This window comes from Bradyrhizobium sp. CCBAU 11386, from assembly GCF_028128955.1.
GTDB lineage: Bacteria > Pseudomonadota > Alphaproteobacteria > Rhizobiales > Xanthobacteraceae > Bradyrhizobium.
This window is the reverse complement of record NZ_LBKA01000031.1, coordinates 1-40,634: the sequence shown is the minus strand read 5'-3', so window position 1 is coordinate 40,634 and position 40,634 is coordinate 1. Positions and strand designations below refer to the sequence as shown.

Below are 40,634 nucleotides of genomic sequence, written 5' to 3'. Positions count from 1 at the left end.
ATCGATATCGTCGATACGTCGCTGAGCGACACCGACAACAACTCGAACGTCACCTTCAGCTTCAGCGAGGCCCCGGTCGGCTTCACGCTCGGCGACATTTCCGCCACCAACGGCACCGTCACCGGCCTGGTGATGGACGACGCCACCCATTACCACGCCACCTTCACCGCCGATGACGGCTTTGCCGGCACCGGTACGGTAGCGGTGGGGACGGGCTATACCGACGCGGCTGGCAACACCGGCGTGGCCGGTTCCGACACGGTCACGATTGACCGGGCGAACCCGACGGTTGCGGTGGACATCGTCGCCACCTCGCTCAGCGACACCACCTCGACCTCAAACGTGACCTTCACGTTCAGCGAGGCGCCGGTCGGCTTCACCGTCGCCGACATCACGTCGACCAACGGATCGATCAGCGGTTTCGCCCAGGACGACGCCACCCATTATCATGCCACGTTCACGGCGACCGACGGCTTTGCCGGCACTGGTACGGTAGCAGTGGGGACGGGCTATACCGACGCGGCCGGCAACACCGGGGTGGCGGGCTCCGACACGGTCACGATTGACCGGGCGAACCCGACCGTTAGCAGCGAGGCCATCACTAGCGCCACCGGTATCCAGAACAGCACGCTCAATGCGGGCGACGTGGTGAGCGTGACGGCGACGTTCAGCGAGGCAGTGACGGTGACCGGCACACCGCAGCTGCAGCTCAACATTGGTGGTACACTAGTGCAGGCTAACTATGCTTCCGGCAGCGGTAGTTCCGCGCTGGTGTTTACCTACACCATCCTTGCAGGCCAGACCGACGCTAACGGCATCAGCATCAATGCCAATGCCTTGAGCCTGAACAGTGGGACGATCAAGGATGCAGCCGGTAACGTTGCAACTCTGACGGCTGCGGCGGTTACAGACAACGCCAGCTACAAGGTCGACACAGCGGCGCCGACGGTGAGTAGCGAGGCCATAAGTAGCGTCACTGGAATTCAGAGCAACTGGGCGAATGCGGGTGACGTGGCGAGTGTCACGGTGACGATGAACGAAACGGTGACGGTGACCGGCACGCCGCAGCTGCAGCTCAACATTGGCGGCACCTTGGTGCAGGCTAACTATTCCTCGGGAAGTGGCAGTGGGACGCTGGTGTTTACCTACGCCATTCTTGCAGGGCAGACCGATGGCAATGGCATCAGCATCAATGCGAACGCCTTGAGCCTAAATGGCGGCGCGATTACCGATGCGGCGGGCAACGCAGCAACTTTAACGGCTGCGGCTGTCACGGACAACGCCAGCTTCAAGGTCGATACCACTGCGCCGGCTGCATCCGGCGGTACAACTAACCTCGTAAACAATGGCAATGGTAACTTCTCGATCTCGGCTATCACCGATTCCGGGTCGGGCGTGGCGTCAGTCCACGTCCAAAACAACGCAAATCTAAGTTTCTCCTTTGATGCAAACCTTACTTCCGGAACAGCGGCGAACGGGACGTGGACAAAGTCGGGTACCTCCTCGGTTGGCAATAATGACAGCTTGACGATCACTCTGACGGACATTGCTGGCAACGTGACCACGGTTTCGGCTTCCGGTCCCGCGGGCATCGCGGGTGAGGCCATAAATTTAGGATTGGCCGACCCAGCAGATCGCGTCGGTGCCTCCTTGGTCACGGTCGCTGGGATTCCAGCGGGTTTTAGCTTGAGCGAGGGCACAAACAACGGCGATGGAACCTGGACGGTCCAGAGTAGCAATATTGCCGCGCTAACGGTCACATCACCTAGCACTTACACCGGTGCATTGGTGCTCAATGTGCAGGAGACTTGGATCAACGCTGACGGCAGCACTGGACACGCGGTCGTCATTGATAACATTGAAGCATATGCACAAGGTTCTCCAATCTTCGCACTGTCCGGTGATGACTTCCTGACCGGCTCCAGTGGCCACGACATGTTCGTGTTCTCGCAACCAATCGGGCATGACGTGATCTACAGTTTCGACGCCGCCTCGGATCAGATTGATCTGGTCGGATACGCCGACTTCACCGGCTTCAGCGACATCCAGGCGCACATGGCCAACGACGCTGCCGGCAATGCGGTGATTACGCTCGCCGACGGCCAGTCGATCACGCTAAATGGGGTCGATTCTTCTTCGCTCACCGCAAGCGACTTCGTGTTCGATCAAACCCCGGTCACCGAGAACGCCGGCCACATGGTGATCAGCGACGGGGCGATCCTGCCGCTCTCCGGCATCATCGACAACACCGGTGCCATCGAGTTGAACTCGACTGGAAGCGAGACCGACCTCGAGCTCATCGAACACGGCATTACGCTCCAGGGCCATGGGCAGGTCGTCCTGTCCGATAGCAGTCAGAACCTGATCACCGGAACGGTTTCGGACGTCACGCTGACGAACGTGGACAACACGATCTCCGGCGCCGGCCGCCTCGGGGATGGGGTCATGGTGCTGGTCAATCAAGGCACGATCATCGCCACCGGCACCAATGCACTCGACATCGATACCGGAGCTAACGCCGTAACCAACACCGGCACGCTCGAGGCAACCGGAACCGGTGGACTTTTGGTCCACAGCGACCTGATCAATACGGGCGTGTTGTGGGCCAATGGCGGCAACGTCACAATCGACGGCAATGTCAGCGGTAACGGAACGGCTCAGATTAGCGGTTCGGCCACACTCGAGTTCGGAGCGGCCTCATCTTCCAATGTAGCGCTCGACGCCCAAGCGACCGGGACAATCGTGCTCCATGACTCCTTCGACTTTAGCGGCGTCGTGTCCGGATTTAACGGGAATGACCACCTGGATCTCCTCGATGTGGCATTCGGGGCCGGCACGACCGCGAGCTATGTTGTAAATCAGGCCGGTACTGGAGGAACCCTGTCGGTGACCGACGGAGTCCACACCGCCAATGTTACCCTGTTGGGCCAGTACGACCCCGCGGGCTTCCAGACAGAGGCAGACAAGAACACGGGAACGCTTATCTGCTACCACGACTACCTGGCCTGATGCGCTGCGAGAAAGTGGGCGGGGCGAATGTTGCGGCCCCGCCTTCGGACGACGATGTCCGGCATTCGGCATTAATTTTGAAGAGGGGCGGATTTTCCGCTGATAAGAGGTCGTCGGAACACCAGTTCTTACTGGCTTGCGAGGTGGCGCACAGAGCTGCTACACACTCCGCGCGTCGCTCCGATTTCTGAAGTGATTTCAGGCCCCTGAGAGGGTCGGCGAACTGGCTGAGTACCCTCCCGCCCCAGCCAGATCTCAAGCTGTTGAGTTCATTCGGTAAGCAGTTTTACCCCAGTCACGTCTTTTGGGCGCGTTTGGAAACACCGATTCTAAGGCTCGGTTTCTAAGGCTCGTCCAGAATCGAACTAAACGGCGTGGCCATGCTGGCTTATCTCCGAGGCTTCCATCCCAACATATTACCGCGGAAGCTGATTGGGGGGCTGTTTTGCCCTCATCGTAGAATAGGGTGCCACGGCGAACGAAGCGGACAACCGGTCGAGATGAATTGCAGCCGTGCCGCAGTCCGCCCAGCCGGCGGTCTCGGGGGGCGGTCGTTGCCCGCTACCGGGGACCATTACGACTGCAAATCGCGTGGCCTTCGTTTCCTTGGCCGACCGGAACGATGGAGACCCCGCACTTTCTGCTGTTGAAAAAGCTCCCCGCATACGTCACGCAACCACTGGCTTGCCGGGTCGTGATGGAAGCGGGCGTGCCAATATTGCTTCACCGTAAAGCCGGCGATCGCCAGCGGGCAATCGATCACGCTCAGTCCGTAATAATGAGCCAACGTTTCGCCAATGTGCCTTGGCAGGGTGGCGATCAGGTCGGTCGTCCCGATGATCGCGGGTAACCCCAAAAAGCCCGGCAGCTCAAGCGCAACGTCAAGGACTATTCGCTGCTCCTGTAGCGCGGTCGCGAGCAACTGATGTCCAGTGCCGGAGCGAATGAGAACGTGCGCCTCACGCCTGAAATCCTTTGCGGTGATGCGGTCGCGGATCCGGGCATGTCTTGCGTTCGCCAAGCAGACCCAATCCTGTGGAAAGAGCGCCTGTTGGAAGTGTCCAGCGTCGAGGTCCGAGATGTAGCCGAGCGCCAGATCGGCCTCGCCGGACTGCAGCATTCGCGGGGTATCGGCGCCGATCTGTGCCGCCTCGATGCGGATGCCCGGCGCAACACCACGAACATAGGCGAGGATGGCCGGAAGCAGCGTGATGTGGCTCGCATCCGTCATGCAGATGACGAAGCGGCGTTTTGCAGTCGCCGGATCGAACTCTGGGCGAAGCTCCGCCAGACGTCGCAGCATCTCCAACGCCTGCCGGGCCGTGCCGATGAGAGCCTCGGCGCGTGGGGTCGGCAGCATTCCTTCTGCCGACCGGATGAAGAGCGGATCGTCCAACTCCTTTCGCAGGCGCGCCAGCCAGATGGAAATGGTCGGCTGGCTCTGACCGAGCTTCTCGGCGGCCTTGGTGACGCTGCCCGTGGAGAACAACGCGTCAAACAGCCGGAGCAGTCGCGGCTCCAACAGGTTCGTCTCGGACGGGTCTAAGGGCTTCATTGCGATCTGCAATAATGGTTATAAGGATCATAGCATATCCAAATACTACGCAGCCTGCTAGCACGCTTCCAACGCCAAAATCGGCGAGGGAGAAGCGTTCGGATGAGGATCTGCTTTGTCGGAGCGGGAGCCTTGGGGTCGACCATCGGCGGCACGCTGGCGCGCGGCGGTGCCGAGGTTTGGTTGATCGATCCGTTTCAGGCTCATGTCGACGCGATCAATGTCGGTGGTCTGCGGATGCTCGAAGGTGGCGCCGAGACCGTCGTGAAGGTCTCTGCCTGCACCTCCGCGGACCAGGTCGGCAACGTGGCGGACCTCGTCATCGTCCTCGTCAAATCCTACCACACGCGGGACGCGATCCGGGCGGCGGCGCCGGTCATCGGACCGCAGACGATTGTGATGTCGCTGCAAAATGGCCTTGGCCACGAGGACATCCTTTCGGAGGAAGTCGGTCGTGACCGGGTCATGGCGGGTAAGACCTACGTCGGCGGCGTGCTGCTCGGACCCGGTCATGTTCGCTCCGGGGTCGTCGGCAAGGAAACCATCATCGGCGAGCTCGATGGACGCTTGACCGAACGCGCACAGCGGATTTCCGAGACGTTCAATCGTGCCGGCGTTCTCACGCTGCTCAGCGACAACATCCTGGGCACGATGTGGGACAAGCTGTTCATCAACGTTGCCGGCGGCGGAATCACCGCCGTTACCGGCCTGACTTATGGCGGTCTCTATTCGCTGCCGATCCTGGAAGATTGCGCGCTGGCCGCGATTTCAGAGGGCATCGCGGTCGCGCAGGCGGCTGGCGTGAAGATCTCGATCACCGACCCGCGGCGCGCTTGGACGATGGCATCCGCTGGTCTACCGCCCGAGTTCAAGACCTCGATGTTGCAAAGTTTGCAGTCCGGCAACTTGACTGAGATCGACTACATCCACGGCTCCGTCGTGCGCTGGGGCGCCAGGCTCAACGTCCCGACCCCCGTCAATTCCACCCTTGTCGCGCTGGTCAAGGGCATCGAATACGCCCGCAGCGACTATCCTGGAAGGTCCTGAGACGATGTCGCTGCCCCGTGCCTACGTCGAACACGTCGCGATCCGTGTGCCGGACGTTGATCGTCACGTTGGCTTCTTTCGTGAGGTGCTTGGTCTTGCCATTCGCGACGAGCAACCCGCCGATGGTGCCCGCCCGCGTCAGGTATGGGTGCTCGGAAGCGTGCAACTCATCGAAGATCCCGATTTTGTCGGACCTGAGGGCCGCCTCGCCCATCTCGGCATCATGGTCGACGATTACGCAGGTGTGCTCGCCCGTGCCGCCGCCTGGGGCGCTAAGGCGCTGCCCGCGGGACCAAACTGGCTCGAGCTGCCGGGCGGGCTGAACGTCGAAATCTTGCAAGCCAGTGCAGGCGCTGTGGAAGCCGCCCTGGCGATCAATCCACGGGCCTAAGGAAGACGCGACATGACCGATGAGCGCTACTGGGACGATGCCAAGGTCGGTGACGAATGCGTCACCCCCGCGGTGACGGTCACCGAAGCGATGGTGAATGCCTATGCCGAACTGACGGGTGATTTCACGCCGGTCCACGTCGACGAGGAATACGCCAAGACCACGCCATTCGGCACGCGCGTCGCGCACGGGCTGTTTGGTCTGTCGCTGGCCGACGGTTTGAAGACCCGTGCCGACTACCGCTTCCTTCCCGGAATGTCGTTGGGCTGGACGTGGGATTTCAAGCTGCCGATCAAGCTCGGCGACACCGTGCATGTGAAGTTCCGCGTTGGATCAATGCGCGCCACGAAGCGGGAAGGGTGGGGCATCGTGGTGCTGCCCTCGGAGCTGATCAACCAGCGCGGTGAAGTGGTGCAGCTCGGCGAGCACCGGCTGATGATTCCGATGCGCCCGACGACCAAGGCAGCGGGAGAGCGGGCATGACCGCAAAAGATCTGCCGCTCAACGGTATTCGCGTCATCGACTACAGCCATTTCCTGGCAGGCCCGTTCATGGGTCGTTGCCTCGCCGCGATGGGCGCGGAAGTCATCAAGGTGGAGCGTCCGAAGCAAGGTGATGCGGGCCGCGCCCACGGCTATTTCAAGGACGGACAATCCGGCTACTTCCTGCAGCAGAACATGGGCAAGCAGGGCCTGTGTATCGATCTGCGCGACGAGCGTGCCCTCGACCTGATGATGAAGCTGGTCGACACAGCCGACGTCTTCATCGAGAACTACCGCCCCGGCGCACTCGATCGCCTCGGGCTCGGTTACAAGGCGCTGTCGGCGCGCAATCCCGGACTGATCTACTGCTCGGTCTCCGCCTATGGCCACACCGGTCCCTATGCCGACCGTCCGGGCTTCGGCCTGATCGCAGAGGCGATGTCGGGCGCTCTGGCGCAACTGGGCAATCCCGGTGAAGCGCCGCCGCTACTGCGGATGCCGCTGGCCGACATGTATACCGGCATTCACGGTGTGGCTGCCATCAATGCAGCGCTGGTCGGCCGCGCGTCGTCCCGGCGCGGCCAGCATATCGATCTGGCGCTGTACGACTGCATGGTCTCGATGCACGACTATGCGGTTCAGCGCTACTTCCTCTCCGGCGGTACCGACCTGCCGAAGCAGACGGGCAGCGGACAGCCGGACTCGACCGTTTACGGGGTCTTTCCGGCCAAAGACGGCAATCTTGTCATCGCTGCGCAAGTCGATGATGCGTGGCGACGATTGGCGACGCTGATTGGGGGAAACAGGTTGTCATCCGACGAACGCTTCACCACGCCTGCCGCGCGGAACGCCCATTATGCCGAAGCCATGGAGATTGTACGCAACTGGACGCTGTCGCAGCCGTCTCGGGATGCTTGTCTTGCCGCACTCGAGCAAGCAGGTGTGCCGTCCGCTCCTGTGCAGACCATCGAAGAGGTCGTGAACGATCCGCAGATCCACGCGCGTGGAATGCTGGTCGAGCAGGAGCATCCTGTCCTCGGTAAGGTGACGTTGCCGAACTTGCCCTTCCGCTTCTCCGACTGCGACACCACGGTGCGAACTCCGGCGCCATTGCTCGGCCAGGACAATCGCCGCATTGCAGGGTCACTGGGACTGTCGGCCGAGCTCGTCGAGGCGATGGTGCGCGACGGGGTCCTCTACAACGAAGCCGCAGTGCAGGAGTGAGTGATGAGCGACCGTTATGCGGTGATCGGCAACCCGATCGGCTTCAGCAAATCACCTCACATCCATGGCACTTTCGCCAGAATGACAGGACAGGACCTTGTCTATGAGGCGATCGAGGGTCCCCTCAATGGCTTCAGCGGGCGGGTTGATCAATTCCGGACCGAGGGCGCCAAGGGGCTGAACATCACTGCCCCGTTCAAGCTCGATGCCTTCGCCTACGCAAACGAGCTTTCAGAGAACGCCAAACGAGCAGGCGCTGCAAACTGCCTGAAGTTCGACGGCGATCGGATCATTGCCGAGAATTTCGACGGGATTGGCCTCGTGCGTGACATCACGGTCAATCTCGGCGTCAAAATGGCCGGCCGGCGCGTCCTGATGCTCGGCGCTGGAGGAGCAGCGCGTGGCGCGCTGCTGCCGTTCCTGCGCCAGGAGCCGTCCGAGCTGGTTCTCGTCAACCGAACGCTGGCGAAAGCGGTGGCATTGGCCGAAGAGTTTGCCGGCTGCGGCCCCCTGATCGTCAGCGGCTATGCTGAACTGGCCGACCTTGCCGAGGGTTATGACGTCGTGGTCAACGCGACATCGGCCAGCCTGCGAGGTGAGATGCCGCCGCTTCCAGGCAATGTCTTCCGCGGTGCGGAGCTGGCGTACGAGCTCGCCTACGGCAAAGGGCTGACCCCCTTTCTGCGAGCGGCCCGCGGCGAAGGCGTAGCCAAGCTGGCCGACGGCGTCGGCATGCTGGTCGAGCAGGCGGCCGAAGCTTTTGCCTGGTGGCGCGGCGTTCGACCGAGCACGGCTCGGGTCATCGCCGAGCTGACCGTCCCCTTGAGCTGACGGGCGATGCCGAGCATGCATCCGAAGTCCAGCTTTCTCGTCGGCCTGATCGGCAGCGGCATCGCTGCGTCCCGCACTCCGCCCATGCACGAAGCGGCCGCTGACGCCGCCCGCATCCGCTATCTCTACAAGAAGATCGATCTGGCAGAATTGAAACTCGGTGTGGAGGCTTTGCCGGAATTGCTCACGGCCGCAAGGCGGATGGGCTTTGACGGCTTGAACGTGACCCATCCCGGCAAGCAGGCGATCCTTCCGCTCCTGGATGAGCTTTCGCCCGACGCGGAGGCGCTTGGTGCCGTGAACACCGTGGTCATCAAGAACGGGCGAATGACTGGCCACAACACCGACTGGTTCGGCTTCGCCGAGAACTTTCGCCGCAACATGCAGGGTGCATCGCTCGGTCGTGTCGTCCAATTCGGCGCCGGCGGCGCAGGATCGGCGGTTGCTTTCGCGCTCATGAAGCTGGGCGTGCGGGAACTAACCATCATCGACGTCGACGTGGCCAAGGCGCGGAGTGTGGTCGACGGCTTGTCCCCTCGATTTGCAGAGGGGCGCTTGAGGGCCGGCCAGGATGTCGCGGCGGCCGTGGCTGCCGCCGACGGAATTGTCAACGCGACGCCGATCGGCATGGACAAGTATCCGGGCACGCCGCTGCCGACGGCTCTGCTGCGTCCCGATCTGTGGGTCGCTGAGATCGTCTACTTCCCGCTTGAAACCGCGCTGCTGCGTGCGGCGCGTGCCCTCGGCTGCCGCACCGTCGATGGCGGAGGCATGGCGATCTTCCAGGGGACCGAAGCATTTCGCCTGTTCACGGGCATCTCACCTGATCCGGACGTCTTCTTCGCCACTTTTGCATCCCTGGGAGGGTGACACCCGGCCGATGGGCGAGCGGCACGCACAACGCCCGAGAGGAAACGCAAGATGGGCTACACGCTCGATTTCTCGGTGGTTTGGCATGCTATGCCCGCACTGCTGTGGGGGTGCGTGGGTACATTGGGTCTGGCGCTTGCCGGCATGACGCTCGCAATGATGATCGGTGTCGCCGGCGTCGCGGCACGCGACTCGAAGGCGGCCTGGTTGCGCGCCATCGTGATCGGCTTCGTCGAGATCGTGCGCAATACACCTTTCCTGGTGCAGATTTTCTTCCTGTTCTTCGCCCTGCCGCTCCTCGGGTTGAAGCTCAATCCAACCGCTACCGCCATTATCGCACTCGGCGTCAATGGCGGCGCCTACGCCATCGAGATCATCCGCGGCGGCGTCCAGTCCATTCATAAAGGACAAATAGAGGCCGGCTACGCGCTCGGACTGCACAAAGGACAGGTGTTCCGGTTCATCGTGCTCAAGCCCGCGCTTCGCGCGATCTACCCCTCGCTCACGGGCCAGTTCATCATGCTGACGCTGACCTCGTCGATCTGTTCTGCGGTATCTGCTTACGAGTTGACGTCGGTTGCGCAGCGCATCGAGAGCGACACCTTCCGTAGCTTCGAGGTCTATTTCTCCGTCACCTTTCTCTATCTTGCGATCTCCTGGCTGTTGATGCTGGGCTTCGCGGTCGTCTCTCACCGCTTCTTCTCCTATCCGACACGCTGAGGGGGGACGATCATGACGCCGCATTTTGGTCTCGCCGAGTTCGGCTTCCTGCTGCGTGGGCTGCAATGGACGGTGCTGCTGACACTGGTCGCGTTTGCGGGCGGCTGCACGGCTGGGCTGGCCGTCGCGTTGCTCCGCACCTGTGGTCATAGGGGCGTGGAATGGATCACTCGCATTTACATCGGGTTGTTCCAGGGCACTCCGCTGCTGCTGCAGCTCTTCGTCGTGTATTACGGCTTGGCGCTCACCGGGCTGAAGCTCGACGCCTTCGCGGCGGTGGCGATCGGCTTCACCGTGAATGCCTCCGCGTTCCTTGGTGAGATTTGGCGCGGCGCGATACAGGCCGTGCCGCGCGGGCAGACCGAGGCGGCGATGGCGCTCGGATTACACTATTCGTCCCGCATGCGCGACATCGTGCTGCCCCAGGCAATCCGAATCTCGCTGCCGGCGACCATCGGCTATCTCGTGCAGCTCATCAAGGGCACGTCGCTCGCCGCCATCGTCGGTTTCATCGAACTCGCCCGCGCCGGTCAAATCGTATCGAACCAAACCTTCCAGCCGTTGCTCGTCTTCGGCGTGGTCGGCGCGATGTATTTCATCCTCTGCTGGCCACTGTCGTGGTGGGGCAGCCGGATGGAGGCCAGGCTCGCCCTGGCCAGTCAAAGGTAGGAACGGCGCACCTGCTCAATCACAAACAGCCATCACCAGGAGGAGATACTCATGTTGTTTTCACCTATTCGTCGCCAGCTCGGCATCGCGCTGCTGGCATTGGCGGCCATCGCCATCGCAGGCAAATCGCAGGCGGGCACTCCGGAAGACGTGAAGAAGAAGGGCGTCGTCGTCATCGGCATTCAGGGCGACAATCCCCCGTGGGGCTATGTCGACAGCTCGGGAAAGCAGGATGGCATCGATGCCGACATGGGGCGCGCCTTTGCTGAATATCTCGGCGTGAGGGCCGAGTTCGTCCCGCTGGCGGTGGCCAACCGTATTCCTGCGCTGACCACAGGCCGTGTCGACATTCTGTTCGCAACCATGGCCATGCTGCCCGAGCGCGCAAAAGCGGTGCAGTATTCGAAGCCGTATGTTGCCAACGAGATCACACTGGTCGCAGCCCAGGCAACGCCAATCAACAGCAATGCCGATATGGGAAAGTACGTTATTGGCGTTCCGAGGTCCTCCACGCAGGACACCCAGGTCACCAATAGCGCTCCAGCAGGCACCGAAATCCGCAGGTTTGATGATGATGCGGCCACGATCCAGGCGCTGCTCTCCGGTCAGGTGCAGGCTGTCGGCGCAAACAGCTTCTACCCGCAGCGTCTGAACGCCGCAAAGCCCGAACTTGGGTTCGAGCCCAAGCTTCACTTCACCGCGCTGTATAACGGGGCCTGCACCCGCCTCGGAGACAAGGAGTGGAACGAGACGGCCAATAAGTTCATCGACCAGATCAAGTCGAACGGCAAGTTGGCCAGCTTCTACGCCAAATGGATGAAGGCGCCCGTGCCCATCTTCCCGGACTCGGTCCCCGGCGTTCCCTTTACAGTTCAATAGCCACTGCGAGCGGCCAACGCACGATCCGCGTTGGCCGCCGTCTGATAGCGGAGCCGAATCCATGCAGGACAATATCCTGATCGAAATGAAGGGCGTGCAGAAGTGGTATGGCGGGTACCAAGCTCTCCGCGACGTCGATCTCACCGTGCGCAAGGGCGAGAAGATCGTGCTCTGCGGTCCGTCCGGGTCGGGCAAATCGACGCTGATCCGCTGTATCAACCGCCTCGAGCCGATCCAGCAGGGCAGCATCGTGGTGAACGGTCATCGGCTTGACGACAGCATCAAGGCTATTGATGTCGTGCGTCAGGACGTCGGCATGGTCTTTCAGAGCTTCAATCTCTTTCCGCATATGACGGTCTTGCAGAACTGTATGCTCGCACCCATCCGCGCGCGCCGCATCGGCAAGGCCGAGGCGGAAGCGATTGCGCGAAAATACCTCGAGCGCGTGCGCATCGGTGACCAGGCCGAGAAGTATCCGGCTCAGCTTTCGGGCGGTCAGCAACAGCGCGTCGCGATCGCGCGCGCGCTCTGCATGCAGCCCAAGGTGATGTTGTTTGACGAACCGACCTCTGCTCTCGACCCTGAGATGGTCAAGGAGGTGCTCGATACGATGATCGGCCTCGCCAACGACGGCATGACCATGATTTGCGTCACGCACGAGATGGGCTTTGCCCGCCAGGTTGCCGACCGGGTCATCTTCATGGCTGAAGGCCAGATCATTGAAGACGGTGCGCCCGAGGCGTTCTTCCGCAATCCCCAACACGCCCGCACCAGGCAGTTCCTTGGCGAGATCCTTGCCCATCACTGAACGGAGGTCTTTCATGAGTCGTCTTGTCTACGTCCTCAACGGACCAAATCTCAATTTGCTCGGCAAGCGCCAGCCCCACATCTATGGCCACGAGACGCTCGCGGATGTGGAGCGAGATTGCCGTGCGCTGGCCGGGGAGCTCGGCCTGGAGATTCGCTTTCACCAGTCGAACAGGGAGTACGAGCTGATCGACCGGATCCACGAGGCGCGCGAGACGGCTGCCGGGATCGTGATGAATCCCGCGGCTTTCACCCATACGTCAGTCGCCATCCTGGATGCGCTGAACACGTTCGAGGGGACAGTGATCGAGGTGCATATTTCCAACGTGCACAAGCGCGAGGAATTCCGTCACCATTCGTTTGTGTCCAAACGGGCTGATGGGGTCATCGCAGGCTTCGGCACCCAGGGCTATCTGCTCGGCTTGCGCCGCGTGGCCAAGCTTCTTGACGACAAGAAGGAGTAGCATCGGATGAGTGTACCCGTCCGCCTTTCGGTGATGGGAGCGGGTCTCATCGGCAAGCGACACATCGAACACATTCTCGCGCGGCCGGAGGCGAGGCTGTCGTCGATCGTCGATCCGGCGCCTGCGGCACGAGAGCTGGCGGTTTCGCTGAAGGTGGACTGGTTTCCGTCCTTTCAGGATATGCTCTCCGAAAATCGGTCGGAGGGGGTGGTTGTCGCCACCCCTAATCAGATGCATGTGGCCAACGGCATGGATTGTATCGCTGCGGGCATCCCAGCGCTCATCGAGAAGCCGTTAGCGGATGACGTCGTCGCTGCACATGCCCTGGTCGAAGCTTCCGAGCGGGCGGGCGTGCCGCTGCTCACCGGCCATCATCGCCGCCATAACCCGATGATCCAGCGCGCCAAGGCTGAGATCGACAGGGGCCGGCTGGGCCAGATCGTGTCGGTGCATGGCATGTTCTGGCTGATCAAGCCGGACGACTATTTCGATGTGGCCTGGCGTCGCGAGAAAGGGGCGGGTCCTGTTTTCCTGAATCTCATCCACGATGTCGACCTGCTACGGTACCTCTGTGGGGATATCGTGGCGGTACAAGCTGCCCAATCCAATCGGCTGCGTGGAAATGAGGTTGAAGAGACAGCGGTGATCCTCCTGCACTTCGCCTCCGGCGCGTTGGGAACAGTCAATGTCTCCGATACCATCCAGTCGCCTTGGAGCTGGGAATTCACCACCGGTGAGAACTCGGCCTACAGTCATACGCAGGAGAGTTGCTACCAGATCGGCGGCACGAGGGCATCGCTGGCTATTCCGCAACTCGATCTATGGCATCATCCTAGCAAGGCTAGCTGGTGGGCGCCGATTGAGCGCGAGCGGCTGAGCTACGAGAACGAAGACCCGCTTGCTCTGCAGATCGCCAATTTCTGCGGAGTCATCCGCGGTACGGCCGAGCCTGTGGTGAGCGGGCGCGAAGGGCTGAAAACCCTCACAGTGATCGACGCGGTCAAACGCGCGGCGGAAACCGGAGATTTCATATCGGTCCGAAATTCGTAAGCTCCCTTTTCATTTGGAAACAACCGCCAAGCTATTGATATTACTAGGGCAGAATTCTGCGCTTCTTTCCAAACGCGGATTGAAATCATTGAATAATCAAACTGATTTTGATTCCGCGTATCGAACGAGCCCGGCATCGGTCGCTTCGGAAAATGCTCAATGAAAATCAAAAGGCTAGCGTGCGGCGTACGACGCGTTCTCATTGATTCAGAGCCGCGTCATGTCGCAAAAATTTCCGAGTGTTTTCAATGAAGCGTTGCCGGAAACTCCGCGCGACATGGACGCGACATGATTTTTTCCCAGGACACTCCGGAGAGGGCTCAACTGCCATCATACGGGCATTCCGAAATGGCCAACTCCTGGGAGATAAACCGGCGGGCCAGCGCACGAAGAATATGTGCCGCGACGTGCAGGCGCCTCAATTCAGGCAATTCGTCAGGGTCGGACGGATTGGTGATGCTTGAATGGGCGACCGCAACCCGACAAGCCTTATTCAGATACTTCTGCGGCTCCTCATTGCCGCGCTCTCTTTCAAAATCAGCGACGCGGTCAGCGAGCATTTGCTCGGTCTTTAGTGCCGCATAATTCAAGGCGATCCAGTCTCGTACCTTGGCTCCCTCGAAGTCTCCGAATTTGAGCTCGATGATCTTGTAGTAGGACAGTATCGCGTAGCTGATAAAGTAGTTCTGCTCAGCATTACGTCCCTCCCTGTAGAGGCCAAACGCTTTGCGAGCCTCGCGCGACGAGGGAAGTCTTCTGTCGAAGATCCAGTGATAGGCAGTCGCAAAGCCGAGATTCTGCTTTGGCACCGGCACCGGGATAGGGTTGCCCGACCATCCTTCTTGAAGGATTGCAAAATTGTCATCGCACCACGCCATCAAACTCAGCAGGCGATTGATGAGCGATACTGCATTTTCCGACGTGATACCCTGACCGACCAAATCGATGTGGATGGAAGTGGTGTGCTCGCGAGTTCGAGGCATCAGTATCAAGCGGTAGGCCGTCATGCTCGACCATATGCTTGAGCAGGTCGGCAAAAGTCGCGTTCTCGACCCACCACTTTTCGCCCTTTCTGACGGGGCGCGCTTCTTGCTTGGCCTTTTCGGCGACGAACTGTCTACGCCTCAATAATTCTTTGGCGCCATATCTGTCGTTCAGCGCGAATTCTAGCGCCGTCAATCCGACCAATTCGCCGGCTTTGATCAAGTCGAAATCAAGCCATGCGAGCACGTAGACACCCCTAATGGAAGAGAGTGCTGCCAACGCCCCAGGCCTCGAGCGCCGCTTTGATGGCCAGCCGGCTACGCTGCAGCAAATGTGCTAAGGCCGGTCGTCGGCCCTCCGCCACGCTGCTGCAACTGATGTCGCGCCCCCGCCTAGCCTCTCCGGAGACTTGATCGTGTGCAATCTCTCCTCGATGACAAAAAACGTCGACGCGATCCGTCACCTGTTCGGCGCACTGAACAGCGATGTCGGCAACCTGCCATCGATACCAGGCATTTTTCCCGACTACCCCGCGCCGATCGTGCGCAACGGTGCCGGGGGACGCGAGATCGTCATGGCACGCTGGGGCATGCCGAGCTCGCAGCGGGCCCTGATGGACGCAACGAAGAAGCGCGCGGACAAGCTGCAGGCCAAGGGCAAGACCGTCGATTTCAAGGAATTGCTCCGGATGGAGCCGGACGGCGGCACGACGAACATCAGGAATGTCAGCAGCACCCACTGGAAGCGATGGCTCGGACCGGACCATCGTTGCCTGGTGCCGTTCACGTCGTTTTCCGAGTATGACACGATCGACGGCAAGAAAGTGCCGGTCTGGTTCGCTCTGGACGAGACGCGGCCTCTGATCGCATTCGCCGGGCTATGGACCAATTGGACCAGTGTGCGCAAGGCGAAGGAAGGCGAAATCACCGCCGACGTCTTCGGATTCCTCACCTGCGAGCCGAACGCGGAGATCAAGCGCGTCCATCCCAAGGCGATGCCGGTAATTCTGGCGACGGTGGAGGAGTACGAGGTCTGGCTACGAGCCCCCTGGGACGAGGCGAGGTCGCTGCAGCGCCCCCTACCGGACGGCTCCCTGCGGATTGTCGCCACCGGCGACAAGGAAGACCCGGCGCCGGTCACGTGAGCGAGCCAATTTATCAGCAAGCTGCTGCCAAGTCGGAGTTCGCAGCTGTGCATAGGGCGGCGGAACACGTGGACAAGGGCGGCTCCAGTGATTTCGAATCCCTGCCCTGTGCTAACCGCCGGGAACGACGCGGGCGGCACAACGATTCGTCCCGACGGAAGCGATCTCGATGCTGATGACGAAGCAGAGAAGACCGACGCTGCGTGGCTGGGCCATCTCCGTGCTGCAGGAAGCCGGCGCTATCCACGAATGCGAGGAGCACGGTTGGGTGCAGGATAGCGCCGATCCCCACGCGCGCGAGCGCGCCTTCGAGATCGCTCGTCGGGAACCGCCATCCGGGGCATCATCGGAAGTGGCCCTCGCTGAGCTTCACGATGTGCTGGACTCGATCGGCGATACGTGCCCGGAGTGTCCGGCGAGGACCTAGGTCGTGAACTCATAAATCCGAATGCGTGAGACTGGGTTGAAGAGATCTCCGCTTGCCTGTAATCAAGAAGGATAGGCTTCACCCATGGAGCCTGAATACCTGCATTTTCGCCCGGAACAACCGCTACCCGAATTTGCGTCGAGGCCGCATCGAACAATCATTATTGCCGAGGAGCCGGTCAGCGAAGCGTGGCGGAACAGGATCGCGGCGTGGCTCGTAAGATGCGGGTGCCTCTATGTGATCGCGTGGGGCGTCGATTGCGAGGCGTGGCACGATAGTGCTGATTGGGCGAATCGCGAAGCGTTCAACTTCAGCGACATTCCCGACGACCACCTTGTGATGACCACGTGGCATGACGACGAACCTTTGTCAGAAGCGCTGTGGTTTGCCGGTAATTGCGCCGTTCACCCCGAAATCGAACTGAGCGAAACGATAATTATCCATGTCTCTAGGGAAGAGCGACGCTCGGGCATATTGCAGTCCTACCACGACAGCCAAAAATTGGCCGAGGACGGGTGATCTGCCACCGCCGCATTCTCGTTAATGGCAGAACGTCGCTTTACCCCTGCGATGCAAAAGCTTTCACATCGCACCGGATACTGATTCAGCTTGGGCATGACCCGATATGACCTGACGGACTTCGAATGGTGCGTGATCGAGCCGCTTTTGCCCAACAAACCGAGAGGCGTGCCGCGCGTAGATGACCGCCGCGTGCTTAACGGCATCTTCTGGGTACTACGATCCGGTGCGCCATGGCGCGACCTGCCTGAGCGCTATGGCCCACGCACCACCTGTTACAACCGCGTCGTGCGATGGCGGAAGGCAGGCGTATGGGACCGGCTGATGGATGCCATCACAGCCGCCCATGATGGCGAGCTGCAGATGATCGACAGCACTTCCATCCGAGCGCATCAGCAGGCTGCGACGGCAAAAAAAGGGGGCCCAGATCATTGTCTCGGTCGCAGTCGAGGCGGGCTCACGACAAAGATCCACGTCGTCGTTGACGCGCAAGGCCTCCCGATACGGCTAAGCCTGACGGCGGGGCAAACCCATGACGGGCAGGTCGTGGACCGCTTGCTCGATCATCTCGGCCCGCGCACCATCGTGCTCGCCGACAAAGCCTATGACGCTGACCGCATCCGCGATCTGATCCAGGGCCAGGGTGCTACCCCCAACATTCCGCCGAGGAGACACCGCAAGTGGAAGCCCTGCTTCAGCAAGCGGCTTTACCGCGAACGCAACCTGATTGAACGGTTCTTCTCCAAGCTGAAGCACTTCCGTCGGGTGGCCACCCGCTACGACAAGCTCGCCGCAAACTTCCTTACCATGGTCCAACTCGCCTCGATGCGGCTGTGGCTGCGCGCTTATGAGTCTACGGCCTAGTCTAACGCGGCGATGAGTGGACGGCGAATCTCTATAATCTAAGAATGGTCCGGTCCGATTCAGAGCAAGGCGACTCGAACGCGCCTCACCGCAAGATCATCCATATCGACATGGATGCGTTCTATGCGTCTGTGGAACAACTGCACCGTCTGGGCAGCCACGCTAGAATCCTTGGGTTTTCCCATGGCCTTGGTCAGGCGCGTGAGTGCAGCGACGAAGAACTGCGAAACGCGCCGCGAGAACGTTACGACGCATCCGCAATTCAAACGGAATTGGACGCTTCGGTGCTACCTCTCAATCCACACACTCATGCCCGGCTCAAGGTCTGTCGACTCTCCTTTGGGATCGAGGCGCAAGCGCAGCGTATTGCGGTCATGATCGCCGATCACCCGCTCGGCCTGCCAGGTGGCAAACACGCCGAGCGGCCGCAGCTCTGTGATGACCGCCTTGGTCGCGCTATTGGCGCCGTTCCGCATCACGTTCGCGGCTGCTCCCATCGCGAGACGATCGAGATGGTCCTCACGCACGTTGAACGAGAGCCATTGCCGGCCCGCGGCCTCGACCATCAGGATCGGCTGGCCCGCGTGAACATTTTCGCCCACCTCGGCGGCGATGACGCTGACCACGCCGTCGGCCGGCGCGCGCAACACCATCTTGTCGAGGCGGCGCTCGAGCACGGTGACCGCGGCGGCCGCAGCCTGCACCTGCGTGTCGGCGATCGCGCGCTCTTCCCGGGTCGGTCCCGCCATGGCCGCATCGTAATTGGCCTGGGCCTCGGCCGCGTCGGCGCGCGCGCTGGCAACGTCGTTCTCGGCCTGGTCGAGCGACTGCTGGGATTCGAAGCTCTGGCGCGCTAGCGTGCTGGTTCTGGTGAGCTGGGCCTGCACATAGTCGAGGCGGGCGCTGGCCTTGGCGATCGCGGCTTTCAGCGAGTCGACCTGCTCGCGGCGGACGCCGGCATAGACGTTGTTGCGGCTTGCGACGGCGGACGCGAGCGCGGCACGCGCCTGGTCCGCCTGCGCCGTCAACTCCACCGCGGAGAGCCGCGCCACGACGTCGCCGGCCTTCACAGAGGCACCCTTCTCGACCGCGATCGAGACCAACTGGCCGTTGACCTCCGGCTCGACCCTGATCTCAGTCGCAAGCACGACGCCGACGATGGCTGCCGGCGGAGCCGATTGGCGCATGACGTAGAGCAGCGCGCCCGCCGCGACCAGCGCGAGCGGGCATGTCCCTGTCTCCGCTTGACGGCAAATGCCGAGATCACCGCGAGCGCGAAGTAGCCGAGCACCAGGCACCACAATGCGAGCCAGTCATGCGCAACCTCCCAGATGCCGGCGCCGAGCTGGTTGATCCGCACGAGGCCGTCGATCGCGGAGTCGGCCGGGAACAACCGGCCGGCGCTTATATGTGGGGCTTCGAGCGGCACGGGATCGTTCCAGATCTTGTTACCCTCGCAAGCCGATGGGAAATGGATTTCCAATTGGCGCTGTCCTCGGCCGCAGAGCGCCGATGGAGCAATTTGGTGCCACCTCTCGCTACTCAAACACATTCGCTGGAAATACAGTCGGAATAGCGACAGCGGACGCCGTCGTAAAGATCCTGCAGCGCGACCAAATCCCACAAAAAGCGCTTGCGACGAGCCAGCGCCTCCGAGCCGGGTTGGAGAAAATGGCAAAGCAGTCGTATGGAATTCGCTCAATTCGAAACGCCGGTCTCTTCTTTGGCGTCGACATAGGGCCTGAAGGAACGCCGGCCGCAGGCCGGCGTGCGATGGCCTTGGATGTGGTCAACGGAATGCGGTTTGGCGGCGTACTTATCAGCACTACAGGGGCCAATGAGGATACACTTAAAGTGCGCCCTCCGCTCGTTTGCCAAGGCGAGCATGTTGACCTCTTCCTTGCAACCGTGGAGCGCGCGCTCATCAATATCGCAGGCTAAATCGCAGACGTCCGGGTGCGAGCTGCCGCGGAGGGCTCTCAAATCTGATGCCCTTCCGCTTCAAATGTCATCTTGCACTGTGCTTGCAGCCATCGAGCAAGATCGTGTGCTTTCCCGGGCAGCTCAGGTTCTCCTGTCCAGATGAGGCCATAGTGGCTTTCGTCGCGATCGAAACCGGCAGGTGCGATGAGCCGCCCTCTATCGATGTCGTCCGTTGCCGCGAGCTGAGGGCAACGCCCAACCCCGCTTTTGCGGCTTCGACCATGAGGAAGTGGTGGTCGTAGAGGCGAATTTCGAGCATTGTCCCGTCGCGTTGGACGATATCTGCGAGGTCGTGCTGCATAATCTCGGGTTCAGGCAGACCGGAATAGCGTGTCACGGTAGCTTCATGCTGCTGCGCCTCAGATACTCTCTCGCTGAATGATGGTGCGGGGATCTCGAGTCCGATGCAACCTTCGGCTTCCTCAGGACGCTACGTTGAGCGAATCTGGAACAGAAACCCGGCGATGATCATGAAGCGTCGGCCGGATAGGCCGGCACTGTGAAGTGAAAAATTGCGCCGCGGGGCAGGTTAGGGGTCACCCACAAGCGCCCGGCATGAGCTTCGATGATCGAACGGCAGATCGACAGTCCGACCCCCAGACCGCCCGGCTTCGTCGTGTAGAAGGGGGCGAAGACCCGCTCGAGACTTTCCGGCGCCAATCCCGGTCCCGAGTCTTTCACCTCGACGAGAACACCGTCAGGCGCGGCCTGACCGGTGGTGATGAGCACCTTTCTGGCTCCGTCCAGCACCGTGCCCATTGCCTGGACAGCATTGATAATCAGGTTGAGGACCACCTGTTGCAATTGGACGCGATCGCCCTCGACAAGCGGCAAGCGCTCTGCAAGTTCCGTCTGCACCGAGACACCGTTCTTCAGGGCTTCGCCGCGGGTAAGCTCAATCACGTCCCGGATTGCCTCGTTGATGTCCAAGCGATCCTTCCGGGGCGGTGCTTTTTTGATGAGATCGCGAATTCGCTGGATGATGTCGGAGGCCCGAGCGGTATCGTTCATGATCCAGCCCAGTGATTCCCTGACCCTCTCAAGATCCGGCGGGTTTTTGTCTAAGAACCGCACGGCCGCACCAGCATTCATGGACGTCGCGGCAATCGGCTGGCTTACCTCATGGGCGATCGAGGCCGTGAGTTCGCCCATCGTGGCAAGGCGGTTCGCATGCGCCAGCTCCCTCTGCATCTCGCGCAAGGCCTCCGTGGCCCGTTTGTGTGCCGTGATGTGCCGCCCGACGCCGCGATAACCGACGAAGTGCCCGGATTTGTCGAACACCGGCAGCCCGGAGACGGACACATAGCGCTTGCCGCCGTCGGGCGTAGGGCGCGCGAGCTCGAAATCACGAAATGGCAAGTGGGCATCCAGCGTTTCCCGATGCCTGCGCCAAGCCTCCTCGTCGGGCTCCAAGTAAGGCACTTCCCAGCGCGTTTTACCGATCTCGGAGACCGACGCGGGTGCGTCCACCAGGCCTTCGGCGAACTCCTGCCTTATAAAGCGATGCTGCGCATCGGATTCCCAGTACACGTCGAAAGAGAATTGTACGAGAGTCCGAAAACGTTCCTCGCTTTCCCGCAGAGCCTCTTCCGACCGTTTGCGCTCCGTCAGGTCGACGACAAACGAGACGCCCTGGTCCCGTTGCTCGTCAAACGCAGCCATGCCGATCAACACTGGCACGCGGCTTCCGTCCTTGCGGAAATACTCTTTCTCGAACGGCTGCACGCGGCCCATTTTCTTTAGCTCCGGAATCCACCATCGCTTGTGGCGGTCGAGCCATTCCGACGGTGTCAGGTCAGTCCAGAGCAGGCGGCCCGAGACGAGATCCTCACGGTCGTATCCCACGATGCTGAGAAACGCATCGTTGGCCTCCAGAATCGGACCTTCAAGCTCCCAGATGATGATTCCGATGATGTTGGCATCGACAAGACGTCGGATTTTCGCTTCGCGCTCCCTCACATCGCGGTACAGGGTCGCATTTTCCAGCGCGATTGCAGCCTGCGAGGCGAGCAGCTTCAGCACCGCAATTCGCGCCGGTGCAAAAACGTGGGGCGTCAACGTATTCTCAAGGTAGAGTACGCCAATGAGCTTGCCATGGTTGATCAAGGGCAGGCAGAGAATGGAACGGGCCTTGCGCTGATTGACGTAGGGGTCCTTGGCAAACGGAGGCTCGACGGCGGCATCGTCGACTACGGCATATTCCCTCGCTCGCAGGACGTAGTGAAGAACGGATTCCGGAAGCAGGTCCGCGGTCACGCGTGCTTCTTGCAGTTCGACGACGACTCTGTCGCCGTGGGTCGTAGCTTCCGCCTCGATGCGCGGCCCGGTGTCGTGCGATAGAATCAACAGACCTCGGTCAGCACCCGCTTGTTCAATGGCCGTGCGCATGAGAGTGTCGACGAGCTTCTCCAGCACGATCTCGCCCGACACCGCTTCCGACACCTTGATGACGGTGGCAAGGTCAAGGTGCTCGACCGGCGCCCCGATTGTGCTCATCGGGCCGGGCTCCGATCTCTCCTCCCTCAGGTGCGGGTACATACGCTCGAGCTGCCTCACCTTGCCGTCGGCTCGCCAGCGCTGATAGCCGTAGCGGGCATCCCGCAAATAGGCATGCGCGATCGTTTCGAATCCTCGCGCCGTATAGAAGCGCGCAGCAAGTTCGCTGGCGAGCGCTTCATCCTGCACGAAACCGTTTTCTCGGGCCGACCGGATGGCGCGATCGTAAAGACGCATGGCGTCGAGATCGCGGCCTTCGATGCGTACTAATTCGGCTTGCACAAGCAACGCGCGGCTTTCGAAGTTCTGCGGGCATCCATGCGCCCAGCTGTCGAGTTGTTGCTTGTGCTCGGAAAGCAGCTGGAGGTAATGCGAGCGCTCGTCGGCTGGAGCCGTGTCCAGGCAAACCGCAAGAGTCAGCGCGCGATAGAAATTGTACTCCGCAATCTCGAAATATGCGAGAAAAGACGGGGATACGAGCCGCTCTGCCTGAGCTGCTGCCTCGATGGCAGATGCATAGTCGGCGGCGTAGTAACGCGCTTGCAGCTTGCGGATCCAATATCGCCAAGCCGCATATGCCAACCGCGGGTCGCCCGCGAGATGCTCTTCAAATCGGCTCTCGTCCAATTCGGCGTCGCTGAAGCAGCCAAACTCCGGTGTCAGTCCGCGCAGCGTGCGGATCAGCCCAAGCTGCGCCCTGATCACATCGGCGACGAGCCAGAACTGCGTCTTTTGCGCGAACTCGAGCGCGGCTTCCGCTTCATTCTGGATCTCTGCCAGCGGTTCACCGCCTGCGAGAAGGTGCGTAATCAAAGCGCCGCGCGCAATATTCGCAAAGCTCAAATCGCCTGTTTCCTGCGCCGCCCCGAGCGCTGTCCGCACCAGGGGAATGGCCGTGCGGAGGTGGCGCGTCCAGGCAACGACGTGCCCGAACCCCAGGTAGACACGTGCCTTGAAGCCAAGGAGCCCACCGTTCTCCACCAAATCCACGCCGAGCTGGCCGAAGCGAAATCCCGACTGATAATCACCGAACCGGGGCCCCAGCAGCATTCCGAGCCAGACATAAGCGAAACAAGACGCACCGCGGTTGCCATGTTCGAGACTCACGTTGGCCATGCGAGCAATGACAAGGCAGTGCAGATTTGTATCGGTGAACAGGGCCGGCGGCAGCAGCTCTGCGAGCACGTCCATGGTTGCACACCATGTCGCATCATTCATCGCCGGCAGAGCGATGAGTGCTTCGATCGGGCGGCTCCCGAGCTGCCGCCACATCTCTTCGAATTCCCGCCGAACCTCCTCGTCGCTCGGGTGCGGCGACCACGAGATGTCAACGCGCTGGAGGTATTCGAGGCCCACATCGACGGCGCGGTCGCTCTGAGCCAGCGTCATGTAGAGCGGTACGCGCACACAGGTGATCGCGGCGAGATCGACCAGGTTTGCGGCGCGATGGGCCAGCATCGTAAGCCGCTGCTCCGCTGCCGCCAACGCGCCGGTGAGGAATTCGCATTCGGCGCGAAGCAGGTTGAGCGCAAAGGCGAGTTCGTATTGCTGCTTCCAGCAGTCTTCCTGCAGCAGGCGTGCTCCGTCGACCAGATATTTCAGCGCCGGCGCGTAAGCCGTCGAGCGTTTGGCGCGTTTGCCTGCGAGCAGATTGAGCTCGGCCAGCTGCTCGCGTTCATCTGGCGAGGTTATCAAGGCCGCGCCACGGTTTAGCTGGTTGACGATCTCGAAGACGGTCTTCTCGCGCCCCTCCCGCATAGTCTGCGCCAGAAGTTGCCGGCCGAGTCGCAGATGGACCGCCGCGCGTTGATCATCTGCGATCAGTGAATAGGCGGCTTCCTGAACGCGGTCGTGCACAAACCTGTAGGCTCCCGTCTGGTGCTCGACCAATTCCTGGCGAACGGCCTCCCACAGATCGGAATGAACCTGCTGCTCGGAGCGCCCGAGGACGATCGAGAGTGTCGTGCTTTCGGCGATGTTGCCGAGACAGGCCAGCTGCTGCAGCGTATTCAGTGTGCCAGCCGGCAGGCGGCTCAGCTTCTCGATCATCAGGTCCACGACATTGTCGGTATGATCCTTGAGGTGAATGCGATCCAAATCCCAGCACCAGCACCCTGCGTCATAATCGAACCGGACCAGCCCCTCTTCGGCAAGCGCGCGCAGGAACTGAATGACGAAGAATGGGTTGCCGGCCGTTTTATCGTGGATCAGCTGCGCGAGCGGCGCGGCACGCTTCAAATCGCAGCGAAGAGCATCTGAAATCAATTGCGAAATGTGTTCGCCGGCGAGCGGCGCAAGGATGATCTGCTGCACGTTTGCGCCAGCGGTCCTTATGGCTTCAAGCCTCCGCCGCAATGGATGAGCGGCGGTGACTTCGTTGTCGCGATAGGCGCCGATCAGCATCAGGTATTGCAGATCGGACCGGGTCAACAGGTCCTCAAGCAGGTCCAGCGTAGCGGCGTCGAGCCATTGCAGATCGTCGAGAAACAACGCCAATGGATGCTCGGATCGTGCGAACACCCCTATGAAGCGCCGGAGCACGAGATGGAAGCGGTTTTGTGCCTGCCGCGGGGGCAGCTCAGGAACGGGCGGCTGCTCTCCCATGATCAGCCGCAATTCAGGGATCAAGTCGGCAACGAGCCGTCCATTTGCACCCAGCGCATCATGAAGGGCTTGGCGCCACCCCGTTAGTTCGGCGTCATTCTTGCTCAGAAGAGACCGCACGAGGCTCTGAAAAGCCTCGACCAGCTTGGAATACGGAATATCGCGTTTGTACTGATCAAACTTGCCTGAAGCGAACAGTCCATGCGACGGAACTAGCCGATGATGGAGCTCATTGACCACCGAGGACTTGCCGACGCCGGAATAGCCGGAAACCAGCACCAATTCCGGCGCGCCGCTTTTAATCATGCGGTCGAAGGCAGCCAGCAAGGTTTGGATCTCGCGGTCTCTTCCATAGAGCTTTTCGGGAATCAGCAGTCGGTCGGGCGTATCGTATCGCCCGAGTGCAAACTCTTCGACGCGATGTCTGCTTTCCCATTCACTCAGGCAGCGGCGTAGATCATGCTCGAGGCCCGACGCGCTCTGATAGCGTTGCTCGGCGGACTTGGCGAGCAGCTTGAGGACTATGGCTGAGATTGGGGCCGGTACAGTGCTCACCCGCTCGCTCGGCGGCACTGGCTTCCTCGCAATGTGGCAATGCACCCACTCCATCGAACGTGCCGCGGTGAACGGCAACGAGCCGGTCAGCATTTGATAGAGCGTCACACCAAGCGAGTAGAGGTCGCTACGGAAATCGATCGAGCGGTTCATCCACCCGGTCTGTTCGGGCGCCATGTAGGGGAGCGTGCCCACGATAAACTCGGGCGGTCCTGGCGAGCGTCGCTCCCGGACCAGGCGTGAGGCAATACCGAAGCCGGTGAACCGGATCCGTCCGTCCTCGCAGTTCACCAGTATATGCGACGGTTTCACGTCCTGGTGAACGAGGCCGCGCTGGTGCACCTTGTTCAAAGCTGCGGCGATGCCGATCGCCAGCCGCAAGAAGCGTCCGATGTCCATGGGCGGCCCAAGCAACTGCTCGAGCGGCTGGCCGCCAGGATCCTCGAGCAGCAGAATTGGGTGACCGCCGGCGGACTCCAGCCCGAACGGCCGCATTGCCCACGCCCCGTCCAATTGGTCCTTCAGTGCAAACTCGTGAGCGAGACGATCGAAGACGCCGGACGAAGCGTGCTTCATCTTGGGAAGCACCGCCAACACAGCTCTGGAGCCGCCTTCCGAATCTGGGCGCAATGTCCGGCAAAAGATGCGGGCATCGTCCTCCCATAGCACTTGGAACCTGCTGTCCATGCGCGTCGAACCGAAACAGTGGGTTCAACCTGAAGCCTCCGCGTGACCCAATGCTGGGAGAGGAGGTACTGTCCTAAGCTCTGTTGCCAGCCGACTCTGCCACAAACGCGCGGGTGTGCCCAGCGTAAGCTGCGGCGCCGGCGAAAGCACGGCGAAGAAACGGCGACGAGCGGCGGATCGCCGCACAGGTTTTTCCTGCAATCGTTGGTTTATGCCCGCTCAGAGTTATCGGATTCAGGACTGTGTCTCGCTGTGGCGCGTTTGCCGCCGACAGCACATCACTTGTTCTGACGCATCTTCAAAGCAACATCCTGCCGAACTTTGCTTCAGTTTGATTGCGCAATGCCGTCGGACCCAAGATAGGCTGTAGTCAGTTTCGAGATCGTCAGATGGTCTCGCAGTGTTTGGAATGTAGCGCTGTTTCATAACGTCTTGCGGAAGTCCTGCACGCGTTGCGCTTCGCAAGTTTGCCTCAAGGAGGTTGCTAGTGAAAATCGGTGTGCCCAGGGAAATCAAGACGCATGAGTATCGGGTAGGCCTGACGCCCGGTGCCGTCCGCGAGTATGTGGGGGCAGGGCATGCCGTCCTAGTCGAGACCAATGCAGGCGCTGGCATCGGCGCGACGGACGACGACTATCGAAGGGCTGGCGCAACTATTCTAGGGTCCGCGCGCGAGGTGTTTGCATCAAGCGACATGATTGTAAAGGTCAAGGAGCCCCAGCCTTCAGAATGGACGCTGCTCCGAGAAAACCAGATCCTGTTCACTTATCTCCATCTGGCGCCCGGCCCAGAACAGGCAAAGGGTCTCCTGAATTCCGGATGTACGGCGGTCGCCTATGAAACCGTGACGGATGCGCAGGGCGGACTTCCGTTGCTTGCGCCGATGAGCGAGGTCGCGGGTCGGCTGGCGATCGAAGCTGCGGGTGCGGCCCTCAGGCGGCATGCGGGCGGGCGAGGGCTGTTGATGGGCGGCGTTCCCGGCGTTCAACCGGCGCGCGTCGTGGTCCTCGGAGGCGGGGTCGTCGGTACGCATGCAGCACGCATGGCGGTGGGCTTAGGCGCCGAGGTCACGATTCTCGATCGCTCGATACCGCGGCTTCGTGAGCTGGATGAGTTGTTCGAAGGACGTGTTCGTACCAGGTTCTCGACAATAGACGCTCTCGAGAACGAGGTGTTTTCCGCGGACGTCGTCATCGGCGCAGTGCTCGTTCCGGGTGCGAGCGCGCCAAAACTTGTCAGTCGCGGCATGTTGAGCTCGATGCGTAAGAGAGCCGTGATCGTGGACGTCGCTATCGACCAGGGCGGATGCTTCGAGACATCGTGTCCTACGACGCACGACGATCCGACTTACGAGGTGGATGGCGTCATCCATTATTACGTCGCCAACATGCCCGGAGCTGTACCGCTAACGTCAAGCCAGGCATTGAATCACGCCACGCTGCCATTTGGTCTGGCTCTTGCCAACAAGGGCTTCGCAGCCGTGCTCGAAAACCTCCATCTGCGTGCAGGGCTGAATGTGCATCGCGGGCGGCTAACCTCCGAGGCTGTGGCCGAAAGTCTCGGCCTGCCATGTTCACCAATCGAACAGGCTGCAGCCTGATCCGATTTCAGCCGTGCCTAAAGCGCGATGAGATTAGGTTGAAATCGTCATCGCGCTTTAGCTCTTTGTTTGAGCATGATCTCCGCGCAAACGCGTTCCGCGTTTGTCGCGAGGGAAAACCGCTTCACACTTTTCCGGATCATGCTCTAGCGGGCGTTTCCTCCCAAACTTGGGCCACTCCTTCGGAGTGGCTCTTTTTTTATAGACAAGCCAATTTGGGTGATCGAGCTGCCTCAGCGGGAGAGCCGCCGATTGGGATTGGAGGAATGGATGCCCCACCTGAGCGCCCGACAGTTCAAGCGAGAGTCGCGTTCCTCAACGGCCGAACCGTCGCGCCGGCGTTCATGATATCCGCTGGATCAAATGCGGTCTTGATACGGCGCATCGCCGCAATGCGGCCGAAGTCGCCGTACCGTTCCAGAAGATGCTTCTTGAACCGACCGACGCCGTGCTCCGCGCTGAACGTGCCGCCGAGCGCCGCGGCCGTGTCGTAGAGTTGCAGCGACAGGCTGCTTTCGATCCGCTTGGTGAATTCCACCCGGTCGGCGTCGGGAGGAACGAGCACGTTGTAGTGCAGATTGCCGTCGCCGACGTGTCCATAGACGGACAGCTCAAGGTCGGTGTCATACGACCGCACCTGCGTGTCGGCTAATTCCAGAAAGCGCTGTATCGAGGAAAGCGGTACCGAGATGTCGTGCTTGACCGACCCGTTTCGGCGCTTCTCGCCCTCGGGGATGGTCTCGCGGACCTGCCACATCGCGGTGCGCTGTGATCCGCTCTGCGCCAGGAACGCGTCCTCGATCCATCCCGACTCAATCGCCTCGGCTAGAACGGCTTCCATCAGCTCATCGACATCGAGATGCCGCGAAGAAGAGGCGATCTCGGCGAGTACAGCACCTCCCGCGCCGGCGCAGACCGAGGGCGGGTTGGTCATCGCGTCGGTCGCGAGCGCGATCGATCGGGCCGTCATGAATTCGAACGCGGTGAGCAGTTCCGCGGATTCGCGGCGCACCAACGCGAGGAGCTCAGCCAGCGGGACGCCCCTCGCGAGCTTCAGCCAGGCGGTCGAGCGGCGGATTGGCAACGGCGCGAGACGCAACACTGCGCCGGTGACGATGCCGAGGGTCCCCTCGCTTCCGACGAAGCACTGTTTGATGTCGTAGCCGGTATTATTCTTCCGCAGTTTGCGCATGTCGGAGACCACCGTGCCGTCTGACAGCACCGCCTCGATCCCGAACAGCAGATCGCGGGTCATCCCGTACCGGACGACGGACAGCCCGCCGGCGTTCGTGCCGATGTTACCGCCGATCCGGCAACTACCTTCCGCGCCGAGGCTGAGCGGCAACAGAAGCCCGGCGCTCGCCGCAGCGTCCTGTACATTCTTAAGGATGGCGCCGGCGTCGACAGAGATGCTCATGGAGAGGGGGTCGACTTCGCGGATCTTGTCCATCCGCTCCAGGCTCACGATGATCTGCCGCCCAGAGGCGTCCGGCGTTGCACCGCCGCAGTAGCTGGTGTTGCCGCCCTGCGGAACGATCCCGATCTCGTGGTGCGCCGCCAGCCGCACGATGTCGGCGACCTGCTCAGTCGTCGCCGGCTTAAGCACAGCGAGCGGCGCCCCCGTAAAGAGCTGGCGTTGGTCCGTTACGTAGGTGGAGATCCGCTCGGGATCGTCCACCACGCCCCCGCTGCCCAGGAGGTCGCGAAAGGCCCGATCGTGTATTGCGTGGGACATGCTTCAGCTCCCGATTGCCATCGGTCATTTTTGCGCGCTTGTGCCGCATTTGTTGCCGTTGAGTGGTCATTCCGATGAAACCAATGCCGAATTGCCACGATTGTCGGCAGTTTGCGCCGCGCGTCGTCGCGAGGCCTTTCGGACTTCAGAGGAGCAATCGATGACTCCACGGGTAATCTATCGCGGCTTGGTGCTCGAAGTGGGGCGCCGCTCGTTCGCCGGGTCGCGGACGGTTAGCCAAGATCGTAGGTTGGCCCGTGCTGGAATGAAAAACAGCTGATGTTTCAACGGGGATTGACTGACACTCTCACCGCCCCATGCTTTTCGATGCGGTGGGATCATGGGGCAGGGGTGACGGACGAACCTTTCTCTGATTGGCTCCAATCGGACAGCGATTGCTGGAGCTGGCTTAAACTTGCCCATGATGGATTGGAGCGAGACTTCAAGGATTTCAATCGATTAGAAGGTGACGTGTGCACGACGTGTGCACCGGGAGGTACGAGACAATCCACAATGAAGAAACTTGGGGCAGTCGCCATCAAGCGAGACGCTCGTCGCTCGAATGGGCTTCTCGTGGCAACGACCGCCGACCTTTCGCCGACAGATCGCAGAAGCGCGCGTGACGATCATCGTCGATGGCTTCTCTTCGGTGGGAGACCGGCCAACAGACGTCACATTGGCTAGTCCGCTCGCTTGGGCTCGTGCTTATCCGTGATGTAGCAAGTCATTCAGCCTCGGCGGCACGGCCGACGCAGACATGCAAGACGTCCGGGCCCGTCTCGACATACTCCAAGGTGAGGGGCGCGCCCTGCTGCTTGACGTCGGACAGGTAGCGTAACGGACGCGGGTCGTGGTCACTCACGACACAGAAGAACTCTCCGGGGCCCGGCCGGTCAAACGTGTCGAAGATCAACTGAGCAAAGTTGTGCGGTGCCCGTTGTAATATAACAGAAGCTATCGAGGCTGACTGTTCGTACTCCAATCGTGGAACGCTCGAGAGTAGTTTGGTCGGAAGTTTAATCCCAGCTCACGGACTCCTCGCACTCCAAATGAATCGTCCTTCCACTCGATCGGATCGCCTCGAAGTTCGACGCCTTCGAGGCGACGAACCAGGGTCGACAACCCAATCCTCGCTTGCAGCCTTGCCATTGGCGCTGCCAGACAGAAATGTGCGCCATAGCCAAATGCAAGGTGTGGGTTGTTTTGCCTCGCAAGGTCTAGCTCGTTTGGCTTGGAGAACTGTTCAGCATCGCGGTTTGCGGAGCTCAGCGAGAATGTAACTCGATCGCCAGCCTGAATCTTCCGACCATGCAGGATAATCTCCTCAGTGGCGATTCTGCTGTCGATCGGCTGAGGCGGGTCATAACGAAGCAGCTCATCGACGGCTTGGTCGATGCTCCCAGGGCTGCTTCGCAATCGATTGAACTCCGATTCGTTTCTCAGGAGAGCCAGCATCCCATTTCCAAAGAAATGCGTAACCGTCTCGTTGCCTGCGACCAGTATAAGGATGCTCGTCGCTACTAGCTCGTCCTCACTAAGGACACTACCCCGGTCTTCGGCCGTGATTAGAGCTGTCAACAGATCATGCTGGGGACGACGCCTCCGAAGTGAAAATTGCTGACGAAAGTATCGGTCCGCTTCTTCGATCGCTATCGTCGCGATCTTTCGCTTTTCGGCGGTGCGGCGGTTGCTCAGGACGAAGCCATTTATATGGTTGGTCCATTCTTTCAGTTGTGGAATGTCGCTGCGGCGAATTCGGCTTCGCAAACGCCATCTGAGCGAGGCAGGCAGCAAGCCTGTTTCGCTCAGTCGGTCTCCCCGCGCGCGACGAATTTTAGCGCTCGTCGGTGCGGGCCAAGGGCCGGTGATGACCTCAGCCATTTTCTCTCGGACGCGGACCACCTTTGACCTCGTGGTCAAATGGCAGATAAGCAAGCGCCCGGCGGCTTCACATCGGGCAGCTCGTGATATCAACGGTCAGTTTCCAGGTTCGCTGGCGCCCCGTGACGAACATTCGGTTTGCATTCGAAACGCTGCAGCGCGACCATGACGCTAAGACTTTCGGGTTTGCACTAAAGGGCCTCGCTGACGCGGGCAAGAGATCGCGGAGGAGTGCGATAATAACGTGCTGATGGCATGCGGGCGATTCCTTCGGCCCGCGCTCTACTCGTCGCTTCGCTCCTCACCGAGCCACCCTGCGGGTGTCTCGGCCCTTCGGGTAACGATCGCTATCGCAAACGCTCGCAAACAGTGGGGGCTTTGCAAGTCAACTGCCAAGTCGCGGCGGCTCTTTCGCAATGAATCGGCCACCAGCCGACGTGTTCGGGCAGTCGCTATTGAATGATCGACCGCAATGACCCGAACTGCATTTTGTCGTAAATCGCCGCGAGTACCGAGAGTCTGTTGGCTTCGAAGTTGGGTCCCGGGAATCAGCTACCGGGAGACCACGACTTTGACCTCGTGGTAAGAAAGCAAGAAAAGCGGGAGGGCAAGATAAAAGCACTGGCGCTACGGAGCGCCCAAGCCGTTGTCTGCACATCCAAGATTTAGCGCTCTCCGGATCTTCGCTGTCACCAGGTTCGACTCAATGCAATGGCGAGATTGCGCAATTGCGTCTGCGTCTTGGCGAGCGCTCGTCGACTTCACATATCGGCGTCTTCTCCCAACGTCGGATGCGGGCCATGCGAGAGATCGACGACGAATTGGAGGTGAAACTCGGGCGGATCGGCAACCGCAGGCCCAGGAAGGCGACCAGCTATCTTCGACGCGTTCGGCAGGAAGCGACCAAGGCCGGCGGCAGTGCGCGAGCGGCTTCGTCATTTACGGGCGGTCGCATCGGCCGCGGCCGCGCGCAAGGTGCGGTGCTGGCCGGGCGCGGACGAAGCCAGGATCAACGCCGCGTCGTGATCAAGGCCCGGATCGTGCGGATCAAGTCGGGTGACCTAGGTGCTGTGCGAGCTCACCTGCGATACGTCCAGCGCGACGGCGTCACACGCGAGGGCGAGCCGGGGGAGCTATACGACGCCAGCAGCGATCGCGCCGATGGCAAGAGCTTTACGGAGCGCAGCGCCGGCGATCGCCACCAGTTCCGGTTTATCGTGGCGCCGGAGGACGGCGCGGAGCTGGCGGACCTGAAACCCTTCGTCCGCGACCTCATGCGGCAGATGGAGCAGGACCTCGGCACCAGGCTCGACTGGGTCGCTGTCGATCATTTCAACACCGGCCATCCGCATACCCACATCGTCCTTCGCGGCAAGGATGATGAAGGAAACGACCTCGTCATCGCACGCGACTATATCGCTCATGGCTTTCGGTCGCGGGCAGCGGAGCTCATCACGCGAGAGCTCGGTCCTGAAACAGAGATCGAGGTCGCGCGCAAGGTTCAGCAAGAGATCACCGCCGAGCGGCTCACGCGGCTTGACCGGAGTATCCTGCGAGATGCTCCGGGCGGAGCTCTTGAATTGGACGCGTTGTCTGGACGGGAGCCCGCCTGGCAGACGGCGCGGATCGGACGGCTGCGAGCCTTGGCGCGGATGGGGTTGGCGGAAGAGGCTGAACCGGGGCGTTGACGGATCGACCCTGAGCTCGAGCCCAAGCTGAGACGCATGGGGGAGCGCGGCGACATCATCAAGACCATGCATCGCGAGATGGCCGCGACAGGAGTTTCGCGAGCCGCCGGCGACTACACGATCTTCGATCCGGAGCGACACGGTCAGCGTCTGGTCGGGCGGGTCGTCGGCGAAGGGTTTGCGGATGAACTGACGGAGCGCCGCTATGTGGTGATCGACGGGGTCGACGGGCGGACGCACTATGCCGAGGTTGGTGCGCTTGGCGCCAACGAAGAGCCGCCTGTCCGGAACACGATTCTGGAACTCAGGTCGCGCGTCGCTGAACCGCGCGCAATCGATCGCACGATCGCGGAGATCGCCGCCGGCCATGGCGGCATCTACAGCGACCGTCTGCATCGGGAATTCGACCCGCAAGCGTCAGGCGAATTTGTCGGAGCCCACGTGCGGCGTCTGGAGGCGATCGAAGGTATGGTCAGCCGGCTCGCCGATGGCAGTTGGAGCGCGGGGCGGGAGTATCTGGACCGGGCGCTTCGATTTGAGAAGCTCCAGCAAAAGCGCAATCCGGTGCGGGTCGCCGTGCTGTCATGGCAAAGGCTCGAGGATTTGCCGCAGGCGTTAGGTGCCACCTGGCTCGACCGCAAGCTGGTTGGGAAGGAGCCCGATGAGCTCGCATCAACAGGCTTTGGCGCGGAAGTCGAGACCGCCTTGCGAGCAAGGCGGCAATGGCTGATCGAGCAGGGGCTGGCGCGAGAGGAAGGTGGCCAGGTGCGTTTCGCGCGGAATATGCTCGAGACGCTCGTGGCGCGCGAGCTGGTAAGGACTACGGCCGACATATCCGCGCGCACCGGCCTTGAACATGTCGACGTCAAAGCCGGCGACAAGATCGACGGCGTCTACCGGCGCATGCTGACGCTGAACAGCGGGCGGTTCGCCCTGATCGAGCGATCCCACGAGTTCGTGCTGGTGCCGTGGCGGCCGGTGCTGGAGCGGGCCCGCGGGCAATTGGTCACCGGCCTGGTTGGCGGGGAGGGCATATCCTGGTCGATCGGCATCAAGCGTGGATTGGGCCTTTAGAGCACATAAGATGCTGATAAATATAGAAGTTATACTATTTTTGCGGGAATAGTATAGCGGACTTGCCCCTGCATCGAATTGGTTATACTATTATCGCGAAAATAGTATAACTGGGGTTCCCGGCATGACGTCCGCCCGCCTCGATATCACCTATCAAACGCTATATTCGGAATTGGCCCAGCGTAGCCTCGATGAGAGCTTCACCTCCGAATTCTCCTCGAGAGGAAGATTCGTGGCTGTCGAGGTCAAGGACAAGAAATACTGGTACTTCGACACACCCAAGCCAGAGGGGGGCGGCCAGGATCGCCGCTACGTCGGTCCAGTGGACGATCCTGAAATCACCAAACGGGTTGAGGCATTCAAAGATCTGAAGGCCGACCTGAAGGGACGTCGCCGCCTTGTTTCCACGCTGACCCGCGAGGCCTATCTACCGCGCCCCTTACCCATGGTTGGCCAAGTCGTGGAGCAACTGGCCAAGGCTGGCTTTTTCCGCATGAGGGGAGTGCTCGTCGGAACTGTGGCCTACCAATGTTACTCCGCCACGCTTGGCCGACGCCTCGACGCCGTCGCCATGCAGACTGGTGACGCCGACTTTGCGCAATTCCACGAAATCTCGGTCGCGATCAAAGATTCCATGCCTCCGATCTTGGAGGTACTGCGACATGTCGATCCGACTTTTCGCGAGGTTCCGAGCCAAGCCGACGGCAGGGTCTCCACCCAATTCGTGTCGAGGGACAACTTCAAGGTGGAATTCCTGACGCCGAACCAGTGGTCCGATGATCAGGCAGGCAAGCCAGTTCCGATGCCGGCGCTCGGTGGTGCGGCGGCATTTCCGCTGCGCTTTCTCGATTACCTGATTTACGAGCCCATCCGTGCCGTGCTGCTGCACGGTGGAGGCGTGCCGGTTCTCATTCCATCTCCAGAGCGATATGCCATCCACAAGCTCATCGTCGGATCCCGCCGGAAGCAAGACCGCGACGGGACGGCCAAGAGCGCAAAGGATCGGCTTCAAGCCAGATCGATCATTGCAGCAATGATCGAGAACCGGCAGCACGCTGATCTTGCCTCCGCCTTCATGGAGGCATGGGAACGTGGTGACCAGTGGAGAGCTGCGATCCGCACCAGCATTGCAACCTATGACGATGATTTCCAGGCGTTGCTCCGAACCGAATTTGCGAAGGGTGTATCCGAGTTCGGCTCCGATCCAGCCAATTACGATCTGGTAGACAAGTCCATCGACAAGCCGGCTCCTTCGCCAGAATGACCTGTTGCGGACGGCAGGCCAGGTCCGGCCTCGCGTTTCCTGTCCAACGTCGCCTTGACCAGCAGCAGCAGCACAGGCCTTGCGTCAACAAGATTGCCTCTGTCACGCAAGTGCTACCGATGAAGATGCCGATATCGGCATGCCGATCACGTCGACGTCACCGATCATGCTGGACACCACGTCTGCGCAACATGATGGTGGCAGTGATCGGGCTGTCCACGCCTTGCTGGCATTTTCTTGCCAAACGGCATGTTGATCACTGACCCATCCGACACTTCGCGCTGAATACAATTAGATCCAGCTCAGTCTTGCAGAATCGCTTCGTGGCCGCGCCGACTCGCGCATGGTCGCTACGGTGTTGAGCGCCAATCGCTAGGGTTCAGTGGGTGAAATGCCAACGAGATGCTATTTGCGCCAGGCGTTCACGCGCTGTTGAGGGATGCGATGACGCTGCGCTGACCTTGATCTTCAAGTCCGGCGCCTGATCAGACTTGATCAACCTCGCGCTCGCTGCCGGCGCGACTTTTTATTTCGATTGAAGGCTTGCCGCATTCGCCGTTTTCATCGCGCTGCTCACGTTGCGTGGGTTGTGGGGCGAACCAGATGTTTCCAGCAAAAATCTATCTCGGTCAGATCGCCGTCGTGCTCGGCATCGTCGTGGTGTCGACCTGGGGCGCAACGCAATGGACCGCGGCTGCTCTCGGTTATCAGCAGCGCCTGGGTGAGCCCTGGTTCCTGATCGTCGGCTATCGCGTCTACTCATAAGCCCTCGCTGCTCTTCGTCCGAGGTCCGCTCTGCGTCTAATAGCGGCGCGTTGGCGCACCTCACCCTAGGTCCGAGTTGGGCCAATGGCCGACATGACGGAAAAGAGCTAATATCGCCACTTCAACATATGGGGGGCGGCCTTTGGAGCTCAGCGGAACCTACCGACTCATCAGCACCTCGCGGCGTATCCTTGACACCGGCGAAGAGGTGAGCGCGTTCGGGAAGAATGCGAAAGGCTCGATTATCTACGGCAATGACGGGCGATTTTTGGTGCTCATCACAAACGACGGACGGCCGAAACCTGAATCAAACGAGGCCATGACTGATCAGCAACGCGCTGACCTACACCGCACGATGATCGCTTATGGTGGAACGTATTCGTTCGATGGCAAAAAAGTCGAACATCATATCGACCTGGCGTGGAACGAAGTGTGGGCTGGCACTACGGTCGTTCGAGACGTGAAGATAGAAGGCAATCGGGTGTACTACACGGCTCGGCCCGCCATCTTCAGTGGCGATGGCAAGATGAGTGTCATCAGCTTGGTGTGGGAAAAGGTAGAATAGTGAGATTCCGTGGAATACTGACTCTGACTTCTGCAACGGGTCAAAATGCGAAGAACTCAACGTGAGCAAATCCAGTCCGCTATGCCCCATTGAACGGACCTCAATGAGGGTGCCGCCACTTCGCTGATGGGCCATGAGCAGTCGTCAAAGACAGAGGCTCGCTGCTACTATTTCGATCGAACGGCGGAATCTCGGCTCGCACTCGGAGCGGCCAGAGCTGACTTCGAGGCACCCGAGCTCGGGTCCGACCGGGAGTCACCTTCTAGAGCAGGAAGTTCACATCGCGTTAGACGTAGCAAGGGGCCTTCAATGACGGGACAAGCCCTAATGAAAGAAATCTCATCTACATCAGCGCCGATCCGGGGTTCTCCCCGGCGGGGTATTTAGGATGACGCGATTTTCCCCGCTCGCTCAACAAGATGCTCACGCGAGGGTGCAGGGTCAAACCGATCGGCGAAATATTGCGTTTCGTTGGCCACCAGTCCTTCGCGAAATTCCATGATGCTTACCGCGTATGATGGTATACCGTACGAATTCAGTGACCCGGGGATCGCCGCTGCGGAAAATTCGTCGGACCGTAAAACGCTTCTTGTTCGGCTGGACGAAGCGGCTCTCTTGAATGTTGTGCCGGCCGCGGACCCGCTCGCCCGATTGCGGGACAGCATCCTCGCGGTAGATTTCATGTTCGACCTTGAAATCGCTCGCGTACGAAGCATCCCAATGGCGCTCCAGCGCCGCCCGCACCGTTCGATCATCCATCTCAATCTCCCACCTGCGCTTCCGGCTATCATTTCGGGACCACTGAATTCATTGTGCTGTACGCAATTCCGATCGTGGGGCGCTATTGCCGATCGTGCCAGTCGTGAACGAAAAGCGACCTCTCATAAGAATGTAATGTGAAGACTTGCTATCGTCAGCAACCAAACTGTTTCAAAGGCGGCTTACACCGTGATCGCTCCAGTCCGGATTGAACGGCCTCAATTGTGCGCGGTGAAGTGGCCGTGCCAAGCCTCCACGGTCAATTGCGCAAACTGCCCGCGGCCCAGATGGATGAGTGTGGCGTGATCGCCGCCCTCCATGTAGATCTCGCGTTGCACGTCGATGCTGTCGTCGACGATGACGTCGAGTCCATAGCACTCGCCAACCGGTGGAACGGCCCCACGTTCGCAGTCGCAAAACAGCTGCGCGATCTCGTCTTCGCTCGCCAGGTCGACCTTATCGCCGAGCTGCATTCTCAAGTCTGAGAGGTGGATGTGGTGGGAGGCCGGAAGGATCGCCAGCATGTAGCCGCCGTCGCGGCGCAGCACAACGCCTTTTGCCACGCAGTCGCCCGGCACATGGCAGGCTTCGGCAGTGCGCGTCGACGACATGGTGGGGTCGTGTGAGATCATTTCGTATGTGACTGTCTGATCCAGGTACTTTTGCAGGGTCGGGGCGACGGGCATGGCGGTTCCTCCATTGCAATGGGCAATCCGCACACCGGGAGGAGCTCGCGCCGTCGCCTCACGATGCGGGCGATTGCGGTTTAACTAAAGAATACGCTTGTCGGGAGCCCGCGACAATGTGCGGATTTCGTCGGCCAATCATCCCTCGGCCAGCGGGTGTCGCCCCGCGGCGGATTGGAACCACCTAACCCGAGCTGTCGAAAATCCTGGGAGGAAGCTTCACCGAGGTTCAGCTCGATCGGCTCATGCGTTTTCTGACTGCGCTGGGTTATCACTTCGAGATCGATGTCGGAAAGACGAACAAGGTCGGGGATACGCGCCGTACCGCCCCGCGAAGCAGCAAGATAGTGGCCTCGCACCTGCGAGGTGGAGGATTGCGGCATTGAACAAGTGGCCTACCCGAGCGCGCGTCCCACGACCGTGGCGGTGGCAATGATGCTGTAAAATCCAACGGCATTCGGCGCTTTCGCCTCCAGGGTGGCGGGCCAGCCGAACGCCTCGGAAACGCAATACGCAGCCGAGCCGGCGAGCACCGGGACCGCGAGCAGTCCCGTGCCGACAATCCCGAGCGCAAACTAGACGTAGGTCAGATCACCGGCAAGTGGCCGCAAGGCCTCAGCCGCCTCCGCTGCGCTGTGGATGTAGGTGACACCGCCAGCGTTGAGCACGGCGGCTGTCGTTAAAATAACAAAGAAAGCGATGATGTTCGAAAACGCCATAAGACCGCATCTGCCAGGGTTGACGAAACCTCTTGCAACGCGCGGTCGGGCCATACATTCGGATCATTCACTACCGGTCGCTCGTCGCCGGGCCGGACGCGAAGTCCGTAGTAGCCCGATAGCTGACCTGATTCCAACACCCTGGCTCATGCTTCTCGCCCTCTCTAACCGAGGAGTATGACCATGCAGGATCAAGTGAACGCGACCCCGGCGCCCCTTAAACGAGTGCCCTGGAATAAGGGCAAGCTGACCGGAGCAAAGCCCCCGTTGCGCCCAAAACACGTCTGGTCGATCCGGACGAAACTTCAGATCGAAGGCCGTGCTCGGGACCTTGCCATGTTCAACTTGGCGATCGACAGCAAGCTTCGTGGCTGTGACCTCGTCGCCATCCGGGTCGAGGACGTCGCTGCCAGCGGATACACGGCGGACCGCGCTACGGTCCGACAAAAGAAAACTGGGCGGCCGGTCAGATTTGAATTGAGCGAACAGACCCGCCAGGCCATCGATGATTATCTAAAGGCCGCCAACAAGAGGCCCGGCGAGTTCTTGTTCACGGGTCGTCGTGGTCCCGAAACCAGCATGACAACGCGTCAATATGCGCGCCTCGTTTCCGGGTGGATCGGCGGCGTTGGGCTGGACCCAAGGATGTTTGGAACGCATTCGCTGCGACGCACGAAAGCCACGCTAATCTACCGGCGGACCGGAAATCTCAGGGCCGTCCAGCTTCTGCTCGGGCATACCAAGATCGAAAGCACTGTCAGATATCTCGGCATCGAAGTAGATGATGCCCTGGCAATAGCGGAACAAGTTGATGTCTGAAACACCCGGGCAGAGCGGACATGCCCTGCCCGATTTCCAACAGCCGGTTTGGGCCCACGAGCGGAAGCACTCCACTGAGTGAGACTTTCGCTTCCAGGTGTAGTCTTCAGCTTCGGGCCGAGGTTGCAGGCAATCAGGTTGAGGAGGAAGTCGGCGGCGACGCGAGCGGGGCCTCGATGTTTCGTCATTGCTCGCCTCGTGTTAGACTTTGCCTGCCCGATCAGGGAGAACAGCCATGACCGCCGAGTTCGATGAAGACCGCTTCAATATGGCTATCCGTAAATTTCTGAAGCATGTCGGAGTTACATCGCAGCGTGAAATTGAGAACCTAGTGCGTAGCGGGGAGGTGAAGGGTGGCAAGCTCAAACTGCGGATGACCCTGTCAGCTGAGGGGACGCCGCTGAAACATGTGGTCGAGGAAACAGTCGCGCTCTGACGATTGTCCCGGCTGTGGGAAGTCATGGCCCTGATCCTCACGAAGGCTATCATTGCGGTCGCCGGCCGAACGTCGCCTTCGGGTCAAACGCGTCAATTTGGCCGCGCTTCGGCCATGTCTGGTCTTGCCCTTACAGCCGACACGGAGACCAACGCTTTGGGTTGGTCGCTACGGGGCCAGAAGCGGCCATCGAACCGGATTTGAGGCTCGCGCCAAGCCGCGCTTTTCGTTGGTTGCGATCCACGTAATCCAGCACGCCGCTGCGGTTCTGAGCGCTACCTCAACGCGCGCTGAAGGTAAGGCCGGCGCGCTCCTTCAGACGCTCGCGCAACGCCGGACCCATCAGCGCGCCCGGCGTCCAGGTACCGCCCTCGCCCTGCAC

36 protein-coding genes and 2 pseudogenes are annotated in these 40,634 nt (G+C 60.7%); 27 read left to right on the top strand and 11 right to left on the bottom strand.

The annotated features are described in order from the left end of the window. On the top strand, window positions 1–3,009 hold a 3,009-nt coding region (locus tag XI09_RS07455; protein ID WP_271566300.1), incomplete at its 5' end, for a beta strand repeat-containing protein. 574 nt (window positions 3,010–3,583) lie between these two features. Here XI09_RS07455 and XI09_RS07450 read toward each other — a convergent pair. Next, window positions 3,584–4,564 (bottom strand): LysR family transcriptional regulator, encoded by a 981-nt coding sequence (locus XI09_RS07450; RefSeq protein WP_271566299.1) that lies wholly within the window; start codon window positions 4,562–4,564, stop codon window positions 3,584–3,586. 102 nt (window positions 4,565–4,666) lie between these two features. Here XI09_RS07450 and XI09_RS07445 point away from each other — a divergent pair, with 102 nt between their 5' ends. The 12 genes from XI09_RS07445 to XI09_RS07390 all read left to right on the top strand — a co-directional run bounded on the left by XI09_RS07445 (window position 4,667) and on the right by XI09_RS07390 (window position 13,998). Further along, window positions 4,667–5,611: a ketopantoate reductase family protein gene (locus XI09_RS07445; protein ID WP_271566298.1), complete on the top strand. Its 945-nt coding sequence runs from the start codon at window positions 4,667–4,669 to the stop codon at window positions 5,609–5,611. A 4-nt stretch (window positions 5,612–5,615) separates the two neighbouring features. After that, complete coding sequence (locus XI09_RS07440) at window positions 5,616–6,002, top strand: VOC family protein (protein WP_271566297.1); 387 nt, start codon at window positions 5,616–5,618, stop codon at window positions 6,000–6,002. A 12-nt stretch (window positions 6,003–6,014) separates the two neighbouring features. Beyond that, window positions 6,015–6,485, top strand: a complete 471-nt coding sequence (locus XI09_RS07435; RefSeq protein WP_271566296.1) for a MaoC family dehydratase — start codon at window positions 6,015–6,017, stop codon at window positions 6,483–6,485. Next, window positions 6,482–7,708: a CaiB/BaiF CoA transferase family protein gene (locus XI09_RS07430; protein WP_271566295.1), complete on the top strand. Its 1,227-nt coding sequence runs from the start codon at window positions 6,482–6,484 to the stop codon at window positions 7,706–7,708. Before XI09_RS07435 ends, XI09_RS07430 begins: the two co-directional genes overlap by 4 nt. Window positions 7,709–7,711: 3 nt before the next feature. Continuing rightward, window positions 7,712–8,539, top strand: coding sequence for a shikimate dehydrogenase (aroE, locus tag XI09_RS07425; protein WP_271566294.1), 828 nt, complete (start codon window positions 7,712–7,714; stop codon window positions 8,537–8,539). 15 nt (window positions 8,540–8,554) lie between these two features. Continuing rightward, window positions 8,555–9,409 carry a shikimate dehydrogenase gene (locus XI09_RS07420; protein ID WP_442869545.1) on the top strand — a complete coding sequence of 285 codons (855 nt, stop codon included), beginning with the start codon at window positions 8,555–8,557 and terminating at the stop codon, window positions 9,407–9,409. 51 nt (window positions 9,410–9,460) lie between these two features. Continuing rightward, window positions 9,461–10,129: an amino acid ABC transporter permease gene (locus tag XI09_RS07415; protein WP_271566292.1), complete on the top strand. Its 669-nt coding sequence runs from the start codon at window positions 9,461–9,463 to the stop codon at window positions 10,127–10,129. 12 nt (window positions 10,130–10,141) lie between these two features. Continuing rightward, a complete protein-coding gene (locus XI09_RS07410; RefSeq protein WP_271566291.1) occupies window positions 10,142–10,798 on the top strand; it encodes an amino acid ABC transporter permease in 657 nt (218 codons plus the stop codon). Window positions 10,799–10,849: 51 nt separating this feature from the next. After that, entirely contained in the window at window positions 10,850–11,677 is an 828-nt protein-coding gene (locus XI09_RS07405) for a transporter substrate-binding domain-containing protein (protein WP_271566290.1), read from the top strand. Between the two features lie 61 nt (window positions 11,678–11,738). Then, the gene (locus XI09_RS07400) at window positions 11,739–12,485 is read left to right on the top strand and encodes an amino acid ABC transporter ATP-binding protein (RefSeq protein ID WP_271566289.1); all 747 of its coding nucleotides are present in this window, start codon (window positions 11,739–11,741) and stop codon (window positions 12,483–12,485) included. Window positions 12,486–12,498: 13 nt separating this feature from the next. Then, window positions 12,499–12,948: a type II 3-dehydroquinate dehydratase gene (aroQ, locus tag XI09_RS07395; RefSeq protein ID WP_271566288.1), complete on the top strand. Its 450-nt coding sequence runs from the start codon at window positions 12,499–12,501 to the stop codon at window positions 12,946–12,948. 6 nt (window positions 12,949–12,954) lie between these two features. Next, the gene (locus tag XI09_RS07390; RefSeq protein WP_271566287.1) at window positions 12,955–13,998 is read left to right on the top strand and encodes a Gfo/Idh/MocA family protein; all 1,044 of its coding nucleotides are present in this window, start codon (window positions 12,955–12,957) and stop codon (window positions 13,996–13,998) included. Between the two features lie 320 nt (window positions 13,999–14,318). Here XI09_RS07390 and mauJ read toward each other — a convergent pair whose 3' ends face one another. Next, window positions 14,319–15,005 (bottom strand): methylamine utilization protein MauJ, encoded by a 687-nt coding sequence (mauJ, locus tag XI09_RS07385; protein ID WP_271566286.1) that lies wholly within the window; start codon window positions 15,003–15,005, stop codon window positions 14,319–14,321. Between the two features lie 392 nt (window positions 15,006–15,397). Here mauJ and XI09_RS07380 point away from each other — a divergent pair, with 392 nt between their 5' ends. The 4 genes from XI09_RS07380 to XI09_RS07365 all read left to right on the top strand — a co-directional run bounded on the left by XI09_RS07380 (window position 15,398) and on the right by XI09_RS07365 (window position 17,936). Then, entirely contained in the window at window positions 15,398–16,126 is a 729-nt protein-coding gene (locus XI09_RS07380; protein WP_271566285.1) for an SOS response-associated peptidase, read from the top strand. A 169-nt stretch (window positions 16,127–16,295) separates the two neighbouring features. Further along, window positions 16,296–16,553: a hypothetical protein gene (locus XI09_RS07375; protein WP_271566284.1), complete on the top strand. Its 258-nt coding sequence runs from the start codon at window positions 16,296–16,298 to the stop codon at window positions 16,551–16,553. An 84-nt stretch (window positions 16,554–16,637) separates the two neighbouring features. Beyond that, the gene (locus tag XI09_RS07370; RefSeq protein ID WP_271566283.1) at window positions 16,638–17,072 is read left to right on the top strand and encodes a DUF7684 family protein; all 435 of its coding nucleotides are present in this window, start codon (window positions 16,638–16,640) and stop codon (window positions 17,070–17,072) included. A 96-nt stretch (window positions 17,073–17,168) separates the two neighbouring features. Further along, window positions 17,169–17,936: an IS5 family transposase gene (locus tag XI09_RS07365; RefSeq protein WP_271566282.1), complete on the top strand. Its 768-nt coding sequence runs from the start codon at window positions 17,169–17,171 to the stop codon at window positions 17,934–17,936. 287 nt (window positions 17,937–18,223) lie between these two features. Here XI09_RS07365 and XI09_RS07360 read toward each other — a convergent pair whose 3' ends face one another. After that, complete coding sequence (locus tag XI09_RS07360) at window positions 18,224–19,123, bottom strand: HlyD family secretion protein (protein ID WP_271566281.1); 900 nt, start codon at window positions 19,121–19,123, stop codon at window positions 18,224–18,226. Between the two features lie 128 nt (window positions 19,124–19,251). Here XI09_RS07360 and XI09_RS45730 point away from each other — a divergent pair, with 128 nt between their 5' ends. Beyond that, on the top strand, window positions 19,252–19,512 hold the full coding sequence (locus XI09_RS45730) for a hypothetical protein (protein WP_333939048.1): 261 nt from the start codon (window positions 19,252–19,254) through the stop codon (window positions 19,510–19,512). After that, window positions 19,401–19,877: an aminotransferase class III-fold pyridoxal phosphate-dependent enzyme gene (locus XI09_RS07355; protein ID WP_333939046.1), complete on the top strand. Its 477-nt coding sequence runs from the start codon at window positions 19,401–19,403 to the stop codon at window positions 19,875–19,877. The genes XI09_RS45730 and XI09_RS07355 overlap by 112 nt, the downstream gene beginning before the upstream one ends. Before the next feature lie 67 nt (window positions 19,878–19,944). On the opposite strand, the gene XI09_RS07350 is transcribed toward XI09_RS07355, so the two are convergent. Further along, complete coding sequence (locus XI09_RS07350; protein WP_333939045.1) at window positions 19,945–20,256, bottom strand: hypothetical protein; 312 nt, start codon at window positions 20,254–20,256, stop codon at window positions 19,945–19,947. A 131-nt stretch (window positions 20,257–20,387) separates the two neighbouring features. Beyond that, window positions 20,388–26,261 (bottom strand): AAA family ATPase, encoded by a 5,874-nt coding sequence (locus tag XI09_RS07345; protein ID WP_271566280.1) that lies wholly within the window; start codon window positions 26,259–26,261, stop codon window positions 20,388–20,390. 487 nt (window positions 26,262–26,748) lie between these two features. Here XI09_RS07345 and ald point away from each other — a divergent pair, with 487 nt between their 5' ends. Beyond that, window positions 26,749–27,861, top strand: coding sequence for an alanine dehydrogenase (gene ald, locus XI09_RS07340; protein ID WP_271566279.1), 1,113 nt, complete (start codon window positions 26,749–26,751; stop codon window positions 27,859–27,861). A gap of 295 nt (window positions 27,862–28,156) precedes the next feature. Here ald and XI09_RS07335 read toward each other — a convergent pair whose 3' ends face one another. From XI09_RS07335 to XI09_RS07325, 3 genes are all read right to left on the bottom strand, one after another. Further along, the gene (locus XI09_RS07335) at window positions 28,157–29,596 is read right to left on the bottom strand and encodes an FAD-binding oxidoreductase (RefSeq protein ID WP_271566278.1); all 1,440 of its coding nucleotides are present in this window, start codon (window positions 29,594–29,596) and stop codon (window positions 28,157–28,159) included. A gap of 724 nt (window positions 29,597–30,320) precedes the next feature. Further along, the gene (locus XI09_RS07330) at window positions 30,321–30,509 is read right to left on the bottom strand and encodes a DUF2249 domain-containing protein (protein ID WP_271566277.1); all 189 of its coding nucleotides are present in this window, start codon (window positions 30,507–30,509) and stop codon (window positions 30,321–30,323) included. 41 nt (window positions 30,510–30,550) lie between these two features. Beyond that, a complete protein-coding gene (locus XI09_RS07325) occupies window positions 30,551–31,477 on the bottom strand; it encodes a cytochrome P450 (protein ID WP_271566276.1) in 927 nt (308 codons plus the stop codon). An 800-nt stretch (window positions 31,478–32,277) separates the two neighbouring features. Between XI09_RS07325 and XI09_RS07320 the strand changes: the two genes are divergently transcribed. The 5 genes from XI09_RS07320 (at window position 32,278) to XI09_RS07300 (ending at window position 36,833) form a co-directional block, all read left to right on the top strand. Continuing rightward, a complete protein-coding gene (locus XI09_RS07320) occupies window positions 32,278–33,165 on the top strand; it encodes a hypothetical protein (protein WP_271566275.1) in 888 nt (295 codons plus the stop codon). A 3-nt stretch (window positions 33,166–33,168) separates the two neighbouring features. After that, window positions 33,169–34,239, top strand: a complete 1,071-nt coding sequence (locus XI09_RS07315; RefSeq protein ID WP_271566301.1) for a DUF3363 domain-containing protein — start codon at window positions 33,169–33,171, stop codon at window positions 34,237–34,239. A gap of 124 nt (window positions 34,240–34,363) precedes the next feature. Beyond that, the gene (locus XI09_RS07310; protein ID WP_271566274.1) at window positions 34,364–35,503 is read left to right on the top strand and encodes a nucleotidyltransferase family protein; all 1,140 of its coding nucleotides are present in this window, start codon (window positions 34,364–34,366) and stop codon (window positions 35,501–35,503) included. Window positions 35,504–36,106: 603 nt separating this feature from the next. Then, window positions 36,107–36,268: a hypothetical protein gene (locus tag XI09_RS07305; RefSeq protein ID WP_442869544.1), complete on the top strand. Its 162-nt coding sequence runs from the start codon at window positions 36,107–36,109 to the stop codon at window positions 36,266–36,268. Window positions 36,269–36,410: 142 nt separating this feature from the next. Beyond that, window positions 36,411–36,833 (top strand): lipocalin-like domain-containing protein, encoded by a 423-nt coding sequence (locus XI09_RS07300; protein ID WP_271566273.1) that lies wholly within the window; start codon window positions 36,411–36,413, stop codon window positions 36,831–36,833. Between the two features lie 383 nt (window positions 36,834–37,216). Here the strand turns inward: XI09_RS07300 and XI09_RS07295 are convergent. The 3 genes and pseudogenes from XI09_RS07295 to XI09_RS07285 form a co-directional block, all read right to left on the bottom strand. Then, window positions 37,217–37,592, bottom strand: a pseudogene (locus XI09_RS07295) (nuclear transport factor 2 family protein). A gap of 218 nt (window positions 37,593–37,810) precedes the next feature. Continuing rightward, on the bottom strand, window positions 37,811–38,278 hold the full coding sequence (locus XI09_RS07290) for an aminoacyl-tRNA deacylase (protein ID WP_271566272.1): 468 nt from the start codon (window positions 38,276–38,278) through the stop codon (window positions 37,811–37,813). A gap of 398 nt (window positions 38,279–38,676) precedes the next feature. Continuing rightward, a pseudogene (locus XI09_RS07285) lies at window positions 38,677–38,997 on the bottom strand (divalent metal cation transporter); the annotation flags it as partial. A 177-nt stretch (window positions 38,998–39,174) separates the two neighbouring features. Between XI09_RS07285 and XI09_RS07280 the strand changes: the two are divergent. Both XI09_RS07280 and XI09_RS07275 read left to right on the top strand, forming a co-directional pair. Next, complete coding sequence (locus XI09_RS07280) at window positions 39,175–39,816, top strand: tyrosine-type recombinase/integrase (RefSeq protein ID WP_442869543.1); 642 nt, start codon at window positions 39,175–39,177, stop codon at window positions 39,814–39,816. A 235-nt stretch (window positions 39,817–40,051) separates the two neighbouring features. Further along, the gene (locus XI09_RS07275) at window positions 40,052–40,252 is read left to right on the top strand and encodes a DUF6494 family protein (protein ID WP_027548237.1); all 201 of its coding nucleotides are present in this window, start codon (window positions 40,052–40,054) and stop codon (window positions 40,250–40,252) included. Window positions 40,253–40,634: the final 382 nt, after the last annotated feature.

What these genes read in the sequence shown, in the direction of transcription:
- XI09_RS07415 (WP_271566292.1), top strand. Translation starts at nt 9,461, where the DNA reads ATGGGCTACACGCTCGATTTCTCGGTGGTTTGGCATGCTATGCCCGCA.
- XI09_RS45730 (WP_333939048.1), top strand. Translation starts at nt 19,252, where the DNA reads ATGCGCAACCTCCCAGATGCCGGCGCCGAGCTGGTTGATCCGCACGAG.
- XI09_RS07275 (WP_027548237.1), top strand. Translation starts at nt 40,052, where the DNA reads ATGACCGCCGAGTTCGATGAAGACCGCTTCAATATGGCTATCCGTAAA.
- XI09_RS07420 (WP_442869545.1), top strand. Translation starts at nt 8,555, where the DNA reads ATGCATCCGAAGTCCAGCTTTCTCGTCGGCCTGATCGGCAGCGGCATC.
- XI09_RS07440 (WP_271566297.1), top strand. Translation starts at nt 5,616, where the DNA reads ATGTCGCTGCCCCGTGCCTACGTCGAACACGTCGCGATCCGTGTGCCG.
- aroE (WP_271566294.1), top strand. Translation starts at nt 7,712, where the DNA reads ATGAGCGACCGTTATGCGGTGATCGGCAACCCGATCGGCTTCAGCAAA.
- XI09_RS07435 (WP_271566296.1), top strand. Translation starts at nt 6,015, where the DNA reads ATGACCGATGAGCGCTACTGGGACGATGCCAAGGTCGGTGACGAATGC.
- XI09_RS07280 (WP_442869543.1), top strand. Translation starts at nt 39,175, where the DNA reads ATGACCATGCAGGATCAAGTGAACGCGACCCCGGCGCCCCTTAAACGA.
- XI09_RS07310 (WP_271566274.1), top strand. Translation starts at nt 34,364, where the DNA reads ATGACGTCCGCCCGCCTCGATATCACCTATCAAACGCTATATTCGGAA.
- XI09_RS07345 (WP_271566280.1), bottom strand. Translation starts at nt 26,261, where the DNA reads ATGGACAGCAGGTTCCAAGTGCTATGGGAGGACGATGCCCGCATCTTT.
- XI09_RS07375 (WP_271566284.1), top strand. Translation starts at nt 16,296, where the DNA reads ATGCTGATGACGAAGCAGAGAAGACCGACGCTGCGTGGCTGGGCCATC.
- XI09_RS07445 (WP_271566298.1), top strand. Translation starts at nt 4,667, where the DNA reads ATGAGGATCTGCTTTGTCGGAGCGGGAGCCTTGGGGTCGACCATCGGC.
- XI09_RS07400 (WP_271566289.1), top strand. Translation starts at nt 11,739, where the DNA reads ATGCAGGACAATATCCTGATCGAAATGAAGGGCGTGCAGAAGTGGTAT.
- XI09_RS07355 (WP_333939046.1), top strand. Translation starts at nt 19,401, where the DNA reads ATGGGAAATGGATTTCCAATTGGCGCTGTCCTCGGCCGCAGAGCGCCG.
- aroQ (WP_271566288.1), top strand. Translation starts at nt 12,499, where the DNA reads ATGAGTCGTCTTGTCTACGTCCTCAACGGACCAAATCTCAATTTGCTC.
- XI09_RS07305 (WP_442869544.1), top strand. Translation starts at nt 36,107, where the DNA reads ATGTTTCCAGCAAAAATCTATCTCGGTCAGATCGCCGTCGTGCTCGGC.
- XI09_RS07450 (WP_271566299.1), bottom strand. Translation starts at nt 4,564, where the DNA reads ATGAAGCCCTTAGACCCGTCCGAGACGAACCTGTTGGAGCCGCGACTG.
- XI09_RS07335 (WP_271566278.1), bottom strand. Translation starts at nt 29,596, where the DNA reads ATGTCCCACGCAATACACGATCGGGCCTTTCGCGACCTCCTGGGCAGC.
- XI09_RS07320 (WP_271566275.1), top strand. Translation starts at nt 32,278, where the DNA reads ATGCGAGAGATCGACGACGAATTGGAGGTGAAACTCGGGCGGATCGGC.
- mauJ (WP_271566286.1), bottom strand. Translation starts at nt 15,005, where the DNA reads ATGACGGCCTACCGCTTGATACTGATGCCTCGAACTCGCGAGCACACC.
- XI09_RS07290 (WP_271566272.1), bottom strand. Translation starts at nt 38,278, where the DNA reads ATGCCCGTCGCCCCGACCCTGCAAAAGTACCTGGATCAGACAGTCACA.
- XI09_RS07405 (WP_271566290.1), top strand. Translation starts at nt 10,850, where the DNA reads ATGTTGTTTTCACCTATTCGTCGCCAGCTCGGCATCGCGCTGCTGGCA.
- XI09_RS07365 (WP_271566282.1), top strand. Translation starts at nt 17,169, where the DNA reads ATGACCCGATATGACCTGACGGACTTCGAATGGTGCGTGATCGAGCCG.
- XI09_RS07360 (WP_271566281.1), bottom strand. Translation starts at nt 19,123, where the DNA reads ATGCGCCAATCGGCTCCGCCGGCAGCCATCGTCGGCGTCGTGCTTGCG.
- XI09_RS07370 (WP_271566283.1), top strand. Translation starts at nt 16,638, where the DNA reads ATGGAGCCTGAATACCTGCATTTTCGCCCGGAACAACCGCTACCCGAA.
- XI09_RS07430 (WP_271566295.1), top strand. Translation starts at nt 6,482, where the DNA reads ATGACCGCAAAAGATCTGCCGCTCAACGGTATTCGCGTCATCGACTAC.
- XI09_RS07325 (WP_271566276.1), bottom strand. Translation starts at nt 31,477, where the DNA reads ATGGCTGAGGTCATCACCGGCCCTTGGCCCGCACCGACGAGCGCTAAA.
- XI09_RS07390 (WP_271566287.1), top strand. Translation starts at nt 12,955, where the DNA reads ATGAGTGTACCCGTCCGCCTTTCGGTGATGGGAGCGGGTCTCATCGGC.
- XI09_RS07410 (WP_271566291.1), top strand. Translation starts at nt 10,142, where the DNA reads ATGACGCCGCATTTTGGTCTCGCCGAGTTCGGCTTCCTGCTGCGTGGG.